We start from the raw sequence: 57,671 nt of genomic DNA on the forward strand, positions 1-57,671 counted from the left end.
TCTATGAGTGGGTCTGATAATTGTGCAAGCGCTTGCGCAAACTCGGCGTGGCCACGTTGAACGCGCGCGCGAATAATTGCCAGTCGCAGGGCTTGCTCGGAGCTGAGCTCTGGTGGAATTAGCTCGCCCACTACGTCATCGGCGCGCGCTAGTTCGCCCTCCCGTAGCAGCACTTCGGCTGATCTCAGTAGTAGTTCTGCAGATTCTTCCGGCTCCATGTCTTTGGCGTCATTAAGCCATTGTTCTACGACGTTAATGTCTACGGTAGCGGGATTGAATTCATTATTTGGCACTGGCGTGGGGCGGGGTCTTACCGTGTATTTTTCTGTCGTACTTGCGCTGGGTTTTGGCGGTGGTGTAGGGGTGGAGCCGCAGCTCGCCAGAAAAGTGGCGATGAGTATAAGTATAAAAGTTCTTGTCTTCATTGATTGGCCGTTGTTAGTCTGCGCGGTCATGGAATACTGAGTGAGGTTTACCTGTGGATAATACCCCCACCCTCTATGTTGTTGCCACGCCGATAGGTAATTTGTCGGATATGGTACCCCGAGCCATAGAGGTCCTACAAACAGTAGCGCTCATTGCTGCAGAAGATACTCGTCACAGTCGCAATTTACTAAGTCATTTTGAGATAACTACCCCGCTTTGTGCCTACCATGACCACAGCAGCAGCGCCGACCTTGAGCGCTTGTTGGCTCATTTGCGCGACGGCAAGAGCCTAGCGTTGATTTCTGATGCCGGAACACCGTTGGTGTCTGATCCTGGCTACCGCCTTGTGGATATGGCATTGAGTGAAGGCATTAAAGTAGTGCCTATTCCTGGGGCATGTGCGGTTATTGCTGCATTAAGTGTGGCGGGATTGCCGTCGGATCGTTTTATGTTTGAGGGGTTTTTGCCCGCCAAACAGCATGCGAGGCTTGCTGTGCTAAAAAGTTTGCAGCGGGAGCGGCGAACCATGATTTTTTACGAGGCGCCGCATCGTATAAAAGACAGCTTGGCGGATATCAGTGCTGCAATGGGGGGCGACCGGCTTGTGGTTTTGGCCCGTGAAATCACCAAACTTTATGAAACGGTAAAGCGCTTGCCTGCGGCAGAGCTGCATCAGTGGGTTAGTGCAGACAGTAATCAGCAGCGCGGCGAGTGTGTGCTGTTAATTGAGGGCTTTAAAGGGGATGAGGGTATTCCAACCGCCGCGATTGAAGTGTTGAATATTCTTAGGGCTGAGCTGCCACTTAAACAGGCTGCGGCGCTTTGCGCAAAGATTAGTGGCTTGAAAAAAAATCAGTTATATCAGTACGGTTTAGATTTCCCCTTGCAGTAATCGCTATAAATAGCGCTTGCCAAAGCATAAACTACTGGTTATTCTTACAGTTGAGTCGGCCAGACGATCGCTCTTCAGTTTACTGTTGGGAGGAAAGTCCGGGCTCCGCAGGGCAAGGCGCCAGGTAACTCCTGGGAGGTGCGAGCCTACGGAAAGTGCAACAGAAAATATACCGCCTACGTAGCGTAAGCTGCCGGTAAGGTTGAAATGGTGCGGTAAGAGCGCACCGCGCGACTGGCAACAGTTCGCGGCATGGTAAACCCCGCCTGGAGCAAGGCCAAATAGGAATCCAGCGCTGTGGCCCACAGTGGATTCGGGTAGGCTGCTAGAGGTCTGCGGTGACGCAGATCCCAGATGAATGGTCGTCCAAGACAGAACCCGGCTTATCGGCCGACTCAATTTTTCCCACTTTCTTGTAAATCAAGCCCACACTTAATGTTCTACATTAAGTCGAGTGCTCATGTCTTTGTTTTATCAAAACTAGCTTGATACCCGCCATTTTTATTGCCCTATTTTGCACGCAAGTTACTGACACATTTACGAAAATTCCCTGCTATTTCCCTTCAACGCAGCTTGACACTTGTACTTGCAAGTTCCTATAGTGTGCCTCAGTGGGTAAAAGTGGTTTTTAGTGGTTTTTTGCGGTTTAAAAGCGGAGCTTGGTGGGAATTATGTTCCTGGGTAGTCATACGATCACAATGGATAGCAAGGGGCGCTTGGCGATACCAGCCAAAATTCGCGACGCCTTGATGTCTGCCTGTGACGGCCGCCTAGTGATTACCGCGCATACCGAAGAGCGCTGCCTGTTGGTTTATCCCGAGCCGCAGTGGCTAGACCTACTACCCAAAATTGAGGCGCTTCCCAATATTCACCGCAAGGCGCGGCTCGCGCAGCGGCTCTTGCTTGGCTATGCAACGCCGCTAGAGATGGATGGCAACGGCCGTGTGTTGTTGTCGCAGCCCCTGCGTGACTACGCTGATCTAGATAAAAAATTATTATTGGTTGGTCAGGGTAAAAAATTGGAGCTTTGGAGCGAGTCTGGCTGGTTTGAATGGCTGGGTGCCGCTGGGGAGGGTGATATGCCAGAAGAAATGTTGTCCCTTTCCCTATAACGAGAGTGGATCACTTGGAACAACATTTAACGGTATTGCTCAACGAGGCGGTTGATGCGCTGGTAACAAATACTAGCGGTCAATACGTGGATGGTACGTTTGGGCGCGGCGGCCATAGTCGTTTGATTTTATCGCGTTTGGCTGCTGATGGACGCCTGTTGGGAGTTGATAAAGATCCGCAGGCCTTTGTTGAGGGTGAGCAGTTAGCCGCAAGTGATCAGCGCTTTTGTATTGCGCGTGGATCGTTTGCTGAATTAGAGAGTTTGGCGGCGCAGTCGGGTGTTTCTGGGCCGTTTTCAGGTGTGTTGTTAGATTTGGGGGTGTCGTCACCGCAGTTAGACCAAGCTGAGCGCGGCTTTAGTTTTTTGCGCGACGGCGATCTCGATATGCGGATGGACACAGACAGCGGTATCAGCGCTGCGCAGTGGATAGCCACTGCAGAAGAGTCAGAAATGGTTCGAGTATTGCGTGACTATGGTGAGGAGCGATTCGCCAAGCGTATCGTCAGGGCGATAATTGCAGCGCGTGAAGAAGCGCCAATTACCCGCACACTGCAGTTGGCAAAAATTGTCGCAGAAGCGAATCCAGCCTGGGAAAGGCACAAGCATCCCGCGACCAGAAGCTTTCAGGCAATCAGAATTTTTATAAATAATGAGTTAACAGATTTAGAACATTTGCTTGGCAATGTGGTTGATCAGTTAGAGGTAGGCGGTCGCTTAGTCGTGATTAGCTTCCACTCTCTGGAAGATCGAATGGTGAAGCGATTTATGCGCCGGCAGTCCGAAGGTGATGATGTTCCCGCGTATATTCCGGTTACCGAGAGTCAGCGAAATCGCCGTTTAAAAATTATTGGTAAAGCAATTAAAGCAACAGATAAAGAAGTAGAGGCAAACCCACGTTCTCGCAGTGCGGTGATGCGAGTGGCAGAAAAACTAGCATACGGCGAGTGTGCGTAGGGGTGATATATGCTGGGCAAAAAGCAGCGCAGCACAAATAAAAAAAATTACGTGGCTGAAGTTGAGGCGGTGGCACCGATAGGTGGTCTTGCCGTGCCTCTGCTTATTTTGCTAGTGCTCGTGTCGTGTATTGCCGTGGTTCAAAGCTCGCACAAAAGTAGAAAATTATTTGGTCAATTACAGGATTTGCGGCGTGAAGCCATGTTGCTTGAAGAAGATTGGGGTCGTTTGTTGCTAGAGCAAAGTACATGGGCATCTCCAGATCGCGTGCAGGACATGGCTGTACAGAAATTAAAAATGCAAGCGCCTAAAGCGCGGGAAGTGAAAATGGTTGGGGGCTATGGCAAAGCCGGTTAATGCACCTATTTCGCCTTGGCGTTTCCGTATTGTCGTCGGAGCGCTGCTCGTGCTCGCCCTTCTTTTGGTGTGGCGTACTCTGACATTGCAGGTGTTGGATGTAGACCGTGGCTATGAATTTTTACAGGGTCAGGGTAATGCCCGTACCAATCGCACCGAAGTAATACCTGCGCACCGTGGAATCATTACTGACCGAAATGGTGAGCCGCTTGCTGTTAGTACGCCTGTTGCGTCGATATGGGCAAACCCTCAGGAATTAAAAGAGGCCAAGGGTGAGTGGGCGCGTTTGGCCGCTAGCTTAGATATGAGTGCGCCTGAGTTGTCGCGCCGTATTGAGCGATATAGTGCTAGCCAGTTTATGTATTTGCGCCGCCATATGGCGCCCGCTGCTGCGCAGCAAGTTATTCAAATGAAAGTGCCAGGGGTGTACCTGCAGCGTGAATACCGTCGCTTTTATCCGGCGGGCGAGGTAACTGCACATATTTTAGGCTTTACCGATATTGATGATCGCGGGCAGGAGGGCTTGGAGCTGGCCTACGACGAGTGGCTTAACGGTACGCCCGGTCGGAAACAAGTTCTTAAAGATTTATACGGCAATATTATTAGGGAGATAGACGCCGGCGAGGCGGCTAGCCCTGGCAAAAATATTCAGCTCAGTATTGATTTGCGATTGCAGTACCTCGCCTACAAAGAGCTTAAAACGGCAATCAACAAAACCGGCGCTAAGGCCGGTTCGGTCGTTATTATCGACAGTGAAAGTGGCGAAGTATTGGCGATGGTGAATCAGCCGTCTTTTAATCCGAATAACCGGAGCCAATTGATACCAGATGCAATGCGTAACCGCGCTGTTATCGATATGTTTGAGCCAGGTTCAACGGTTAAGCCGCTGACAATTGTCGCGGGGCTGGAAAGCGGAAAATATGACCCTGAAACCGTGATTAATACAAATCCTGGTTATATAAAAGTTGGCCCTAAAGTCCTTGAAGATCACCGTAATTACGGCGCGATTACCGTTGCGGAAGTATTAAAAAAATCGAGTCAGGTCGGTACCACAAAAATCGCATTGTCTTTAGATGAACACGATGTATGGGGCGTGTTTAATCGCTTTGGTCTTGGCCGATCAACGGGCTCGGGGTTCCCTGGTGAAAGTAATGGTATGTTGCCAAATCGTCCTAACTGGCGGGCGATAGAGCGCGCGACATTTGCGTTCGGTTATGGATTAACGGTTACTAATCTGCAGCTCGCACAGGCCTACTCGGTGTTCGCAAACAAAGGGATGTTTCAGCAGGTTTCCTTGCTAAAGCGCACTGAGAAGCCGGTTAAACAGCAGGTGATATCCGCAAAAATAGCGCGCCAAGTTGTTGATATGCTCGAAGAGGTAACGGAGCTAGGCGGCACCGCAACACGTGCTCAGGTCGACGCGTATCGCATTGCCGGAAAAACCGGTACATCGCATAAAGCCGAAGCTGGTGGTTATGCTAAAAGTAGATACTTTGCATTATTTGCCGGTGTTGCGCCGGCAAGTAATCCGCGCATTGTTGCGGTCGTGACAATTGATGAGCCGCACGGTGACTATTTTGGTGGCCTAGTTGCCGCCCCTGTCTTTTCCAAAGTTGTTTCCGACGCTTTGCGTTTATTGAATATCGCGCCGGATAATTTAGAACCGGAAGACCCTAAACCAAAAGTGAAGGGAGACTCGGCGGCGTGATGACAGAACAACAAAACTACACAAGCCCACGTTTACTCGGCGATTTATTACCGGGATTAGCGCCCGAAGTTGCTGCTGTTCCGGTGACAGGTTTGGCCCTAAACAGCAAGGACGTTCAGGTCGGTGATGTGTTCTTGGCGGTGAAAGGACATATTGTTGATGGTCGAGATTATATCGACGCGGCAATTCGTGCTGGCGCAGTGGCGGTTATTGCTGACGCGCCATTTGATGCGGCGCGCTGGTCATTGCCGGTCATTGTAGTAAATGACTTATCGACCCAATTAAGTGAAATTGCCGGACGCTTTTACGGGCAGCCATCGACTCAGCTTAAGTTGATTGGGATCACCGGTACCAACGGCAAAACAAGTTGTGCGTGGATGGTTGCCCAGCTACTAGAGGCTATTGGTGAACCCTGCGGACTAATTGGAACCTTGGGTAGCGGCCGCTTTGGTCGATTAAATAGTGGCAGAAATACGACACCAGATGCGGTGTCTGTGCAGGCCCTGCTTAGCGATTGGCGCGACGGTGGTGCGAATTGGGCAGCAATGGAAGTGTCCTCTCATGGCTTGGCTCAACATCGCGTTGCCGCCTTGCACTTTAGCGCGGCGGTGTTCACAAATTTAAGTCAGGATCACCTCGATTATCACGGATCGATGGAGGCCTACGGTCAAGAAAAGGCGCGGCTATTTAGTTGGCTGGATTTGCCTTTGGCGGTCATAAATCGAGACGATGAATTTGGCCGTCGTTTGCTAAAAACATCAAAAGCCAAGCAAGTTATCGACTTTAGCGTTTTCGACCGCAATGCCAAAGTGTATGCCGAAGACGTAAGTTGCGACATAAGTGGTATTCGTGCGCGTCTATGCAGTGAATGGGGCGAGGTTAATATTCGATCGTCACTGCTTGGTGCTTTTAACTTGTCTAATTTATTGGCGGCGAGCGCTGTATTGCTTGGTATGGGTGTGCCAGCAGAAAAAGTTGAGGCGGCACTGCCTCTGCTTAAGCCGGTGCCCGGACGTATGGAATGTCTGCGTTCTGCCGATAATGTTTTGGCCGTCATTGATTACGCACACACACCTGACGCCTTGCAAAAAGTATTGCAAACCCTAAGGGCAGTGACTGGCGGGAATATTTATTGCGTAATGGGTTGCGGCGGGGATCGCGACAAGTCTAAGCGACCGCTTATGGGCGCGATTGCAGAACAATATGCAGATTATGTTTGGGTGACAAATGACAATCCGCGATCAGAATCCGCGACAGATATTATTAATGATATTTGTGCGGGGATGAGCAGCCGTCCCACAGTAGAATTGGACCGCGATATAGCCATTAACGCCGCTATCCAATCGGCGAAATCTGGCGACGTAGTGTTAGTTGCCGGAAAGGGGCATGAAGATTATCAAGAAGTCGCCGGCCATCGATTGCCGTTTAGTGATGTGCAATGTGCTCGTCTTGGTTTGGCGGCGAGGGCAGCGCAGTGATTACTCCAATGACATTGCAGCAAGTCGCGGCCGCTACTTCGGGTGTATTGTGCGGTGAAGATACGCGTTTTAGTGCAGTCTCTACTGATACTCGAAAAATACAAAAAAATGATTTATTTGTTGCACTTTCCGGAGAGAACTTCGACGGCAATCAATTTGTAGAGAATGCAAAAAATAGTGGCGCAATTGCCGCATTAGTCACCAAAGCTACGGATCTTTTGCCAAGTGTATTGGTCACAGACAGTCGCCGCGCTTTAGGTTTGCTTGCGCGTGAAAATCGTCGGCAATTTTCTGGCGCGCTGGTCGCTGTTACCGGTAGCAGTGGCAAGACCAGTACCAAGGAAATGTTGGCAAGTATTTTTGCTCAGTGTGGCGATGTGTTCGCGACTCAAGGCAATTTAAATAATGAAATTGGTGTACCTCTAAGTTTGCTATCCATTCAAGAACAACATCGTTTTGCCGTGATAGAAATGGGCGCGGCGAAGCAGGGTGATATTTCCTATTTGTGCGAGTTTGCTGAGCCTGATATTGCGGTGTTAACCAACGCACAGCCTGCGCACATAGCGGGATTTGGATCTTTAGAAAGTGTGGCGAAGACCAAGGGCGAGATATTTCGTAGTTTGCCGCAGCATGGCCTTGCCGTCATAAACGCTGATGACACGTATTACGAGCTTTGGCAGGGCTATGCAAAGCACGTAAAACAACGGTTGTTCAGCCTTGTGCGTGAGGATGTCGATGTGTTTGCTCGTGATATTGACTTGAGTGTGCCAGGAAAAGTCCAGTTTGAACTGGTCAGTTTTAAGGGAAGCGCAAAGGTGTGCATGCCATTGTCAGGCAAGCATATGGTAGCGAATGCGCTCGCCGCTGCTGCTGCCTCATTATCTGCTGGGGTGAGCTTAACCGATGTTGTTGCTGGTCTTGAGTCAATGCGCAGTGTGAGTGGACGTTTGCTCAGGCGAGAGCTGGCAGAGGTCACGATTATAGATGACAGCTACAACGCTAATCCGGGATCGGTACGAGCGGCAATTGATGTGTTGTCGTCGTGTGTCGCGCGGCGGATTTTGGTTATGGGACATATGGGTGAGCTGGGCCCTGAGGCCGGATTGCGGCATCGGGAAATTGCGGCTTATGCCCGTGAAAATAGAATAGATGCATTATTTGTTGTTGGTGAATTCGCCCCGCTAATGGCAGACGAATTTGGCTCGCAGAGTTTTGCATTTCCAAATAAAGCTGAATTAATTTCGGCATTGAATACGTTTGTGAAGGCAGAGGATACGGTATTGATTAAGGGTTCGCGTAGTGCCGCGATGGAAGAAGTGGTGGATGCACTCTCTGCTGAATTACAGGGGAGGACTAACTGATGTTGTTATTTCTCTCTGAATACTTGAGCCAACATATTAGCGGCTTTGCGGTATTTCAATATTTGAGTTTCCGGGGAATCCTCGGCGTATTAACGGCCTTAGCGATATCATTGCTAGTTGGGCCCTATATGATTCGAAAATTAAATTACTACCAAATTGGCCAGGCCATTCGTGACGACGGGCCGAAGTCGCATTTGAGTAAGTCAGGCACCCCGACTATGGGTGGCGCCCTTATTTTGGTGGCCATTTTTACTAGTACTTTATTGTGGTCAGATTTGCGCAACCCCTTTGTGTGGACAGTGTTGGCGGTTACCGCAATATTCGGTGCGGTGGGCTGGGTAGATGACTACCGCAAAGTAATACAGCGCAACTCCCGTGGACTTCCAGCCCGTTGGAAGTACTTCTGGCAAAGCGTTGCCGGCTTAGGGGCTGCGATATTTTTATATGTAACGGCAGACAGTCCTGTTGATACGCAATTATTTTTCCCATTTTTTAAAAATGTAAGTTGGCAGATGGGCGCTTTCTTTATTGTGCTGACGTATTTTGTGATTGTCGGCTCAAGCAACGCCGTTAATTTGACCGATGGTTTAGACGGTTTGGCGATTCTTCCCACCGTGATGGTTGGCGCTGCCTTGGGTTTAATTGCCTATCTTACCGGTAATGTAAAGTTTGCCGAGTATTTGCATATTCCCTATGTGGCCGGCGCGGGGGAATTGATTGTTATTTGTGGCGCACTGGCTGGTGCGGGGTTAGGTTTCCTTTGGTTTAACACCTATCCGGCGCAGGTGTTTATGGGTGACGTTGGCGCCTTAGCACTTGGCGCGGCCCTCGGCACGATTGCGGTGATCACCCGGCACGAAATTGTATTTTTCATTATGGGCGGCATTTTTGTTTTAGAGACAGTGTCGGTCATTTTGCAAGTTGCTTCTTTTAAATTAACTGGGCGACGTATTTTTCGTATGGCGCCAATTCATCATCATTTTGAATTAAAAGGTTGGCCAGAGCCGCGAGTGATAGTGCGCTTCTGGATTATTACGGTAATGCTGGTGTTGTTTGGTTTGGCGACACTGAAACTGCGATGAGTATTTATATGGGCGTGGTGTTGGCGTGAGTTTAATCGCATCTGACAATAGACGAATCGTTATTGGTTTGGGAAAAACCGGGCTTTCTATCGCCCGTTATTTTTCAAAGCAAGGTTTGTCGTTTGCCGTTGCAGATAGCCGCAAAGCGCCGCCGGGACTAGAACAATTCCAGAGTGAATTTCCAAACATCGAATTAAGTTTGGGTGAATTTACCGTCGATCAATTTTTGTCCGCGACCGAGCTTGTCGTCAGTCCGGGAATATCCTTGGCCGACCCCGCTATTGCTGCAGCCAAAGCGAATGGTGTTGAGGTATCTGGCGATATCGAATGGTTTTGTCGCGAAGCTGCTGCGCCAATAGTCGCGATTACCGGCTCTAATGGTAAAAGCACTGTTACAACCTTGGTGGGTGAAATGGCAGCTTGCGCCGGCCGCAAAGTAGCCGTTGGCGGCAATTTGGGCACGCCGGCCTTGGATTTATTAAGCGATACAGTCGAGCTCTATGTATTGGAAATGTCATCATTCCAGCTTGAACGCTGCGCCTCGGTCGGTGCTGAGGTCGCGACGGTACTAAACGTCAGTGAAGACCACCTCGATCATCATGGCAGCTTGATTCACTACCATCAGGCAAAGCATAGAATTTTTAGAGACTGTAAGCAGGTTGTGATTAATCGCGATGACGCCCTGAGTACGCCTTTAATTCCGGACGATGTTATTAGGTGGAGTTTCGGGTTGGGCCGTTCAGATTTTCGCGCCTTTGGTTTGATCGAAAAAGACGGCGAGCAATATATTGCATTGGCGCGTGAAGCGCTGCTGCCAGTGGCTGCAATGAAAATTGCAGGGTCTCACAATGTCAGCAATGTCCTTGCGGCCTTGGCGCTGGGAAGTGCGGTAGGTTTGCCGATGCCGTCGATGCTAACCGCTATCGTTGATTTTAAAGGCCTAGAGCACCGCTGTGAGTTTGTTGCCGAGGTGAGCGGTGTGCGTTATTACAACGACTCAAAAGGCACCAATGTTGGCGCGGCAGTATCAGCCTTGCGCGGTTTGGCAGGCTCAGGAAAAGTCATATTGATCGCTGGCGGTATTGGAAAAGGTGCAGATTTTAATCCGCTTATGGACGCCCTAGCGGAAGCTGGACGCGCCGCTGTATTTATTGGCGAAATGGCGGCGCCGATGATGGCGATGTTGGATTCTAGAATTCCCGCCATTATTAGTGAGAGCATGTTTGAGGCGGTCAAGGTGGCTGCTAATTACGCAGTGCCAGGAGATGTGGTACTGCTTTCTCCAGCATGCGCCAGTTTTGATATGTTCAGTAATTATGAACATCGCGGCCGTGAATTTAGCAGCTCGGTAGCGGCGTTAGCAGGGGGCTTGTCATGACAGCATACCTGCGAAATAGCCTTGCTGAACTGAAGTTGTTTGACCGCCATTTGCAGTTGATTTTGGTGGCATTGCTAGTGGTCGGATTTGTGGCCATGACCTCGGCTTCTGTTGAGCACGCCGCTAGCCGCTATGACGACGCGTTTTACTTTGCTAAACGCTATTTATTCCATTTTAGTTTGGCGGCAATTATCAGCGTCATTATGTATCTCACACCTATTGATGTGTGGGAACGCAGTGGTTGGCTCTTGCTTTTATTTGGTTTTGTGGTCTTGGCGCTGGTGCTAATCCCGGGGGTTGGTCGCGAAGTAAACGGTAGTCGGCGCTGGATTTCTTTGGGGCCCTTGACCCTACAGGCGTCTGAATTTGTAAAGCTGTGCGTCATCTTTTATTTGGCGGGTTATCTTGTGCGTCGTCATGATGAGGTGCGTCAGAGCTGGTCAGGGTTTGTAAAACCAATGGCCTTGCTTTTCGCCGTCACGCTTTTGCTGATGCTTGAGCCAGACTTTGGCGCAACGGTAGTCACTGCCGGTACCGCCTTTGTCATGATTTTTTTGGGTGGCGTGAAGTTAGGCCAGTTTTTGCTGGTCATACTCAGCTGTGTTGCCGGCGCGGTGGCGATGGTTATTTTTGAGCCTTACCGAATGAAGCGATTGACGGCATTTACCGATCCTTGGGCAGATCAGTTCAATACTGGTTACCAGTTAACCCAATCGCTTATTGCATTTGGTCGCGGTCAGTTTAGCGGTGTGGGCTTGGGAAATAGCGTACAGAAATTATTTTATTTACCCGAGGCGCACACCGACTTTGTGTTCGCCATCTTCGCTGAAGAATTTGGCTTTTTAGGCACTTTGCTCATTCTCGGCTTATTTATTGCGTTGATCGGACGGATTTTATTCATCGGTCGCTACGCAGAATCTATGGGTAAGCAGTTTCACGCTTACGTTGCCTATGGGGTTGCGATCATGATCAGTGGTCAGGCCTTTATCAACATGGGGGTGAACGCAGGGCTGCTACCAACGAAGGGATTGACCCTGCCATTTATGAGTTATGGCGGCAGCAGTTTAATGGTATGTATGGGGATGGTGGCCTTGATTGGGCGAATTGAGCGGGAATGTCGGAGGCAAGATGGCCGCTGAGCGTACCGTATTAATGATGGCTGGTGGCACTGGCGGACATGTTTTTCCAGCGCTTGCGGTTGCCAGTGCCTTGGCTGAGCGTGGTGTTGCTGTGCATTGGCTAGGTACTGCTGCGGGGATTGAGGCGCGTCTGGTGCCCGCCGCTGGTTTGCCATTGCACTGCTTAAATATGGCTGGCGTACGCGGGAAAAATCCCTTGCGTCGTATATTGGCCATCGCTAAAGCTGGCTTAGCGGTACTGCATAGCATGCGTTTGATTCTTAAATTGAAGCCGTTTTGTGTGGTGGGTATGGGCGGTTATGCCTCTGGCCCAGGAGGCTTGGCGGCAAAACTTTTATCGGTGCCCGTGGTAATTCAGGAACAGAATGCCGTGGCGGGAACGACTAATCGTCTGCTGGCAAAAATAGCGACCTTGTGTTTAACAGGCTACCCGATTGAGCTTGGTGGTGAGCGCAATCGCTATATCGGCAATCCGGTTCGCCGTGAAATAGCCGCAATCGATGCACCCGCGCAACGGTGGACAGAGCGCAGTGGCCAGCTGCGGGTGTTGGTATTGGGTGGCAGTCTCGGTGCCAAACCTATTAACGATGTTGTTGTTGCCACCTGGCAGCAGTTTGCGAGTGAAGACCGGCCATTGTTGTGGCATCAGACCGGCCGTGACCATGAGCAGTCGGTTCAGGCAGCGTATGCTGCTGCAGGTATAGATGTGCTGGCTGAGGCGTTTATTGATGACATGGCGGCAGCTTATAGCTGGGCAGATATCGTGTTGTGTCGGGCGGGCGCATTGACGGTGGCGGAGTTGGCTGCGGCTGGCGTACCGGCGATCTTAATTCCACTGCCACACGCGATTGATGATCATCAGCGCGCTAACGCCATGTGGTTTGCCGATGGCGGCGCAGGCGAAATTATCGATCAGAAAGAGTTTTCTGCCGCTGGCCTAAAGGCGTGGTTAGAAAGCGATAAAGCGCAGCGGGAGAGTTTGTTGAAGAAGGCTGAGGCAGCAAGACAGCTCGCAAAAATAGATGCCGCCGATGTGGCTGCAAATTATTGCATGGAGTTTGCCCATGACGCCTAAGCATCCATTTGTTGTGCCAGAAATGCGCCGTGTTAAACGTATTCACTTTGTGGGTATTGGTGGTGCCGGTATGTGTGGCATTGCCGAGGTGTTGCTGAACCTCGGTTATGTGATTTCGGGCTCGGATTTAAAAGCGTCACCAAGCACTGCAAGGTTGCAGCAGCTGGGCGCACGGGTCGCATTTGGGCATCGCGGCGAGAATATAGGTGATTCAGACGTGGTGGTGGTGTCTAGCGCTATCAATGATGCCAACCCAGAAATCATTGCCGCAAGACAGGGCCGAGTACCGATTGTACGCCGCGCTGAAATGCTGGCTGAGTTAATGCGTTATCGTCACGGTATTGCGGTTGCGGGGACGCATGGCAAAACCACGACAACTAGTTTGATTACATCGATTTTCGCAGAAGCGGGTTTGGACCCAACCTTTGTTATCGGTGGTTTGGTTAATAGCGCAGGCACCAATGCAGCGCTTGGTGAAAGCCGCTATTTGGTAGCTGAAGCGGATGAAAGCGACGCGTCATTTTTGCATTTGCAGCCTATGGTGTCGGTGATTACGAATATCGAAGCTGACCACATGGCCACCTATGACGGTGACTTTAGCAAGTTGAAGCGGACGTTTATCGAGTTCCTTCACAATCTGCCTTTTTACGGCATTGCGGTGGTGTGTATTGACGATCCCGTGGTGCGGGAATTAATGCCAGATATTGGTCGGCCGACGTTAACTTACGGCTTTAGCGATGACGCGGATTTTCGCATTCATTCATTACAAAAGCAGGGAATGCAAAGCAGCTTTGTCGTAAGTCGCCCCGATGGTAGCGAATTAGATTTGCGTATCAATCAGCCGGGAGTTCACAACGTATTAAATGCGACGGCGGCGGTTGCGGTGGCAACGGACGAAGGCTTAGCCAATGAGGCAATTTGTTCCGGTATAAGCAATTTCCAAGGAGTTGGTCGGCGTTTTCAGCGTTACGGTGAACTGGCCGTGGCGGGCGGCGAATTCATGTTAGTAGATGACTATGGCCATCACCCAACCGAAGTGGCGGCGACGATTGCTGCGGCTCGGCAGGCATGGCCGGATCGGCGCTTAGTGATGCTGTATCAGCCACACCGATTCAGTCGCACAAAAGATTTGTATGAGGATTTTGTGCGGGTGTTATCGACGGTAGACAGTTTATTGCTACTGGATGTTTACCCGGCGGGTGAAGAGCCGATTGCCGGCGCAGATAGCCGCAGCTTATGCCGCAGTATTCGAATGCAGGGCAAGTTTGAGCCGGTGTTTGTAGAAAGTATTGAGGCAGCATTTGAATTATTAAAAGCTCGTGTTCTCCCTGGCGATGTATTGCTTACCCAGGGAGCGGGAAATATAGGCGCCTTGGCGCAGCAATTGTCAGTTCAAGATTGGGTATAGGCATTACTGATGAGCGATATGACGGTAGCAGATATTAATCAGGCCATTGGCGGCAAATTAGCTGTGTTGTACGGCGGCCGTTCCGCGGAGCGCGAAATTTCATTGAAAAGTGGCGCGGCAGTCGCGGCGGCATTTGAGCGGCAGGGTATTGCCGTTGAGAAGATCGACGTAGCCAACGACGGCTGGATGCAAGGCCTAAAAGCGGATTTTACGCAGGTGTTTATTGCGCTGCACGGCCCCGGTGGTGAAGACGGTACAGTGCAAGGTGCGCTGGAATGTCTTGGTGTGAAATACACCGGCAGCGGTGTATTGGCGTCGGCATTAGCGATGGATAAATTCCGCTGCAAATTGCTGTGGCTAGGCTTGGGTTTGTCGACCCCCAAATTTATTGAGCTCACTGCGGGCAGCGATTGGGCAGCAATTATTGCGGATATGGGGTCGGTCATTGTTAAGCCGGCCTGCGAGGGCTCAAGTATAGGTATGGCGCGTGCAGAAACAGCGCAGGAATTAGAAGCGGCTTGGCAAAATGCACAGGCCTACGGCCGTGTATTTGCTGAACAATGGGTTGTCGGTAGCGAATACACCGTTGCGATCTTAAATGGCAAAGCACTGCCGGCCATTAAATTGGAAACGGATGCGGCATTTTACGATTTTAATGCCAAATATTTATCCAATGAGACGCGCTATTTGTGCCCCTGTGGATTGAGCGCGGCTGAGGAATTGGAACTGAGCGAATTGGCATTGGCGGCGTTTAACAGCCTTGGTTGTCAGGGTTGGGGGCGAGTTGACGTGATGCGTGATAGCGATGGTCGTTTCTATTTGCTGGAAGTGAACACCGTACCGGGTATGACCGACCATAGCTTGGTGCCAATGGCGGCGAAACAGGCTGGTTTAGATTTTGAGCAATTAGTGAAGGCAATTTTGGCAGGCAGCATCAGTGGGAATGCAGGGGCCTAATGCAAAGGATAAGCGCCAAGAGTAATCGCTTTAAGCGCAGCAGACCGGAGCGCGCTGAGCGTCAGCCGGTGTCGCGAGAGTGGGGGCGTGTTTTTAACCGGCTATTACTTTTGGCTGCGGTGATGGCCTTTGTATACGGCGTGGAGAGATTGGGTAGCCAATTAGAATCCATTCCAGTTGATAGGGTGGTGTTTGCCGGTGATTTTCGCCACGTTAGTCGCGATGTATTGGTTGACCGAGTAACGAGTCATTTAGCGGTGGGCTATATCGGCTTAGATCTTGAGGCTATTCAAAGCGAGTTAGAGCAAGAGGCTTGGGTGTACCGCGCGATCGTTGAGCGGGTGTGGCCAAGGGAGTTGAAGATAACGATTGTTGAAGAAGCGCCAATTGCAGTTTGGGGTAATGGCGGCCTACTCAATCATCGTGGCAAGATTTTTTTGCCGACCAAAGAAATACAGAGCGATGCAAATTTGCCGTTGTTGAGTGGCCCAGACGGCAGTGCGATTGAAATTATGCGCCAGTATCGCCTGATGAGTCAGTTGCTGGGTGATGAAGATTTGGTACTTCAGCGCTTGCAGATGAATGATCGCGGCGCGTGGACCGCCACCTTAAATGGCGGAGCAGTATTAGTGCTGGGGCGACAGGAACCGTTAGAAAAGTTACGTCGCTTTATGTGGGTATATAAGCAGCAGTTGGCGGCAGATTTTGAACGGGTAAAGCGGATAGATACACGCTATATCAACGGTTTAGCGGTGTCTTGGCATCAGTTGGAAGGTAGTTAAAGTAAATGGCTAAAGTAAGTGCGTTGCCGGTGCGGAACGGATCGCTCAATAGGGAGAAGCAAAGCAATGGCTAGTTCACATGCAAGCCGGATGATTGTTGGTCTGGATATTGGCACCTCAAAAGTGGTGGCTATCGTCGGGTCGATGAACGAAGACGGCAAGCTGGAAATTGTCGGCATTGGTTCACACCCCTCGCGAGGTCTGAAAAAGGGCGTGGTGGTGAATATCGAATCCACCGTGCACTCAATTCAGCGCGCGATTGAAGAGGCCGAGTTAATGGCGGGTTGCGAAATTCACAGCGTCTATGTGGGTATTGCAGGTAATCATATTCGCAGCTTGAACTCCCACGGCATCGTCGCGATCCGTGATCGCGAAGTGTTTCAGCTCGACCTAGACCGAGTCATAGACGCGGCGCAGGCAGTGGCAATTCCGGCAGATCAAAAAGTGCTGCATATCTTGCCGCAGGAATTTGTGATCGACGAGCAGGAAGGTATTAAAGAGCCGCTGGGTATGTCCGGCGTGCGGCTTGAAGCCAAGGTGCATCTGGTGACCTGCGCGGTAAACGCTGTGCAGAACATCGAAAAATGCATTCGTCGCTGCGGTCTAGAGGTTGAAGACGTCATCTTAGAGCAGCTGGCATCGAGCTACGCCGTGCTGACAGATGATGAAAAAGAGCTGGGCGTTTGCCTGGTCGATATTGGTGGAGGCACTACCGATATCGCGATCTTCACCGATGGCGCAATTCGCCACACTGGCGTGATTCCAATTGCCGGTGATCAAGTCACCAATGATATTGCGATGGCCCTGCGTACCCCGACCCAGTATGCGGAAGAGATCAAAATCAAATACGCCTGCGCGCTAACCCAGTTAGCGGGTGAAGGCGAAATGATTAAGGTGCCGAGCGTGGGCGATCGCGCACCTCGCGAGCTGTCTCGTCAGGCGCTGGCTGAGGTGGTTGAACCCCGCTATGACGAGTTGTTCACCCTGATTCAGGCGGAACTGCGCCGCAGTGGTTACGAAGACCTCTGCGCGGCTGGCATCGTTTTAACGGGCGGCACCTCAAAAATGGAAGGGGTGGTCGAGCTGGCGGAAGAGATTTTCCATATGCCGGTGCGCATTGGTGTTCCTCAAGATGCTCGCGGCTTAACGGACATTGTGCGCAACCCCATTTATGCAACGGGCGTGGGCTTGCTGCATTACGGGATTAAACATCAGGCCGAACACGGCGGGCGCGGTCGCGTTCGCAGCGGTGGCTTTTTGGCAAATTTAAAGCAGTGGATTCAAAACAATTTTTAACGAAGTGATAGGCGGCCGCGTTGGCAGCGCGGTTGAATATGCAAAAAGGGAGAAAAACCATGTTTGAACTAGTAGATAACGTTCCACAAAACGCAGTAATTAAAGTAGTGGGTGTTGGTGGCGGCGGCGGCAACGCTGTTAAGCACATGATTGCATCAAATGTAGACGGGGTAGATTTCATCTGCGCCAATACCGATGCTCAGGCGCTGACCAACGTATCGTCTAAAACTGTGCTGCAGTTGGGCACCACCATCACCAAAGGTTTGGGTGCGGGTGCTAACCCTGAGATTGGGCGTCAGTCAGCGATGGAAGATCGCGACCGCATCGCCGAGGCGCTGCAGGGGGCTGATATGGTCTTCATCACCGCAGGTATGGGTGGCGGAACCGGCACCGGCGCTGCACCTGTTGTGGCTCAGGTGGCAAAAGAGCTGGGTATTCTGACGGTGGCTGTTGTGACTAAGCCTTTCCCGTTTGAAGGTAAGAAGCGCATGGCTGTGGCATTGGAAGGGATGAAGGAGCTGCGTCAGCACGTGGACTCGCTAATCACCATTCCAAACGAGAAGTTGCTGCCTGTATTGGGTAAAAACACCAGTCTGCTCGATGCCTTTAAAGCCGCGAACGATGTATTGTTAGGTGCGGTTCAAGGTATTGCCGATCTGATTATTCGTCCAGGTATGATCAACGTCGACTTTGCAGACGTTCGTACCGTGATGTCTGAGATGGGTATGGCGATGATGGGCAGTGGTATTGCCACGGGTGAAAACCGCGCTCGCGAAGCGGCAGAAGCGGCGATTCGCAGTCCTTTGCTCGAAGATGTCAATTTGCAAGGGGCGCGGGGCATTTTGGTTAATATTACCGCAGGTCTGGATCTATCCCTAGGCGAGTTTAACGATGTCGGGGATACTATCGAGGAATTCGCTTCTGAGAACGCAACTGTCGTTGTCGGAACGGTAATTGACCCAGATATGGTTGATGAATTGCGGGTAACTGTAGTGGCCACTGGTCTTGACGGAGTTGGTCAAGAGGCGCCGCTAAAAGTAGTTGAGTCACGGCCTGTAGAGGCGCGCTCAACGGACTACCGCAAATTAGATCGACCAACAGTAATGCGTAACAACCAGCAAGCGGCGGTTGCGCGAGATGTGGCTCCGGCGCCAATGGCAGATAAAGACATGGAATATCTCGATATTCCTGCGTTTCTGCGGCGTCAAGCCGATTAACCAGCTGTAGCCGGTACAGCAGAGCGAAGTGCCAGCGATTTGTCGCTAGCACATAGTAACGTCGTCTCTGCAATGTAGCCGTCCGGCCCATAGAGTGAGTATGAACATGATTAAGCAACGCACATTGCGCAACACCATCCGTGCCACCGGAATTGGTTTGCATTCAGGAGAGAAGGTTTATCTGACGCTAAAGCCTGCGCCGGTTGATACGGGCGTGATATTTCGTCGCACAGACCTGAATCCTGTTGTTGAAATTCATGCTCATGCTGAAAATGTGGGTGATACCACCCTGTCGACCACGCTGATGAATGGCGACGTGCGGGTATCTACAGTGGAGCATTTATTGTCCGCAATGGCTGGTTTAGGTATTGATAATGCCTATGTAGAAGTTAGCGCCTCTGAAGTGCCGATTATGGATGGCAGTGCTGGGCCTTTTGTATTCCTCATTCAATCTGCCGGGATTGAGGAGCAAAATGCGCCTAAGAAATTTATCCGTATTAAGCGCGCGGTCACGGTGAAAGATGGCGATAAGGTCGCGAGTTTTCTCCCTTTTGATGGCTTTAAAGTCTCTTTCACCATTGATTTTGATCACCCGGTCTTTAAAGATCGGGTAGGTCATGCAGAGCTAGACTTCTCTAGCACTTCCTTTGTAAAAGAAGTGAGTCGTGCGCGGACCTTCGGTTTTATGCACGAGATTGAATACCTTCGCTCTAAAGGGTTGGCGCAGGGTGGCAGCGTCGATAACGCCATTGTGGTGGATGAATACCGCATTCTTAATGAAGACGGGCTTCGCTACGAAGACGAATTTGTTAAGCACAAGGTTTTGGATGCGATCGGTGATCTGTATCTATTGGGCACCAGCTTGATCGGTGAGTTTAAAGCTCATAAATCAGGTCATGGCCTGAATAATGTGTCGCTTCGCGCCCTTATAAAAGACACTGATGCGTGGGAGTGGGTGACCTTTGAAGACCCCGCCGACGCTCCTATCAGTTACTTGGCGCCAGCCGCCGTAGCCTAGGGTGCAGAAAGGCCCTAGATCTCCCTCCATGCTTGGTCTGGCATCAGTCTAAGCATGGTAATATTCTCTCATCTATGCGATATTGCGCCTCGGTGTAACGGTATAGTTTATTTCCTGCCAGCGGGTAATCAGTACGAACTTTGGCGTGAATTCTTTAGAACATCACGTCGGGGCCGTCATCATATTTTCATTCGGACAATGTAGCTTGGTGCGGTTTTTGCGGGCGGTATAAATTCATCGCGTAGTTTGGGGCTGATGTATTTAGACTCGAAACTTTTAAATTTTGACAATCTGCCAGAGCCATCAATGATAGGGATGTAATCCCGGGAACAGTAACGAATTCATCATGATAACAGCAGTAGTAAAGAAAGTTTTTGGTAGTAAAAACGACCGCGAACTCAAGCGGATGCGCAAAATCGTCGCTAAGATCAATGCACTCGAAGAGGGCTTGACCGCGCTAGACGATGCCGCGCTAGCAGCGAAAACCACCGAGTTTAAACAGCGTTTAGACGGTGGCGAAACCCTCGACCAGATAATGCCCGAGGCGTTCGCAGTCTGCCGAGAGGCCAGTCGCCGTGTTATGGGTATGCGCCACTTTGATGTGCAGCTTATTGGTGGTATCAGTCTCCATGAAGGCACCATTGCGGAAATGCGTACCGGTGAGGGTAAAACCCTTGTGGGTACCTTGGCGGTTTACCTAAATGCGCTAGAAGGCAAAGGCGTGTTTGTGGTGACGGTCAACGATTACCTCGCCCAGCGCGACGCGAACTGGATGCGTCCACTATATGAATTTTTGGGGCTGTCGGTTGGCATAATTCGCTCTGGTCAGGAATCCGAGCAGAAGCGTGCAGCCTACCAATCTGACATTACTTACGGCACCAACAACGAATTCGGTTTTGATTATCTGCGCGATAATATGGCGTTTGCGATTAGCGATCGTTTTCAGCGCAGCTTGAATTTTGCGATTATCGATGAAGTCGATTCCATCCTTATCGATGAGGCGCGTACACCGCTGATTATTTCAGGCCCAGCGGAAGACAGCTCCAAACTCTATAAGCAAATAAACCTGTTTATTCCTTCTTTAATTCCGGCCGAAGTCGATGAGGCGGGCAAGCCGGCTGATGACGGCCATTACACCGTCGATGAAAAAATGCGTCAGGTGGAATTAACCGAGCAAGGTCATCAGCTGGTTGAAGACATGCTGGTGCAGGCAAAATTATTGGATGAAGGCGACAGCCTTTACGCAGCGGGAAATTTGAATTTACTGCACCACGTAAATTCGGCATTGCGGGCCCACGTGCTATTCCACAATAACGTGGAATACATTATTCAGAACGACCAAGTCGTACTGATTGATGAGCATACTGGCCGCACGATGGCTGGCCGTCGCTTATCCGAAGGTCTGCATCAGGCTATTGAAGCCAAAGAAGGTGTGACGGTTCAGGCCGAAAGCCAAACCTTGGCCTCAACAACCTTCCAGAATTACTTCCGCCAGTTTGAAAAACTCGCTGGTATGACCGGTACAGCGGACACCGAAGCGTTTGAATTCCGTCAAATCTACGGCTTGGATGTGGTGGTTATCCCAACCAATAAACCCAGTGCCCGCCGCGACTCCAATGACTTGGTGTATTTGACCAAGGAAGAAAAGTACGACGCAATCGTAGAAGACGTTAAGAAAATTGTAGAGAGCGGCGCGCCGACGCTAGTGGGTACGGCCTCAATCGAAACCTCTGAAGAAATGTCGCAGCGCTTCCAAAAAGCCGGCATTCAGCACAAGGTGCTTAACGCAAAATACCACGAACAAGAAGCAGAAATTATCGCCCAAGCGGGTCGTCCTGGTGTTGTCACCATTGCAACGAATATGGCGGGTCGCGGTACTGATATCGTGCTCGGCGGCAATGTGGATGTCGAAATCGCCCAGCTAGAAAACCCATCCGATGCGATGATTAACGAGCTTCGCGAAGCGTGGAAAATCCGTCACGAAAAAGTGATGCAGGCCGGTGGCCTACACATAATTGGCACCGAGCGTCACGAATCTCGTCGCATAGATAATCAGTTGCGCGGCCGTGCTGGTCGTCAGGGCGACCCAGGTGCATCGCGTTTTTATCTGTCTCTGGAAGACAGTCTGATGCGCATCTTCGCCTCTGACCGGGTGCGGGGTATTATGCAGGCGCTGGGTCTGGAGAAGGGCGAGGCAATCGAACATCGCATGGTCTCTAACGCCATTGAAAAAGCGCAGCGCAAAGTTGAAGGTCGCAATTTCGACATGCGTAAGCAGCTGCTTGAATACGATGATGTAGCCAACGATCAACGTCAGATAATTTACCAGCAACGCAACGAACTGCTAGAAGCTGACGATATCAGCGAGATGCTAAAAGCGATCCGCGCCGATGTGGTGAGTGATGTCATTAGCGAATATATTCCGCCACAAACTCTAGAAGAGCAGTGGGACATTAGCGGTTTAGAGCTTCGTATAGAAACAGAATTTGAAGTTAAATTGCCGATCCAGCAGTGGTTGGATGAAGATCGCTCTGTGAACGAGTCGGTTATTCACGAGCGTGTTTATGCTGCGGTAGATGAAGCCTACGAAAGTAAGTGTGCACTGGTTGGCGCAGACATGCGCAAAATCGAGCGTCATATTTTCTTGCAGGTATTAGATACCCTGTGGAAAGAGCATCTGGCGACAATGGATCATTTGCGCCACGGCATTCATTTGCGGGCCTTCGCACAGAAGAATCCAAAGCAAGAGTACAAGCGGGAAGCTTTTGAGTTATTCCAACAAATGCTGGAATCGCTTAAGCACGACGTGGTTCGCTTCCTATCTCACCTGCGTTTGCAGCAGGACGAAAATTCAGAAGCGCTAGAGCAGCAGCGCCGAGAAGAACAGGCCCAGCGGGCGATGGAGTTTCAGCATGCTGAGTCCAGCGGCTTAAAGCTAGAGGAAGAGGACGAGCAGCCAGCGCAGGCAGCTGTTGCCGCCCAGCCAGAAACCTTTGTGCGCGACACCCCCAAAGTGGGCCGTAACGAACCATGTCCCTGTGGTTCTGGAAAGAAATATAAACAATGTCATGGCAAATTAGACTGAGGAAGACGCAAGCATGGCGGTAGGTTCGGGTGAGTTGGGTACGCTGCATACGGTAGACGGCGTCAGAATTGGTGTCGCCAGTGCTGGTATTAAAAAGCCCGGACGAATAGATACCGTAGTATTTGAGCTTGCCGAAGGCAGCTCGGTTGCAGGGGTATTTACGCTAAATGCCTTTTGCGCCGCGCCAGTTACCCTCTCTAAAAAACACCTTGCTGCCGCGTCGCCACGGTATTTATTGATCAATACCGGCAATGCTAATGCTGGTACCGGTGCAAGCGGAATGGCGGATGCAGAGACCTCCTGCGCGGCGTTGGCTGCGGAAGTGGGTGTAGCGCCAGAGCAAGTGTTACCTTTTTCGACCGGTGTTATTGGTGAAAAGCTTCCCGTAGAAAAATTAGTTACCGCCATTCCAGCTGCGGTCGCAGCTCTGTCGGCCGACGGTTGGGAGCGTGCTGCCAGCGGTATTATGACCACCGATACGCGCCCCAAGGCGACGTCACGCCAGATTGAGATCGACGGGCGCAAGATCACCATCACGGGCATCTCTAAAGGTGCTGGCATGATTAAGCCCAATATGGCCACCATGCTGGGTTACGTCGCTACCGACGCGGCAATTGCACCTGATGTGCTGCAGTCTATGTTAGACGTGGCGGCTGATGCGTCGTTTAATCGCATCACCATCGACGGCGACACCTCAACCAATGATTCCTGCGTATTAGTTGCTACCGGTAAGGCCGGCGGTGAAATGTTGACGATAGCGGAAGGCTTGGCGTTTGAGCGCTTGCAGAACGCTATTAATGAGGTTTTTCTCGACTTAGCCCACGCTATTGTTCGTGACGGCGAAGGCGCAACCAAATTTGTTGCGGTAGAAGTAGCCGCTGCAAAGGATGTGTCAGAGGCGCTCAAAGTCGCCTACGCAGTGGCAGAGTCACCTCTGGTAAAAACAGCGCTCTTCGCTAGTGATCCAAATTGGGGGCGCATTTTGGCCGCCATCGGCCGTGCAGGTGTCGACGGTCTAGATGTGTCTATTTTAACTGTGCACCTAGACGATGTGCTGATTACTGAAAAAGGTGGTCGCGCAGAGTCTTATACCGAGGCTGCCGGTGCGGCGGTCATGAAACAATCTGAAATCACCATTCGTATTAATCTCAACCGCGGTCAGCATACCGAAACGGTATGGACCACAGACTTCTCCTACGATTACGTCAAAATCAATGCAGAATACCGCAGTTAATAAACGGGTTCATGTTGCAGTTGGGGTCATCTTTAATTCCCAGGGCCAGATACTTATAGCGCGTCGCCATGACGACGCGCATCAAGGTGGTCTATGGGAATTCCCTGGCGGCAAGGTCGAATCCGATGAAAGCGTATGCGATGCCCTAGCTCGTGAGCTGCATGAAGAGCTGGGTATTAGTATTCAGGCGTCTTCCTGCAAGCCATTAATCGAAATACGACACGACTATAGCGACAAAGTGGTCTTGCTAGATGTGTGGACAGTGTCTGAATTTGATGGCGAAGCTAGCGGAAAAGAAGGGCAGCCACTGCGCTGGGTTGATCGGTGTCAACTTTCGGACTATGACTTTCCTGCCGCCAATATTGCGATAATTGGTGCGCTGATGACGGCAGGCTGACTATTAGGCTTTGCGGCGATAAAGTCGCTAGTAATTATTTTCTAAATCTTCACTAAAGACATCTTCTAGCTCTTGGCCAGGAATGGCGTGCTCTTCGTTTGCCCATGCTACTAAATCATTGTTTTTACACCTAGCGGAACAAAACGGGCGAAAGCTATTACTGCTGTCCCAAATTTGTTCGGTGCCGCAATTAGGGCAGGGAACCACGGGCGGTTTAGTTGTGGAATAGCTCATTTATGGGGCCTTTGAATTTCTTGCTAAATCTAAAAACTGCTGGTGTAGCTGACTGACTTGTTTGTCGAGTGCAGTAAACCCAGCGTTATTGTCGATCACATCGCTTGCTACGGCAAGTCGCGCCTCGCGGGAGGCTTGGCTGGCGATTATACGCTCTACCTGCGCCTGTTCATTGCTGTCTCGTTTCATGGTGCGTTCAAGTTGAACAGACTCCGGTACATCGACAACCACTAAACGCTGGCAGAATCCCTGTTGATTCCCCTCTACCAGTAGCGGCGAAACATATATTGCATAGCTGCTTTGTACAGCGGCTAACTGTCTTGCAGTTTCATTGGCAATTAGCGGGTGTAGCAGTGACTCCAACCATTGTTTGGCCTCTGCATCTGAAAAAATTGTTTGTCTGAGTGCGGCGCGATCAAGCTGGCCGTCGCTCTGAATTACGTGATGGCCAAAATGGGCGGCGATCTTTGCCAGCGCATCCGTGCCGGGCTCGACGACTTCCCGCGCAATTACGTCGGCGTCAACAATGCCAACGCCAAGCTTGGCGAAGCGATTTGATACTGCAGTTTTGCCGCTTCCAATGCCGCCGGTGAGGCCGACAATAAAATTACTCATAGTGGTTTAGCTTTTCTAATGGAGTACATAACACGTAGATGTCTAGCGGAAGCCCGCCATGCCAAGGTAAGAATTTATAATGGTATCGCCCCAGAATACCGCAATCCAGCCCGCGCCTGCCAAATAGGGGCCAAAGGGCATTGGGGTGGAGGTGGATTTACCGCGCACCGCTAAGATAATGCCGCCACATACCGCACCGACAACAGACGACAATAAAATAATTAGCGGTAAATATTGCCAGCCCAGCCACGCGCCAAGCGCGGCCAATAATTTGAAATCGCCGTAGCCCATACCTTCTTTGCCGGTAATGATTTTAAAGAGCCAGAACACGCTCCATAAAATCATATAACCCGCCATAGCGCCCCATAGTGCATCGCTAATCGGAATATGCTCAAAGACGCTGTTATATAAAAGTCCCAGCCATAATAGTGGCAGCGTGAGTTGATCGGGTAGCAGCTGATGATCGATATCAATTACCGTGAGAATCAGCAGCAGCCAGCTAAATAAAACGATGGCGAAGGCGTAAGGCGTGATGCCAAAAACGAATAGCGGAACAATACTAATTAGTGCTGTGATGATTTCTATCAGTGGGTAGCGAAGACTAATACCCACCTTGCAGCTGGCGCAGCGTCCGCGCAGCAGCGCATAACTGATTACCGGGATGTTCTGCCAGGCTTTAACCGGCGCATTGCAAGATGGGCAGTGGGAATTGGGGACGGCTAAATTAAATTTTTCCGGCTCGGGAATAGTGGCGGATTCGGTCTGGTCATCATTCAGTAAATATTCGCATTCTTGCCGCCAGTTGGCCTCCATCATTTTAGGAAGGCGGTAGATAACAACATTGAAAAAACTGCCGAGTAGTAGGCCCAAAATTCCTATAACGGTAATAGTAAACGCGGGCGCGCTCTCAAGGGCGACAAAAAAATTCATAAATATGCTCTGAAATAGGGAATAGTATTCAGCTTGAGCGGCGGATTACATCGCAGAACCGAGCATAAATATCGGCAGGTACATGGCAATCATTAGGCCGCCAACCAATACCCCAAGCACCGACATAATAAATGGTTCTAGCAGCGCGGTCAGTGTGTCTACCGCATTATCGACTGCTTCTTCGTAGTGGGTTGCCACCTTGTCAAGCATTTCATCTAAGGAGCCAGATTCTTCGCCAATAGACACCATCTGCAACAACATGCTTGGGAATAAATTGGTGAACTTGATGGACGAATAGAGTGTTTGCCCGGTAGTTACGTCGTCGCGTATCTGAATAATAGCTTTGCTGTACACCGCGTTGCCGGCAGCCCCAGCAACGGAGTTGAGTGCGTCTACCAAGGGTACGCCTGCGCCAAAGGTAGTGGCTAAAGTTCTTGAAAAACGAGCAATAACAGAATTAAAAACAATATCGCCAACTACGGGTAATTTAAGTGTCATCTTGTCTACCCAGTCAGAAAACGCCTGTGATTTTTGTCTGGCAGTTTTAAAGGAAAAACCTGCAACAATAGTTATGCCCAATAATATATACCAGTTGGCTTGCATCCATTCGGAGAGGGAGACAACCATTTTGGTAAAGGCGGGAAGGTCGGAGCCAAAGCTCTCAAAGGTTGTTGCAAAGGTGGGTACGACTTTAATCAGCAATATAGCGGTGACTACTACCGCGACTACCATAACGGCAATAGGGTAGGTGAGAGCTTTTTTAATTTTCGCTTTTAGTGCTTCGGTTTTTTCTTTATACGTCGCGACTCTGTCTAACATGACTTCTAGCGTACCGGACTGTTCACCGGAGGCGATTAAGCTACAAAATAAATCATCAAAGTATTTTGGATGCTTGGCACAAGCATTGGCGAAGCCGCCACCTGATGCGACCTCGTTTTTAATATTGACCACCAGCTCCTGCATGGTTGGGTTGTCGACGCCTTCGGCAACAATGTCAAAACTCTGTACTAATGGCACGCCGGCCTTAAGCATAGTCGCCATTTGCCGTGTGAAGATGGCTATATCTGCGGGTTTGATGGCCTTTTTATTACTGAACAGTGGCTTGGGTTTGCGCTTTACATTCTTGGCGGCAATGCCTTGTTTGCGAAGGTGGGCTTTTACCAGGGCGCTAGAGCCAGCGGTCAATTCGCCTCGGGTTTTACGCCCCTGCTTATCGACGCCCTGCCAAACAAAAACCTGAGTTTTGGATGTTGTAGCCATTATTAGTCCTTGGTCACTCGGTTCACTTCTTCAAGGCTGGTTACGCCCTGCGCGCATTTTTTGAGCGCGGATTGCCGCAAATTCGGAAAGCCTTCTTTTTGCGCTTGCTCAGCTATTTCGATTGAATTGCCGTTCTCCATAATAATACGAGAAATATCCGGTGTAATGCGAACTACTTCGTATATACCTACTCGGCCTTTATAGCCATTATTGCAGCGCTCACAACCGACTGGGTGCATTACGGTGGCGGTTTCTAATAGCTCTTCAGTAAAGCCTTCTTCTAATAAAGTGTGTTTTGGCACATCTAAAGGCACGGCGCATTCTTTGCACAAGCGTCTAGCCAAGCGCTGGGCAATAATCAGGCTGACCGAGGTCGCCACGTTAAAGGCTGGAACTCCCATATTTAAGAGTCGGGTTAGGGTTTCTGGCGCGCTATTGGTATGAAGGGTCGATAACACTAAGTGACCGGTTTGGGCCGCTTTAATCGCTATTTCAGCCGTTTCTAAATCCCGAATCTCACCAACCATGATGATGTCTGGGTCTTGGCGGAGAAAGGAGCGCAGCGCTTCGGGGAAGCCGAGTCCAACCTTGGCATTTACGTGAACTTGGTTAATCCCCTCCAAGTTAATCTCTACTGGGTCTTCTGCTGTGGAGATGTTGCGTTCAGGGGTGTTAAGGATATTAAGACCAGTATAAAGCGATACTGTTTTACCAGAACCCGTAGGGCCTGTGACCAAAATCATACCCTGCGGCTGATTCAGGGTTTTCATATACATTTCTTTTTGCGCTGGCTCATAGCCTAGCGCATCAATGCCCATTTGCGCTGAGCTAGGGTCGAGTATCCGCAATACAACTTTTTCGCCCCACAGCGTGGGCAGCGTGTTTACACGGAAGTCGATGGCGCGGGTTTTAGAGAGCTTCATCTTAATCCGGCCATCCTGCGGAACGCGCCGCTCAGAGATGTCCATCTGCGACATAACCTTTAAGCGGGCAGCAAGGCGATAGCCCAAGGACGCAGGCGGGCGGGCGACTTCCTGCAAAATGCCATCGGTGCGGAATCGCACTCGGTAGGTCTTTTCGTAGGGTTCAAAATGTATGTCTGAGGCGCCGCCGCGTATGGCGTCTAATAGCACCTTATTCACAAATTTAACCACGGGGGCTTCGTCTGCACCTTTTAGGTCGACTTCGCCGCCGTCTTCATCCACTGCCTCAATGTCTAAATCTTCTAGATTGAGGCCGTCCATGTCGCCAAGGCTGTCGGTGAGCGATTCCTCTTGCGCAGCAAGATAGGTATCAATCGCCGAGTTTAAGGCAGCTTCTTCAACAATGATGGGCTCAGTTGTTAAGCCGGTGTGGAATTTGATTTGATCAAGAGCATGAATATTGGTTGGGTCCGACATACCAATAAACAGCCGCTTTCCGCGCTTCCATAGTGGTAATGTGCGGTGAAGCTTAATCAGCTTATTGTCGATGATCTTTTGCGGAGATAGCTCGGTGGTGTAAGAACGCAGATCAATAAAGGGAATGCCAAATTCATCTGCCGCTATTTCGGCTATCCGCACCCCATCGGCCAGTTGTTTGCTGACTAAATAAGACACCAAGCTTTTTTTGTCTTTTTGAGCGGACTCCTGCGCTTTGCGGACGGTATCCTCATCGAGAATTTCGTCGTATACAAGGCGTCTGGCTAGGCCGTTTAGGGGCGTCATTGAGCTGTTCATGGTTTGCCTGCTTAGTTGCTGCCGCGTACTCCCGCATCTGTTTGAGTGTAGCGCATATTTATCATTGGAGTGCCTCTGCAGTGTAGCCGTAAAATCTTCTAATCTGAAGTCTTAGGCTATTCTGGTGCTATTTTTGCTTCGAGTTAGCTCCTTTGTGGCTATCTATAAAAAAATTGAGAATGTGAAATGCTGGAAGTGTCGGGAACAAGAGTCTTTGGCTTAGATATTTGCAAGCCTGAATCTGTATTGTATTTGTTGTTGCTAGCTACCTTGCTAAGTGTTGCTGTAACTACGGGAACTTGGGATTTAGGGAATTCCCGTATTGTGATGTATCACGAAATCTTTTTTTCCCTTTGTGCGGTGTGTTTACTGTGGGGGCGAGGTTTACTTGATTTACTGAGAGAGAATCGTCTGATCGTTGGCGTTCTCGTGCTTTGGGTTATAAGCATAAGTTATTCGTTGATAAGTTCCCCCTATAATCTGGCGTATTTGTCCATCGGCCGGGCACGATACTACGAGACGATATCCCACATTGTTTTTTTTGTGCTACTACTTTCATTTTTGAGGCTGTATTCACCACCACTGCGCCTTGTATTCGCAGTTATTCTATTTAGTAATGCCTTTGTTGTTATGCAGGCGATGTTAGTTTGGCATTTTAGCCCAGATCCAACTATCCATACCTCTTCAGCATGGTTTAGCCGTTTTCCATTTGTTGGCCACGCTCGTCATGCTGGGTACAACATGTTGGTAGCTGTGATTTCGGGCGTGTTTTTATTGCTGGGAAGCAGGCGTGCTCGTGAGAATGTACCTTATGCGATAGGGCTATTATTGGTCACCGCTTGCTTGTTTTGGTTAGGCGGTCGAGGGTCCATGATCTCGACCTTGCTAGCTTTTGGATTGTTGGTATTCGCTAGACCTGAGCTAAAGGTGGCGGGGCTGGTAAAATGTAGCTGCATTTTATTGCTTATATTTGTCGCGGCTCTTATTGCACATTATTTGGCGCAGTTTTCATGGAACGGTATATCTAACTCTATTGAACGTTCGGTTGCTGCTGAATCGGTGAATCGGCTTTCCTCTGGGCGTTTGGCTATTTGGAAATATTCGATAGAAGCGTTGAAAGACGACTATTTATTCGGCTTGGGTCCACAAGCTTACTTGTTTATACCGGGTAAATGGCGAAGCACTGCGATGCCGCATAATGTGATAGTTCAGTTTTTGATAGAGTGGGGCGTGGTAGGAGCGAGTTTATTTTCTGCTGCGTATTTATATGCCCTTTATCGAGGTATTGTTAAGCTTAGAGCTGCTGCATATAAGGGAGTAGAAGTTCTATGCGCTGCTGTGGTTGTTGCGGCACTTAGTATTCATGGCCTTACTGACGGTACGTTTTATCATGGCAAGGCAAGTTTCTATCTTGCCCTGTGTATGGCGATCTGGATGGGCGCGAGAACACAAATTAATGAAGTTGGGGTGACGGAAAATGTCAGTTAGTGACCGCGCTTGTATGCTCGTGTTGCCCATACTTGTCGGTTAATGGAGAAGTATAAGTATTTAAGAGGCTTTTCTACTTGGCACAAGACATGCTTTCAATTGCTTAGATTGTTGGCTCATACAATCGTTGAACGAACGAAATTTTTGTCCTTTTGGAGAATACAATGAAAAAAGTACAACAAGGTTTTACATTGATCGAATTGATGATCGTAATCGCGATTATCGGTATTTTGGCCGCGGTAGCGTTACCTGCTTATCAGGATTACACCGTGCGTGCAAAGGCATCAGAAATTGTATTGGCTGCGTCTACATGTCGAACTGCTATAACCGAGTACTATCAGTCGGGTGACGCAACTCCGGCAGCTAATGGTTGGGGCTGTGAGTCAAGTGGTGCTGGTGGCTCATCCAAGTATGTTAAGAGTGTTGCGACTACTGCGGATGGTGCAATTGTTGTTACTGCACAAGGTATTAGTGAATTAACGGCTGGTTCAGCAGATGTATTAACACTGGTACCTGAATTAAGTGATGGCACTTCAATGACTTGGGCTGCGGATAAAGGTAAGGCTGTATTTCAGTGGACGTGTGGTGACGATTCAAAAGGTACAACTATTCCTAAGCAATATTTGCCAGGTTCGTGTCGTGGTTAAGTCTTTGGGCTGATCAGTAATCACGTGGTTGTTATTTTTTTAAAGGGGGCTTTGGCTCCCTTTTTTATTTTTTTAGGTTAAATGTCGGCTTGATATTTCGAATAGCGTTATTATCAGTACTAGGTATTACTTCATTTTTTTCCTACTTTGGCTTTCTTAACCCTCACCCGCTTGGGCTGCTTAGTGCTGGTGTAGTTTTTACGCTCAGCCTTTCTATAACATGTATTATGATTTTATTGGGGCGCACAGTTTTTACATTATATTTAATCATCTATGTGGTTTTTTCATGCTTAATCTGTATTAGTAATTGGTGGTATTTCGAGTATTTCCAAGCATTTTATAATTATGAGTTAATTGGACTCGGTGGGGATATATTTGGAGCATTAAAGACTTTAAGCAGTTTTGGTTATAAAGTTGAGAGTGTTTGCTTTGTGTTTTTGGCTTGCTTTTCTGCGGCTCTTTCGATAGTTTTTTATCGTAAATCCGAAGTGCCTAGTAAGGAGCTGGGGACGGGATTGGTTTTGTTTTTGGCTTCTATGGTGTTTGGGTTTGTGGCCCATACTTCTTTTTCTCAGTATATAAAGTTGAATGTATCGATATTGCAGCCTTCGTATATTCATCCTCTGCATGCTTTCTTTGTTACGGATAAAGTAAATGCAGTTGTTACGGTGGATGAAGTGTCCGCATTAGGGGTTTTTAGTAGTCTAAATACATCAATCGAAAATAGTAGTTCGTTGTCGTTTAAGCAATCTTATAATGTTATTTATATTATGCTTGAGTCAACAAGAGCTTCTTTAGTGGGTGCTTATGGAAATGGCGATAATTTGACGCCAAATATCGATGCCCTATCGAAGACTTTAATTGTATCGAGAGAATTTTACGCAAACAGTAATTATACGATTAAAGGCGAGCTTGCCAGTTGGTGCGGGATTTTTGATAACAACGCTAAACCACCAATATCTAAGTCAGTGGGCGCGATAAAGAATTTGCGATGTTTACCAAAAATTCTAGCTGAGAGGGGGTACGAAACCTCCTACTTTCATGGCAATACCTCGTCTTTTAATAGTCGCAAAGAGTTCTTGCCGATAGTGGGCTTCGAAGAATTATATTTTCCTGAAGATGATGAATACTCTGAGAAGTTGCCACAAATTGGTTGGGGTGTGTCTGACGAATATATGTATCAGTTTATGCTCGATACCTTGATATCTAATAATGAAAAGCCATTTTTTGCACATTTTATGACGGTAAGTAGTCATTACCCTTATGGCTGGGACTGGGGAGTAAGTGTGCCGTTAGAGGAGCACCCTAATCCCAAAAAGGCGTCTGAATTGTATGACAATTATCGAAATGCGGTGTTCTATGAAGACTATGCGCTCGGTAAGTTTTGGGAGGCATTTAAAAAATCTACGCTTTACGATAACACTATCGTCGTGATTACAGCTGATCATGGGGTGTGGGTATTTGATGATGAAGAGAAGAAGTCTTTATTGCAGAAAAATGAGGAGTTTTTTCGTATTCCTTTGTTAATTTATCATCCCGATATTCGAGGGCCGATAGAGTTAACCGATACTGCTAGTCAAATAGATCTTCCTGAAACTGTGTTGAATATGTTGGGGATACAAGATTACGACGACTTTTTTGTTGGAAAAAATCTGTTTGAAAAAGTGCAAACCCCGTGGGCTATCATGATGAAACAGGGTGATGTTGTCGTAAGGAAAAACGATGTTATTTGCTACATCGAGGGTGCCGCTTGTTCAGGTATTCAGCAGGATTGTGTGGCAATCAACTACGGCGAACTATTGCCTGATATTAATAAATTACAGCGTTGCCAAAGAATTGACGGCGACTTGCTACTAGATGATGCGGTTATTACTGAGCTATCGGCTGATCCGGAGTTGATGGATAAGGCCTTTGGCCTTATCCGTTATCACAATAAAAAAGTGTTTATGAATTGAGCTGGGCAGAATTATAATTTTTCTGTTTCAAGCTTTAGCTAATATTCCCCGTCACCCGAACCCGCCTGCTAGTCGGTGCGACTTTTTCAGTCTTCGCCGCTTCGCGATTTTTAATGCCGGTGTCGATGATGTTTTTAAGGGCGATGATCATGCCGGTAAAGATGAAGGCGCCGGGTGGGAGTATGGCGACTAGTACGGCGGTGTAGTCGTCTACTAAAACAATTTTCCAGCTTTTTGCGGCTTCGCCGAATAGCAAATCCATGTTCGCAAAGATGGCGCCGGTGCCGATAATTTCTCTTACTGCGCCCAACAACATTAGGATGACGGCGAAGCCGACACCCATAATAAAGCCGTCGTACATGGCGGGTAGGACTTTGTTTTTGCAGGCAAAGGCGTCGGCGCGCCCGAGGATGACGCAGTTGGTGGTGATGAGCGGTAGGAAGATGCCGAGTATTTGGAATAGCTCGTAGGCGAAGGCCTGCATGAGTAGTTCTATGCAGGTTACCGCTGCGGCGATGATCATGACGAAGGCTGGCAGGCGAATCGCATCTGAGGCGAAGCTGCGAATCATTGAAACGGCGGTGTTAGATACGGTGAGTACTAACATGGTGGCTATGCCCATGCCGAGGGCGTTGATGACCGAGCCGGTAACGGCGAGCAGGGGGCAGAGGCCAAGTAGCTGGACGATGGCGGGGTTGTTTTTCCACAGGCCGTTTAGGGAGATTTCGCGGTAGCTGATATCACTCATCGTTGCGTTCCTAGGTCGGTGCTTGTTTGCTGCTCGCTGATATTTTTTGTAGCGCTGCCGATAATTTCTGCTTTGTTCGCAGCGTAGTACTGTAAGGCTTTATGCACGGCCTTGGTAACAGCGCGGGGGGTGATGGTCGCGCCGGTGAATTGGTCGAAGACGCCCTTGTCTTTCTTCACCGCCCACTTTGCTTCTTCTGGATTACTTAGGCTTTTATCTAAAAAGCCGTCTACCCAGTGGCTCTTTTTGTAGTCGACTTGGTCACCTAGGCCCGGTGTTTCGCGATGGGATAGCACGCGTACGCCAGAGATGGTGCCGTCTTCTCTAATGCCGACAATCATATCGATATCGCCAGTGTAACCATCTCGGGCGGTAGCGGGCAAAATTGCGCCGACGAATTCGCCGTTCATGGTGGCACGGTAGAGCTTCTTGGTTTCGCGCAGGCCTAATAATTCGCTGTCGCTAGCGTTGATGGCGTCATCTAGCATGGAGTTGTCGTGGCTAGATTTTGGAAAAAGTTCGAGCAGGGCACTTTCTTCCGCGTGGCGGATATTGTCTTGGATTAAGCCGCGGGTAGACAGGTAGGTGCCCGCAATAACGCCGGTGGTGACGATGGCGAAGAGGCCAAGTAGCGCGCCATTTTTAGTGATGGATTTGCCGAGGATATTCATGATTTTCCTCCCTGCTGATCCTTCAGTTTATGGCCGTAGGTTCTCGGCTGGGTGTAGTGGTCGATAAATGGCGCGGCAAAATTCATTAGCAATACCGAGAAGGCTACCGCGTCGGGGTAGTTGCCCCACACCCGAATAATGTAAACCAATATGCCGATGAGGGCGCCGTAAATGAGGCGGCCGCGATTTGATACGGCGGAGGTCACAGGGTCGGTGACGATAAAAAATGCGCCCAGCATGGTGCCGCCGCTGAGTAAATGAAACAGTGGTGAGCCGCCGGATGCCGAGCTGCCGCCATCGTAAAACAGAACTGATAGCAGCGTTAATGATGCCAGCATGCTAATAGGGGCATGCCAAGTGAATACGCGTCTATATAAAAGGTAAAGGCCACCTAGTAAAAATCCGATATTGGCCCATTCCCAGCCTATGCCGGCAAAGTGTCCGAGCTGGGCAGATTCCTGCCAGAGGTCTTCGATGAGTAGGGAGTTGTTTTGTTTGAGCACGTCTAGCGGCGTTGCCATTGTTATGGCGTCGATCGATTCGCGGCCGAACCCAAAGCAATAGCGCAGGGCGTCTATAGGCCCGAGTAAGTCACCGGCAAAGCTGCCCTGCGGTGCCAGCCATGTGGTCATTTGCACGGGGAAGGAAATGAGCAGCATGACGTAAGCTGCCATAGCGGGGTTGAAGGGGTTGTAGCCCATGCCGCCATAGAGTTGCTTGCATATAAGAATGGCGAAGCCGGTGCCGATCATAATCAGCCAGAAGGGTGAACCCGGCGGTAGCGCGATACCTAATAAAAATGCGGTGACTAGGGCGCTGTAGTCATTGAGATAAAACGCGATGGGCCGCTTGCGCAGTTTTAAGGCTAGGGCTTCGAATGCTAGCGCGGTAATGCTGGCCCAAAGTACATTGACGAGGGTGCCAAAACCGAAAAACCACGTGAGTGAGAATAAGCCGGGAATGGTTGCCAGCAGCACCAAGCGCATAACTCGCGCGGTGCTCATTGGCCCGTGGGCGTGTGGTGAACTGACTTTTAAAAATCCCATAGTCTCATTCGTGCTCGTAATCTAGGTTTGACTCAGCTGTTGCTGAGCGGTGGCCAGTTTATCTTCTAGTTTTGCGAGTGAGTCGGCCAATATCTCGGCCTTGTCATCGCCTGCTGCGCGGGCGGCCTCGAGTTTCTCTTTGCTTTTAGCGATGCGGTTTTCTAGCGACTCGAGGGTTTGCTTAATCTTGTCGGCTTCGCTCATATTTGCCTGCGCTTCACGGGCGGCTTTGGCGCGCTCTATAGCTGCTTGAACGGGGTCGTCACTGGTAGCTTGCTCGGCGGCGGCATTTTCGCCAAGGGTGGCCTGGTGATCGGCAAGCTCTTTTTTGACTGCGTCTAACTTCGCTTGTGTTTTCTCAACACCTGTCGCAAAGGCGCCAACATTGGCATCGTTTTGTTCCTGCGCCAAAGCTAATTTTTGCTGGGCGGCTGCGAGTCGTTTTTCTGTTGTCGCAACGACGTTTTGCAGGCGTGTGGTTTTGTCTTCTGCGCTTTCATCGGCCCCAGCGCCTGCGCGTTTGGCTAGTGCGCGGGCAATGGCGGCTTGGGCTGGATCGGTGCTCTCGCCTGCGGGTTCGGTCTTAGCCGGAGCTTGGCTGGCTTGGTGCTCGCTCAGTTCTTTTTGAATGGCTGACAGTTTTTCTTCGGTTTTACTTACGGCGGTCGCAAAGGCGTCGGCATTGTCGCTTTGTTGTTCTTGCGCCAGTGCGAGTTTTTCTTTTGCGGCGACTAGACGTTTTTCTGCACTGGCTAATAATTTTTGCAGGCGCTCGGTTTTTTCCTGCGGGCTTTCTTCTTCTGCGCCGCCATCACGCTTAGCCTGCGCGCGGGCGATCGCCGCTTGGGCGGGGTCAGCCGGTTCCGCTTTTTTGGCTTTGCTGCGTTCGAGTGCAGCTTGAATGATATCGGCTTTGCTGGCCTCGGGTGCGTTTGCAGCGGCCGCTGCTTTGGCCTTCGCTGCTGCCATTCGCGCTGCGCGTTTGGCTTCTTTCTCAGCTTCTTCCTGTTCTAGTCTGGCGGTGCGCGCTTCAAAGCGTTCTTTGGAGCGTTCGGCTTTGATCTTGTCTTGCTGAGCTTGGCGAATCTCTGCTTTTGAGGCGCGGTAATACTGCACCAGAGTAATATTACTCGGGCAGACATAGGAGCAAGCACCGCATTCGATGCAGTCGAAAAGTTGATGGTTTTCTAATTTTTCATGTTCCTGCGCGCGGGAGAACCAATACATTTGCTGGGGGAGCAAAGACACGGGGCAGGCTTCGGCACACATGCCGCAGCGAATACAGGCTTGGGCCGGTGGCGGCGGTGGCAGCTCGGCCACTGTTGGCGCCAAGATGCAGTTGCTGGTTTTTACCACGGGCACGGCGGTGTCTTGCAGGGTATAGCCCATCATGGGGCCGCCCATGATTAAGCGAATGCAGTTTTCTTTGTCGAAGCCGCTTTTATCCAGCAAATATTGAACAGGGGTGCCGAGTAATACCTCGTAATTTTGGGCTTGGCCGCAGGCTTCGCCGGTGACGGTAGTGATGCGTGAAATAAGTGGCTCGCCAAATTGGATGGCACGGTAAATGGCAGTGGCGGTGCCGATGTTTTGGCAGACAATGCCAACGTCTGACGGTAAGCCGCCTGACGGTACTTCTTTGCCGGTCAAAATTTGAATGAGCTGTTTTTCGCCGCCGGATGGGTATTTGGTCGGGAATACCACAATCTCAATGCCCGTGCCCTCTGCCGCTTTTTTAAGTGCAGCTATGCCTTCGGGCTTATTGTCTTCTACGCCTATTAGGGTTTCTTTGTTGGGCTTAATTATGTGGCGAAGTATTTCTGCGCCGGCGATGATTTCGGCGGCGCGTTCGCGCATGAGAATGTCGTCGGCGGTGATGTAGGGTTCGCACTCGGTGCCATTTAGAATCAGTGTTTCTATTGGCTTGTCGTCGCGGGTGCTGAGTTTAACTGCGGCGGGGAATCCCGCGCCGCCCATGCCGGCGATACCCGCTTGGCGAATGCGATCGACTAAGTCGAGCTTGCTTAATGCGCTGTAGTCTTCGACGCCGTGATGATCAATCCATTCATCTTTGCCGTCGGTGTCGATAACGATGCAGTTTGCACTCATACCCGACGGGTGCGGAATCACCCGAGATTCTATGGCGGCGATGGTGCCAGAGGTGGGCGCGTGAACCGGTGCGCTGACAAAGCCCTTGGCCTCGGCAATCATCTGGCCTTTTAACACGCGCTCGCCGACATTGACGATGGGGCTGGCCGGCGCGCCAATATGTTGCGCCAAAGGCAGAATAAGCTGTGCTGGAATGCCCGCGTTTTCTATGGGTTTGAGTAAGGACTGATGTTTGTTTTCAGCGGGGTGAATGCCGCCGTGAATATCCCATATTTTTCTCATGCGGTCGCTCCAGAGCGATCCGAGGCGATTAGATCTTCTACGGGCTTGGGCTTTTCCCAATGCCAGGTTTGCAGGCTGGTTTCTATTGGGCGCATTTCAATACAGTCTACTGGGCAAGGTTCTACGCAGAGGTCGCAGCCGGTGCATTCACTGGCGATGACGGTGTGCATGTGCTTGGCGGAGCCGAGAATGGCGTCTACGGGACAGGCCTGAATGCATTTTGTGCAGCCAATGCATTCCGCTTCACGAATGAATGCAACCGAAGGTACGGCTTCTTCTGCGGCGTCTAGTGGTTTGGCTTCAACGCCGAGTAAATCTGCGAGTGCCGCAATGGTGGCTTCACCGCCTGGAGGACATTTGTTGATGTCGTCGCCGTCGGCAATGGCCTGGGCATAGGGGCGGCAGCCGGGATAACCGCATTGGCCGCACTGGGTTTGTGGCAGTAGCGATTCGATTTGATCGGCGATGGGGTCGCCTTCGGTTTTAAATTTTACCGCAGCGAAGCCAAGTAGTGCACCGAATACCAAGCCGAGGCCGACTAGGGCCAATAGCGAGGCTAAAAACGGGTTTTGGGCAATTAGTTCAATCATGTGTGCAGCCTATACCAATCCCGCAAAGCCCATAAAGGCGAGTGACATTAGGCCGGCGGTGATCATGCCTACGGCGGGGCCTTTAAATGGGTCGGGTACATCGGCGGCGGCGATGCGTTCGCGCATGGCGGCAAATAACACCAATACCATCGAAAAGCCCGCAGCGGCGCCAAAGCCGTACAGGGTAGATTCTACAAAGCTGTGGTCTTTGTTGATGTTGAGCAGGGCGACCCCTAGTACCGCGCAGTTGGTGGTGATGAGTGGCAAAAATACCCCCAACACTTTGTAGAGCATAGGGCTGGTTTTGCGCACGACCATTTCGGTGAATTGCACCACTACTGCGATCACCAAAATAAAGGTGATGGTGCGCAGATATTCTAAGCCCAGCGGAATGAGTAACCATTCGTAGGTGAGCCAGCTGCAAATAGAGGCGAGGGTCAGTACAAAGGTGGTGGCGCTAGACATGCCGATGGCGGTTTCGAGTTTATTGGACACACCCATGAAGGGGCACAGGCCTAGAAACTGCACCAGTACGAAGTTGTTAACCAGAATGGCGCTGATTAACAATAGTGAATAGTCTGCTAACACAATTTTTAGCCTCACCTTTGCATCGCTTATGCGACGTCTATTCTGGCTGGGCAATACGGGGTATTGCGGGCCAGGTCGTCATTATCGGGCGATCTTAGTTTATTTCGATCAAGCGTTCAATTTAAAAAGCGGTAATGCTATGGGGCTGTCTTGTGCTGACAGCCCACGATGTTTACTGGATTTTCATGCCCGCTTTGGCGCCGCTGTCGGGGCTGAGTAACCATATCTCTTGGTCGCCGGGGCCGGCCGCGAGCACCATGCCCTCTGACATGCCAAAGCGCATTTTGCGCGCTTCTAGATTGGCGACCATTACCGTAAGTTTGCCTACCAATTGTTCTGCAGTATAGGCGCTTTTAATACCGGCAAAGACTTGGCGCGTGCCTAACTCGCCAAGGCTGAGGGTGAGCTTCAGTAATTTATCTGCGCCTTCGACCGCTTCGGCGGCGACAATTTCTGCCACGCGCAGATCGATTTTAGCGAAGTCTGGAAAGGCGATGGTGTCTGCTATGCCTGTGTCCGCCTTCTTGTCTTTGGCTTTGGTGTCTTTTTTCGCTGTGGCAGCGGGTTCTGCGGGCGCCGTGTTGTCGCTGCTCTCGTTTACCATAGCGGCAACTTTGTCGGCGTCTACCCGGCTCATCATCGCTTTGAATGGCTCAATGGGGTGGTTGAGCAGCGGCGTAAACTCGCCCTGCCATCTGAGTGAGCAATTTAAAAATTGTTCTGCTTGTTTGGCGAGCTCCGGTAATACCGGAGACAGGTATGTGCTTAATACTCTGAAAAGATCGATGCACTGGGAGGCAACATCGGCGGCTTGGCTAATGGTGTCTTCCGATTTTGCCAGCTTCCAAGGCTCGCAGGAGTCAAAGTATTCATTGGTGGCATCTGCCAGCGCCATAATTTCGCGCACGGCTTTGCTGTATTCTCTTTGCTCGTAAAGCTGGGCGATGCTGTCGCTTGCGCCGGTGACTTGCTTCCACAGCTCGGCGTTGTGCTGATTGGCGCTGAGTTTTCCGTCATTGCCTTTTTGTACAAACTTGGCGCTGCGGCTGGCGATGTTGACCAGCTTGCCGACCAGATCGGAATTGACGCGGTTAATAAAGTCCTCAAGGTTGAGGTCGATATCGTCTACTGCGCCGGACAACTTAGCGGCAAAGTAGTAGCGCAAAAATTCAGCAGGCAAGTGCTTTAGGTAGGTCTCTGCTTTTATGAAAGTGCCCCGCGACTTGGACATTTTTTTGCCGTTTACGGTTAAAAAGCCGTGGGCATAGATCGCTGTGGGCTGGCGGAAACCGGCGGAGTCGAGCATGGCGGGCCAGAATAGGCCATGGAAATTAATAATGTCTTTACCAATAAAGTGGTAAAGCTCTGCGGTAGAGTCTAGGCCCCAGTATTCGTTAAAGTCGCGGCCGTTTTTTTCGCACCAGTTGGCGCAGCTGGCCATATAGCCGATGGGGGCATCTAACCATACATAGAAAAATTTGCCGGGCGCGCCGGGGATTTCAAAACCAAAATAGGGAGCGTCCCGCGAGATATCCCAGCTTTGCAGGCCAGCATCCAACCACTCGCGCAGTTTGTTGGCAATTTGGGGCTGCAGGGCGTCGCTGTCAGTCCACTTGCGCAGCAGGTTTTCAAAGTCGCCTAGTTTAAAGAAAAAATGCGTGGAGCTTTTTTCTATTGGGGTGGCGCCAGAGATTGCCGAGCGTGGATTGATAAGTTCTGCTGGCGTGTAGGTTGCGCCGCAGGCTTCGCAGTTGTCGCCATACTGGTCGTCAGTTTTGCATTTTGGGCAGCTGCCTTTGATGTAGCGATCTGCCAAAAATAAATTTTTCTCAGGGTCGAATAGCTGGGTTACGTCGCGACGTTCGATATGGCCATTGGCATCAAGACGACGGTAAATTTCCTCTGAGTAGTGTTTGCACTCAGGGGAGTGGGTGGAGTGGTAATTATCGAAACGAATATGAAAACCTGCTAAATCACGCTCGTGCTCGGCTTTAACCCGCGCAATTTGCTCTTCTGGGGTGATGCCGAGTTTCTCTGCCGTTAGCATGATGGCGGTGCCGTGGGCGTCGTCGGCGCATAAATAGATGCAGTCATTGCCGCGTAATTTCTGGAAACGCACCCAAATGTCAGTCTGGATAGATTCCAGTAAATGACCAAGATGAAGTGGGCCGTTGGCGTAGGGCAGGGCACTGGTGACCAGAATCTTGCGCGACATGGGTTTCCTTGTTTAGTGGTGCTCGCCGTGACGGCATGTGGCCGGCGGCTCGGATGGACTCAAAGGCGCGAGATTATAGCTTTTTTGACTGCTTGGCGCATCTGCTGCGGCGTTGTTCGATGTGGGTGCGGGGCGTATACTCGCCGGCTGATTCAATATTTATTAAACGCGAGGGGAAAGACATGACGGCAGCGCTGGAATCCAGAGTACGCGAACAGCTGATGGCAGTGGTGCTGCCCGGTTTGTCTTCGCCGCTGGCGGAGCTTGCTGATATTGTGTCTTTGCTGGTGAGTGGCGATCGTGTTGATGTTGTTGTTGAGCTTGGTTTTCCTGCAAAAAGCGCACAGCAACAATATGAGACATTGCTTTGTGAGCAGGTTCGGCAGGTAGCTGGTGTTGCCAGCGCCAGTGTTCAAGTGGGCTGGAAAATTGCGGCCTACGCCGCAGCGCAGAATATTCAGAGCATGGAAAATGTTCGCAATATTATTGCGGTTGCATCCGGCAAGGGCGGTGTGGGTAAGTCTACAACGTCGGTGAATCTCGCTTTGGCACTTGCCGCTGAAGGCGCGCGAGTCGGTTTATTGGATGCTGATATTTACGGCCCCAGTGTGCAAATGATGCTGGGTGTTCCCGAGGGGCAGCGGCCAAAACAATATGGCACCCACTATTTATTACCGATAGAGGCCCACGGCGTGCAGTCTATGTCGATGGGGTATTTGGTGACTGCTGATACGCCGATGGTGTGGCGTGGGCCGATGGCAACGGGCGCCTTGCAGCAGTTGTTAAACCAGACATATTGGCAGGATCTGGATTATTTAATTATCGATATGCCGCCGGGCACCGGTGATATTCAGCTGACACTGTCGCAAAAAGTGCCGGTGTCGGGTGCGGTTGTGGTAACTACGCCGCAGGATATTGCCTTGTTAGATGCCAAGAAAGGCATTGAAATGTTCCGCAAGGTGTCGGTGCCGGTATTGGGCATTGTTGAGAATATGGCGGTGCATATTTGCAGCGAGTGCGGCCACCAAGAGCATGTATTTGGTCAGGGCGGCGGCGAGCGCATGGCGCAATCTTATAATGTGCCAATGCTGGGGGCGCTGCCTCTGTCGATGCAAATTCGCGAACAGGCCGACTGTGGCAAGCCGGTGTTGGCGGCGCATCCAGAGAGCGATGCGGCTATGTTGTATCGCCAAGTTGCGATTAGCATGACCGCCGAGTTGGCCAAGCGCCAGCGGGTGCAAAGCAATGCATTTCCGAATATTTCGATTAGCGACGATTAAGTCGCAGATCTTGATACAGATTGTATGAATAGACAGCTAGAGGGATTGGAATGAGTATTAAGGCTGATAAGTGGATTCGCCGCATGGCTGAGAACGAGGGCATGATTGAGCCTTTTGAGCCGGGTCAGATACGCACGCGGGATGATGCAAAAATTATTTCTTATGGTACGTCTAGTTACGGTTACGATGTTCGCTGTTCAAATGAATTTAAGGTGTTTACGAATACTTATTCGGCAACGGTGGACCCCAAGGCCTTTGATGAAAAAAGCTTTGTCGATATCACCGCTGACTACTGCATTATTCCGCCAAATTCATTTGCCTTGGCGCGCACTGTTGAATACTTCCGTATTCCGCGCAGCGTGTTGACGATGTGTTTGGGTAAGTCTACTTACGCGCGCTGCGGGATTATTGTAAACGTCACTCCGCTGGAGCCAGAGTGGGAAGGTCATGTGACCTTGGAGTTTTCAAACACCACAACCTTGCCGGCGAAAATATACGCTAACGAAGGCGTGGCACAGATGCTGTTTTTTGAGTCTGATGAAATTTGTGACGTGAGTTATAAAGATCGCGGAGGCAAGTATCAGGGCCAAACCGGTGTGACCCTTCCTAAGACCTGATCTTAGCGCAGCCCCTCGACGGCTTTGCCGTCGAGGCTGGCTTTGAGTAATTCTAGCGAGTAAACCTCGTCATCTTCCCGCTGCTCGAGTTTCACAATTAAATAATTCCAGTCTTTTGCCAGCCAGATTGTGGTTTCGCTACTGCTACCTGGGCGCGAGCGCAGTAATTTAACTGTGCGTAATTTGCCGACGGCGCTGTCGATGGTTTCTTCATTTAATTGCTTTACGGTGTAGGTTTTGTGTTTGCCGCGGTTCACGACCGAGAGACTTATTTCGTCTTTTAAACGGTTGTTGATCATCATCTCTCGCATTTTTAATTGCGCGCTGAGTTGGTCAAAGGTGTCGTCGCTAACGTCTGAGGACCAAGGCTTGCGGTATTTTTTGTCGCTAGCAGAGCGGCTTGCCCAGTCAAATTTAATACTCTGATCTTGCTTGCTGCTCATATTGTTTTCGTATTCGTAATGCAGCGGGCGCAGACCGTCAGCGCCGTCTTCAATTACGCTTTCTTCGCTTACCTTCATAAACATTAGCTTGGCTTGTTGCGACAGTAGCCAGTTACCGCCCTTTTTACTCAACGTGCGGGTGGCATTGGTGCTTAGGCTATTACTGCTGATTTTGTATTCTGCTTGATAGGGCAGGATGTCATTTTTTTTAGGTGTCTGCAGCTTGTTCGATTCCGCTGGGGTATTTGAGGTGTTAGTTGGCTCGGCACTTGTTGTTGGTGTTTGTACAGATTTAGGTTCTAGTGCTTCGACCTCAATCAACTTTTGGGGGCCGCCATTTGGGCTGGCACTGATGCCGCCACCGCTGGCTAAGGCCGTGTTTTGCAGGGCGCAAAGGAAAAGTGCGAGTAGGCTAATCCGGCTGAAAAAGCACGCCGTTTTCGGGTAGGTTTTTGTCATCGAGTACCGCCTTTGAATTTCGCAAACTCAAACGTCCTTCAGCAAACCACTGTGCCGCTAAAGGGTAGATTGTGTGTTCTTTGGACAATACACGATCGGCTAGTGTTGCAGCGTCATCGCCATCAAATATAGGTATTTTTGCCTGAATTATCGGAGGGCCGCCATCTAGTTCTTCGGTGACAAAGTGCACTGTTGCTCCCGCTTCTTTGTCTCCGGCATCTATGGCGCGTTGATGGGTGTGCAGGCCGGGATATTTGGGGAGCAGTGAGGGGTGGATATTAATGAGTCGCCCTAAATAATGGCGAACAAAGCCTGGGGTGAGAATGCGCATAAAGCCCGCAAGAACCACAAGGTCGGCGTCAAACTCGTCAATTTTAGCTTGTAGTGCAGCGTCGAAATCTTCGCGACTACCGAACTGCTTGTGATCGATACAGGCTGTGGTTATACCAGCCTGTTGGGCGCGAACAAGACCGAAAGCGTCGGCCTTGTTACTTATAACAGCGCATATTTCTGTGTTGGGCAGTTGCTTGTTTTTGCAGGCGTCGATAAACGCCTGCAAATTGGAGCCGCTGCCAGATAGTAGAACTACTAGCTTGCAAGGCATGAGACTACTGGCCTTCGATAATGACTTTGGGCTCGTCTTCCCCTGCGGCTTCAATACTACCAATCAGCATAGCGGTTTCGCCCTGCTGGTTTAGCATATCAATAACGCCTTCAGCATCGTCTGCGGCAACCGCGAGCACCATGCCGATACCGCAGTTAAATGTGCGATACATTTCCCGCGCTTCAACGTTACCTTGTTCTTGTAGCCAATTGAAAATAGCGGGGCGTTCCCAGCTTTTTGCGTCAATCACGGCCTTGGTGTTACGCGGTAGTACGCGGGGGATATTTTCTAGCAATCCGCCGCCGGTGATGTGCGCGAGGGCGTTAACGCGATACTGCTTAATAACGCGGAGAATTGGTTTGATGTAAATTTTAGTTGGCGCTAACAGGGTTTCACCCAGCGTGCTGTCACCAAAGGCTTGGTCGAGCTTGGCGCCGCTGTGCTCAATAATTTTACGAACCAGTGAGTAGCCGTTGGAGTGCGGGCCAGAAGAGGTGACACCAATTAACTGGTCGCCGATGCGCACTGAGCTGCCATCAATGATGTTGGCTTTTTCTACGACGCCCACGCAGAAACCTGCGAGGTCATAGTCGTCGCCTTCGTACATGCCCGGCATTTCAGCGGTTTCGCCGCCGACTAAAGAGCAACCCGCTTGTTCGCAACCGTTGCCAATGCCGGTAACAACGCTGGCAGCGATGTCGACATTTAGGGCGCCGGTGGCGTAGTAGTCGAGAAAGAATAATGGCTCTGCGCCAGTCACAAGTAGATCGTTGACGCACATAGCGACAAGATCGATACCGATGGTGTCGTGAATGCCAACTTCCATGGCGAGTTTGAGTTTAGTACCAACACCGTCTGTGCCCGAAACCAATACGGGTTCTTTATACCCTGTGGGTATTTGGCACAATGCGCCAAAGCCTCCGAGGCCGCTCATTACTTCTGGGCGGCGGGTGCGTTTGGCCACATCTTTAATGCGTTCTACTAAGGCGTCACCGGCATCGATGTCTACGCCGGCGTCTTTGTAACTTAAGCTTGGCTTACTGGTGTCAGTCATAATCGTTTGGCTGTCCTCTAAGAGGGCGCTATTCTAGCTTGATTGGGAGTTTAATTCAGTAGCAAATAGGTGACTTTTTGCCACTAGACACCACGATCAGCTAGTGGCTTGCTACAATAGCCAATCGCAGCAGGGAAAAGGACGTATATAAAGTGATGCAATTTATTCGGGTGCTGGTGCCGGTCTTCGCTATTTTAATGGCTTTGCCTGGTCAAGCGGCGGTTGTTGGCAATTTATACGACGAGCAGCTTATTGTTGAGTCGCAGTCTCGGGATGCTTTAAAGCAGGGTGCGGCAAAGGCCTTGGAGCGGGTGTTTGTGCGCGTGTCGGGGCGGCGTCAAGTTCGCGATAATCCCGTTGTGGCCGCTGCGCTTGCCGAGCCAGAACCCTATATGACGCAGTTCCGCTATCAGCGGAGTAAAAATATTGATGGTCTTGATGAGCTGGTGTTGAAGCTCAGTTTTTCTCCCCGTCAGGTGAATTCAAGCTTGCAGTCCGCAGGCTTGCCTATTTGGTCCGCTAATCGTCCTGCAGTATTGGTGTGGTTGATTGCGGATACCACCGAAGGCCGTCAGTTTGTGGGTGCGGATGCACCACCGGCCGTGTTGTCGGCGCTAGAGGCTGAGGCTCAGCGGCGCGGTGTGTTTATTCAAATGCCCTTGTTTGATCTTGCGGATTCTACCAATTTAAGTGCTGATCAATTGTGGCAAATGTCGGTGAATGACGTGCGTGAAGCGTCTGCCCGCTATTCTACGCCCTTTGTTTTAATGGGTAGGCTTTCGCAGTTTTCCAGTGGTCAGTGGGTTGGCAGTTGGGCGATATTGCAAGGTGATGAGTCAAGCCGTTTGGAGAGCGATGGCTTGGACGAGGTGGCGGTCTTATCTGCGCCTATTGATTATCTGGCTGATATGCAGGCGGCTACATATTCGGTTTCTGCTGGTGTGGGAAATAGCGCAAATACCATGATTCACGTGGCGGGCATCAGCGACTTTTCCGGCTACGCGAGCTTGATTACTTATCTTGAGGGTTTGGCGGTGGTTCAACATGCGAACACAGTCTGGCTCGATAAGGATCAGTTGATAATAGAATTGGTGCTAAAAGACGATATGGAAAAAGTGAAGCGTTTTTTAAGTCTTGATGGTCGCCTCCTTGAAAGTGCAGCAGACGCTAATACGCCGTTGCCAAGACCGGTGCGAGGTTATTATCAGTGGGCGGGTAATCGCCTGTGATTACAATCTCGAAGCCAGTATGGGGCCTGCTTGCGCTTATTACATTCGTAGCAGTAGTGCATCTTTTGGCGCCAATTTTAATGCCGTTTTTACTGGCGGCGGTATTGGCGTATATGGGCGACCCCTTGGCTGACCGCCTTGAGGCGCGGGGTATGGCGCGAACAATGGCGGTGGTGACAGTATTTGTCGTGCTCAGTCTTTTCGCGACGCTATTGGTATTGGTTACTGTGCCGCTACTAATAGAGCAGGTTCAGTTACTTATTGAACGCATATACGACGGTTTGGAGTGGGTACAGCAAACGGGTTTGCCTGCGTTGCGTCAATATCTTGATTTACCTGAGCAGAAAAAGCCGATGGAAGCGGCGCGGGATGCGTTGAGTGAGCATTGGGAAAGTGCTGGTGGAGTTCTTTTTTATTTATGGGGCAAGGTGAGTGGCTCCAGTATGGCTCTGCTAACCTGGGTTGCGAATGTGACCTTGGTGCCAGTGGTAACATTTTATTTATTGCGGGATTGGGATGTGCTGATGGCGGCTATTCGCAATTTACTGCCGCGCTCAATTGAAGTTCGTACCGTCACTATAGCCCAGCAGTGTGATGAAATTTTAGGCGCCTTCGCGCGCGGGCAGCTGCTCGTTATGTTGGCCTTGGCGGTGATTTATACCGTTGGGCTTTGGATAGTGGGATTGGAGCTTGCGCTGGTGCTTGGTTTGCTTGCTGGACTGGCGAGTATCGTGCCTTACCTAGGTGTCATTATTGGGATTTCGGCGGCGGGTTTGGCGGCTTTTTTCCAATTTGATGGATTGTTGCCGCTGCTTGGGGTGGCGGCGGTATTTGGTGTGGGTCAGGTGCTGGAGTCGACGGTGCTGACGCCAATGTTGGTGGGTGAAAAGATTGGCCTGCATCCAGTGGTGGTGATCTTTGCTATTTTGGCGGGCGGTCAATTATTTGGATTTGTAGGTATTTTGCTGGCGTTGCCGGTGGCGGCGGTGATTAAGGTCATGATTAATCATGTGCATGACTACTACAAAGACAGCGAGCTCTATCAGAGTAATGCCGACGCGATAGAGCAGGACGTCGCAGAATAATGCCAAGCCCGCAATTACCTTTGGCCTTGAAGTTAGACACTGAGGCCACCTTCGATAATTTTTATACCCCTGAGGGGCATCGTCTTCTGGTAAATCAGTTGCAACAGCAAGCGGCTGGTACGGGAGAAAAGTGGGTGTATCTTTACGGTGCAGGCGGTAAAAGCCATTTATTGCAGGCCTGTTGCCACCTTGCGGAATCTGAGGGGCGCTACGCGCGCTATATCCCACTTGGAGAGTTGATTGATTTTGATCCCGAGTCTTTGCTAGAGGGGGCTGAGTACTTAGATTTATTGTGCTTCGATGATCTACAGCTTATTGCTGGTCATGATGAGTGGGAGCGGGCAGTGTTTAATTGCTATAACCGAATGCTTGCCACCAGTGCCTGTATGCTTGTGTCTTCGTCGCTTGCGCACTCGCAATTGACCCTAGGGTTGCCCGATTTACAATCTCGGTTGCAGAGCTTAAGCAGCTATCGACTGTCTGATTTGAATGAGTCCGAGCGTATGGCTGCGCTAAAGTTTAAAGCTAATATTCGCGGCATACTCGTGTCCGATGCGGTTGCGGAATACATTTATACTCGCTGTCAGCGAGACGCAAAAAGTTTGTTTGACCTGCTGAATGTGTTGGATCGCTTGAGTTTGGTTGAGCAGCGCAAGCTAACGATTCCATTTGTAAAGCAGGCAATGGCGTGGTGAATTTGCTTAATAATATTGTTAATAAGTGTAAATGCGGCTACTTTTAGGCAGTGAGAGGGAACTTGGTTGAACTTATACTCTCTTAGCGTTTGATATCATTGCTAAAAGGTTTTTGCTGCTAGTTCAGTAAAATTACGGATTGGCTTGGTAAAACTACACAAAATCAGGCGTGCAAGCCGTGTCGCTCGTGTTATTCTGATGTCATGACGTGTTTTCACGACATGGTAGAGGAAGTTAAAAAAATTAGGGGGAGTGTTATGCGTAAAGTCCTATTAGGTGCTGCAATTGCTGCAGCGATTTGTCCTACATTTGCGTCAGCCGCTGATGAGGGTAAGTGGTACTTGAATCCGGCAATTGGTTACATGTCATATGATAAAGATCGTAATTTGGATGATGCAGCGGTCGCGCTTTTCGGTGTGGAGCGCAGATTCAACAGCAGTTGGGGTATGGAAGTTCGCGGCTTATATAGCGAGGCGGATGATGAGCAGGGAAATACATCACTTGATCAGAAGGTGATGGGAACTAGCTTGGATGTTCTCCGTTATTTTAGCGGTAGTCAAAGTGTTGTGCCTTATCTCGCTGGCGGTATCGGTGTAATTGATTCAGATTTTGACAATGGTGCTTATCAAACTCAGACTCAGCTAAATGCTGGTGCTGGTTTCAGGTACATTATAAGCGAAGCTTTATCGATTCGTACGGATGCCCGCTATGTGTATGGTACCGATCATGAAACTGGTGACGGCGTTCTATCTGTCGGTTTGAGCTATGCCTTCGGCGAAACATCGGCTCCAATGCCAGCACCTGCCCCCGTCGCTGGTGACTCAGATGGTGACGGTGTTGAAGACGGTGTAGATCAGTGTCCAGGTACACCAGCTGGTGTGGCTGTAGATGCCAAGGGTTGTGCGCTAGATAGAGATGGTGACGGTGTGCCTAACTACCGCGACAAGTGCCCAAATACACCTGCAGGTCGTCAAGTCGACAAGTTTGGCTGCAAATTTATACTTAAGCACTCAGAAAGCATTAAGTTAGAAATTAACTTTGCTAACGATTCAGATGCTATCCCAGTTGCTTATGCTGCTGAGTTGCAGAAAGTAGCTGAGTTTATGAAGAAGTTTGGTGGCGTGAGCACAGTTGTTGAAGGTCATGCTGACAGCAACGGTGAAGCGGCTTATAACAAGCAGCTTTCTCAGCGCCGTGCTGATGCTGTTCGCAACGCACTGATCCGTGACTACGGTATTGCTGCGAATCGTTTGAGCGCAGTAGGTTACGGTGAAGAGCGTCCGATTGCTGATAACAGAACAGCAGCTGGCCGCAGTGCTAACCGTCGTGTTATTGCTGTAATGCAGGCAGAAGTTGTTGAGTAAAATTTGATTCACAGTGTGAGTCATTGAAAGGGGCCTTCGGGCCCCTTTTTCGTTCCTTCCCGTTCGTTTCCTCCCCGTTTTTTCGCTGACATTTTCAGTTGGCGCTGTGCTTATTTCGCATATTTTTAGCTTTAATCACGGATTCTATGAAGTGGCATGGATCTTGAAGACCTATGGAGATAGAAGCCATAAATCAGCTTGTCTTCACCATTATGGTGCGCTTGTTGATGGCTCGCCATAGGGTGAATGCCTTAATTTGGTGCGTTAGGGCGCGAAGGAGAAATGAATGATATTTGGCCGGAAAAATCGTAAGCCAATTACAATTACAGATAAAAAGGTCGTGGACTGGAAATATGCTGTCTGCGGTTATTGTTCTACTGGCTGCTCTATCGAGGTTGGTTTAAATGCCGACGGTAAGCCAGTGGCAAGTAGAGGTAAGGGAAACGCCCCTGTTAATCAGGGTAAATTATGTATTAAAGGTATTTTTGAGCATGAGTTAAGTGGCACCGCCGGTCGTGGCGTTGAGCCTTTAATGCGCAACAAAATTTACGATAGCTTTCAGCCAGCTAGCTGGGATCAGGCGCTGGACAGAACTGCCGCGGAGTTTAAACGCATTCAAGAAAAATATGGCCGAGATAGCATTGCGGTCGTATCTACAGGCCAGTTGTTGACCGAAGAGTTTTATACCTTAGGCAAGTTGGTGCGGGGTGTTATTGGCACCAATAATTATGATGGCAACACGACTTTATGTATGGCGTCTGCCGTATCTGGTTATAAGCGCTCCTTTGGCGCAGACGGCCCGCCAGGCTGCTACGATGATTTCGAAAGTACGCATTGCCTGATGGCCTTTGGCTCTAATCTACCTGAGCAGCATCCTATTATTTATTGGCGTCTGAAGGAGGCCCTCGAAAAGCGCAAGTTTCCGCTGATTGTGGTTGATCCTAGGGTAACGATGTTTGCCCAGTTTGCAGATATTCATTTGCCTATCACCCCTGGAACCGATCTGGTTTTGCTGAACGCACTTGCCCACGTGATTTTGGCGGAAGGCCTGCAAGATGAGTCTTATATTGAGGCGCACTGCAATGGTTTTGAGGAACTGAAAGCCACCGTCGCTAAATATGATCCGGTTACTGCATCGCGAATCTGCGGTATCGACGCGGACATGATCAAAAACGTCGCGCGAATCTACGCTAAAGCGCCGTCCGCAATGAGTATTTGGACCATGGGCATTAATCAAAGTACCCACGGCACCGATGGGGTTTGCGGTATCAATAACTTAAATCTCATTACCGGAAATATTGGAATTCCAGGCGGTACCAGTTTGTCGATTACCGGCCAATGTAATGCCATGGGGACTCGCGAGTGGTCGTCTTGCTCCGGATTGCCGGGCTACCGTATGTTAGAAAAACAAGAGCATCGGGACGAGGTGGCTAAGTTTTGGGGTGTCGATGCAGACTTCTTCCCGGCAAAACGCGGCTTGCAGCAGACTGATATTTTTCCGGCTATTGAATCGGGTGAAATTAAAGCCCTGTGGATTGTTGCTACCAATCCGTTAACCTCCATGCCGAATCAACCTCGCATTAAAAAGGCCTTGGAAAAGCTTGAATTCATGGTGGTGCAGGACGGCTACAAAGACTGCGAAACGGTGAATTTTGCCCATGTTTACTTACCCGGTGCATTGTGGGGTGAGAAAGAAGGGGTTCAGACAAACACTGAGCGTCGAGTGAATTTAGTTCGTAAATTTGTTGAGCCACCAGGTCAAGCTAAACCGGATCACTGGGTCTTTAGTGAGTTGGCTAAACGCTTTGAGCGCGGTCAGGCGATGACTTTCCCTGAGACGACATCTGAAATCTTTGATGAGATGAAAATGCTGTCTAAAGGGGCTAAGCGGAATTTGGATATCTCTGGGATGAGTCATGATCTGATCGAAGCCCAGCGCGGTATTCAGTGGCCGATGCGAGAAGGCGAGGCGACGGGAAACCCTCGTCTGTATAGCGATGGTATTTTTCCAACTCCTAACGGCAAAGCCAATTTGTTGGCGATGGACTATATCGAAGACAACGAAGTACCGAATGAGAGCTACCCATTTTGGTTAAACAGTGGTCGTGTCGTTGAGCATTTTCATACCCGTACTAAGACCGGGAAAATCGGTAATCTCAATAAGTTTAGCCCGACTCCCTATATGGAAATGAACCCAGATTCAGCGCGCGAGCAGGGTGTTAAACACCAAAGCTATGTACGCCTTGTGTCTAAGCGTGGTGACGCCGTCGTGATGGTGCAGCTAACCCAGCGTGTGCCTCACAATATGGTCTTCATCCCTATGCATTACCACGATTGCGTAAACCGCCTTTCTTTGGGTTTGCTCGACCCCTACTCACGACAGCCAGCGTTTAAGCAATGCGCAGTGCGGATTGAGCAAATAGATCAGAAAGAAGCGGGCCGATTGAATGTAGAGCGTCGCGCATTTTAATTCAGTAATTGAGCCCCTTGTACCTAGGGGTAAGTGCCGAGCAGTTATATCAGTATTAAGTGGTCATCGAGTTGCTTGCTCAATGACCCGATTAAGGGCAGTAATTATGTGGAAAGTAAGAGACGACGAACCGGGATATGCCTTTTTAAAGGAGTCCACCGCGCCAGCGGTAAATTATTATGAGGCGCCTATTGATCTGATCGCTCGTACTGGTGGAGCACTTCCTGCTGGTCGAGAAATGTTTATTAATGAGGAACCAGGGGTTGGTAACAATCCCAATCGGAATAAGCAGCACGCCTTTCATTTTACCGCTGACAATTGTATTGGTTGCCATGCCTGCGAGGCTGCCTGCAGCGAAAAAAATGACAACCCTGCGCACATTAGTTTTCGTTCGGTGGGTTATGTAGAGGGCGGTACCTACCCAGATTTTAAACGTATGAATATCTCAATGGCCTGTAACCATTGTGATGATCCTGTTTGTTTGAAAGGCTGCCCTACACGGGCTTACACCAAGCATGTTGAGTACGGTGCGGTGCTACAAGATCCAGAAACCTGCTTTGGTTGCGGTTATTGCACATGGGTATGTCCTTACAATGCGCCGCAGCTTGACCCGATAAAGGGGCAGGTGTCTAAGTGCAATATGTGTGTGGATCGCTTAGAAGTTAATCTTAAACCGGCGTGTGTGTCAGCGTGCTTGGGTAATGCACTCAATTTCGGCGTGGTTGATGATCTACCGGAAAACCGCGAGCAGGCTAAGGTGAGCATTCCCGGTTTCCCTGATCCTGAAATTACCCATCCGAATATTCGCTTCCAGCAAATTAAAAATATGCCAGACGAAGTGACTCGCACAGATGGCATGGCGGTCAAATATCACAAGGGTGACGACGGGCAATACCGTCCGGTGGTTGACCAGAAAAAAGGCATCGACAAAAAGTGGAGCTTGTCTAAATTAAGCTCACGTGAAAATCCCCTCGTGATTTTTACCTTGGTAAGTCAAACCTCAATAGGCGCTTTTTTCTTAGCGTTTTGGGGTGCGCAATTTGGCGTAGAAAGCTTGCAGGCACTCCGTGATTCGATCATGTATATCCCGCTTATGGCGGCGACGGTAGGTTTGGCGGGAATCGGCATGCTAATGTCGGCAACGCATCTTGGTAAGCCTTGGCGTTTTTATCGCGGGTTTAATAATTTACGTCATTCGCCGGTTTGCCGCGAAGGTTTGGGTATGCTGCTGTATATGGTATTTGCTGGCATTCACTTATTGGCGATGCTACCTAGCAATCAACTATTTATACAGTTAATCGGTGATTGGGGGCGCTTCGAGATTATTGCTGCTGTAAGTGGCTATTTGGCCTTAATCGCGGCGGTGGTAGGTTTGTATTATATGTACCGTTGCTACCGTATACCTGCGCGTCCGTTTTGGAATCATTGGCAGACTGCAAGTTCCTTTTTCGGCACCGCAATTACGTTGGGCAGTGTTTTGGTGGGGTTAGTTGGCGTACCAACATTTATGGTGATTGGCGGTGACTTTGCGCAACTGTTTACCATCGCACTCGCAGGGATTGTATTAGGTAGCGCGCTAGAAGGCTTAGGTCTATGGCGGCATGCCGCAGCGATGGATACGGCCAATAATGAAGGCAGCGTGTCGCACTATATTCAGTGTACTGTGTTTGGTAAAAGCTATGTGCTGCGGAATGCCTTGCTGTTGCTGAACGTGTGTGCCGCCGGCGTATTGCTAACTTTGGCACCAACTGCTCTAACTATTAGCGCGGCATTGTTGCTGTGTTTGTTAGCTGGTGTAACTGCAATTATCGGCCGCGCCCTGTTTTATGTGTTGGTTATTCCAACCACAATGCCCGGTGCTTTCTTTTGGAAAAACAAAGATTTTGAAGAGCACGCCCGTGAAATTGGACTGGCGAATATGCCGCAGGTGGGGGTTGTTGCCCACGCTCACTAGAGCGTATTGTTAATATAGTTGAGTAATTAGTGGCGGCGACGTGATAGGTAAACGCCGCCGTCTGCTAATTTTTTAGCTTCTTTTTTGGCGTCGCTCGCCAGTGCGCTGACGGCATGGGCCGACGTTACTTTTGTGGGATCTGGGTGTACTAGGCCGATCGACAAACTCATCGTTGCGTAAAACGTCGTATTACCGCTTCGGTCGGAACTGCAAATTCCGCCATCCTCAAGGGCCTTTTTGTCATATAGGCACAGCACTTCCTGTTGAAAATTCTGGCAGATTGCGGCGCAGTTTGATTCGGGCGATTTTGAATTAAATACGATAATAAAATCGTCGCCGCCAACGTGGCCAATAAAGTCGGTCGTCGTATCGCAATGGGCTTTTATGACATCTGCTAACACGGTTATGGCTGCATCGCCTTGGCTGTAGCCGTAAACGTCATTAAATGCTTTGAAATGATTAATATCGCAGTAGGCAACCCAAAAGTTTGCCTGCTGTAGCAATAGGCGGGAAATGGTCTCGCTGATAGGCACGTTGCCGGGCAGTAAAGTGAGAGGATTGGCGTAGCGGGCGCTGCGAATTTGCTGTTCTGTAATTGTTCTTAAGAGGTCGATTGTTTTTACAATACCAATATATCGGCCTTGCTCGCAGACGATAAATTCCTGAATTAAATCTTCGCTAATATTGTTGGTTAATTGGTAGCTTGCTTCTTCTAAAGAAGTAATGGATTCAACGATCAAGGGCGCAGTGTCCATAAAGTGGCGTATTGGTTTGCGGCTATTGAGTTCGCGTCCAAATTCCCTCGTGTATATGTCGAGGGCTTGCCGGCGGGTAATAATTCCCATCGCAAGGTCATTGCTATCAATAAGGGGGATGGCATTGAGATCGGATTGCGTGTGAAACGCTTCGATGACCTTATCGAGGCGCGTATCGATGTTTAATGTCTGGCTGGGGCTAATGAGTGCGGTGATATTATTGTGGGCTTCAATGGGCGTTTTAAGGGCTTGCAGTTCGTTGTTGCTAAAGCTGGAGACGTTTACTCTTTGGCCAATAATATTTCCCGGGCGATGAAAGTAATAGCCCTGCATTAGTCGAACACCCAAGCTGTGTAAAAGCTCAGCCTCCTCCCTTAATTCAATGCCCTCAACAATCAGCTCGGCATTTGTCGATGTGCATAGGGCGATCAGCCCACGCATAAAACCCGCTTTGTGGTGATTGATGTGGATGTCTTGGCTAAAGTGGCGATCAAGTTTTACAAAATCTGGTTGTAGTTCCAACCAGCGATGTAGGCCGCAATAAGCGGCGCCAAGATCATCTATAGCAATACCAAAGCCGAAATCTCGGTAGCTCTGTAACACTGCTTGGAATGCGTCAAAATTGGTGATTATTTCCCTCTCGCTGAGCTCCAATACAATATTGTGCGGCGCAAGGCTGGGGTTGGCATCGATACTATTGAGCAGCAAGGCTTTGCATTGCGGCTCAAACAAAATATGTGGGTGAATATTTAGAAATAGCTTTTGCGTAGATGCGGCTCTGAAATTGGCGCAGGCAAGTTCTAAGCACAAAAACTCTAAGTCTGCGGTCATTTCGCAGCGCTGAGCTTGGTCAAATAATCGCAATGGGCTTTGCATAGGGCCTATTGGCCCGCGGGTCAGCGCTTCGTAGGCAATAATCGACAAGTCACGCGTATCAATAATGGCTTGATATACGCTGTGTAAGCGACGACTGTGGATAATATTTTGGATGCTCAGACTGTCGTCTGCGCTGACGGCGTGCACCACGGTATAGATCCTTCGCTTGCAGTTTAGCAAAAACGTCACATTGCCACAGAGTTATGACGTTAATATGAAAATCTGCGATCGAATTGCGAAGAGTTTATGTGCTTAGCGTGGGCCTATAGATAAAGCCAAAATCATACTTAATTCAGACAGGGAGCGGCCGCTTTCGGCACGCATCTCATTAAAAGCAGCCTGTACTTTGGCAAGATCGCTTTGACTGGTGATTTGGGTTTTGTCGACGATACCTTCTGCATGTAAGGCGGTACACACGTCACGGCTGAGTATAAAGGTGTCTTTCCCCATAAATCGTAAAAAATATTGCCCGGAATTGCCGCCTAAACGGTTACCGTGCTTCTTCAGGTATTTCCACAAGCCGACGATATTGTCTTCTGGCCACTCTGCTAGAAATTTTCCGAAGCTGCCGTGTTCGCGTTGAGTATCTAATATGAATAAGGCGTTTTCCTGAACGGACTTTACCTTGGTTAAATTGCGTACGATACGAGTGTCGGTGGCGATAGTTTCGATTTCCTCTGGGGATCTTGACGCCACCCAAATAGGCAGAAAGTGATTAAATACGGTTTCAAACCCTTCCCATTTTAATTGGATGATTCGCCACACAAAGCCCGCGCGGAAAACACAGGCCGCCATCTCTGCCAAATATCTATCGTCTTTAATGTTTGCTAACGCGGCCTTGCTTAAAGGCTTGGGTAGTTTGCCTTCTATCTCAGCTAAGCTGCCATGCTGAGCGATAGCGCGTTCTACATAACGCTGATACAAAGAGGCTGTGACGGAGGATTTTTTCGGCGACATGTTGGAACCACGTTTATTGCAGGAATGAGTGAGTGCTATCTGTCCATAGTATTACAATGAAATAAGATTTTCCGCGAGTTTATATAGGCATTCTTCGTTCTTTGCGAAGGCGTATCTCATTTTGTCCTAGAGGCCTTGCTACGTATTTATCCATTAAAGCGATTGTAGCGATTGGGTTTAATTGCTTAGTCGTGATCTCTGATGATAGTGCGGGCGGCGGCTAGAATGTCCCGCCAACTAATAATGCCAACGGGCGCGCTCTTCGCGTTGACAACCGGTAAGCAGGACAGGCCATGTTGTTCTAATACCGTCCAGGCATCACCAATATTGTCAGTGTCGGTCACCGTAATTGGCTTTCTTGTCATAATTTGATGC

At 49.9% G+C, this 57,671-nt stretch carries 50 protein-coding genes and 1 other RNA gene (2 of these 51 running past the window's edge); 32 read left to right on the plus strand and 19 right to left on the minus strand.

Translation table 11 applies throughout. From position 1 onward, the window contains the following. Window positions 1–425: the 5' portion of a penicillin-binding protein activator gene (locus C0068_RS06175; protein WP_158249926.1), read on the minus strand. It extends 1,492 nt beyond the left edge of the window; the window shows 425 of its 1,917 coding nt (coding positions 1–425); the start codon lies at window positions 423–425; the stop codon falls past the left edge of the window. A gap of 53 nt (window positions 426–478) precedes the next feature. On the opposite strand from C0068_RS06175, the gene rsmI reads away from it, so the two are divergent. The 21 genes from rsmI (at window position 479) to mutT (ending at window position 24,358) form a co-directional block, all read left to right on the plus strand. Next, window positions 479–1,318, plus strand: a complete 840-nt coding sequence (rsmI, locus tag C0068_RS06180; RefSeq protein WP_103683615.1) for a 16S rRNA (cytidine(1402)-2'-O)-methyltransferase — start codon at window positions 479–481, stop codon at window positions 1,316–1,318. A gap of 51 nt (window positions 1,319–1,369) precedes the next feature. Beyond that, window positions 1,370–1,720, plus strand: an RNA gene (gene rnpB / locus C0068_RS06185) — RNase P RNA component class A. A 269-nt stretch (window positions 1,721–1,989) separates the two neighbouring features. Then, entirely contained in the window at window positions 1,990–2,430 is a 441-nt protein-coding gene (gene mraZ, locus C0068_RS06190; RefSeq protein ID WP_103683616.1) for a division/cell wall cluster transcriptional repressor MraZ, read from the plus strand. Window positions 2,431–2,444: 14 nt separating this feature from the next. After that, entirely contained in the window at window positions 2,445–3,386 is a 942-nt protein-coding gene (gene rsmH, locus C0068_RS06195; protein ID WP_199176123.1) for a 16S rRNA (cytosine(1402)-N(4))-methyltransferase RsmH, read from the plus strand. A gap of 9 nt (window positions 3,387–3,395) precedes the next feature. Then, window positions 3,396–3,743 (plus strand): cell division protein FtsL, encoded by a 348-nt coding sequence (ftsL, locus tag C0068_RS06200; RefSeq protein WP_103683618.1) that lies wholly within the window; start codon window positions 3,396–3,398, stop codon window positions 3,741–3,743. Beyond that, a complete protein-coding gene (locus tag C0068_RS06205; RefSeq protein WP_103683619.1) occupies window positions 3,727–5,451 on the plus strand; it encodes a peptidoglycan D,D-transpeptidase FtsI family protein in 1,725 nt (574 codons plus the stop codon). Before ftsL ends, C0068_RS06205 begins: the two co-directional genes overlap by 17 nt. Then, the gene (locus C0068_RS06210; protein WP_103683620.1) at window positions 5,451–6,929 is read left to right on the plus strand and encodes a UDP-N-acetylmuramoyl-L-alanyl-D-glutamate--2,6-diaminopimelate ligase; all 1,479 of its coding nucleotides are present in this window, start codon (window positions 5,451–5,453) and stop codon (window positions 6,927–6,929) included. The genes C0068_RS06205 and C0068_RS06210 overlap by 1 nt, the downstream gene beginning before the upstream one ends. 8 nt (window positions 6,930–6,937) lie before the next feature. Next, on the plus strand, window positions 6,938–8,290 hold the full coding sequence (locus C0068_RS06215) for a UDP-N-acetylmuramoyl-tripeptide--D-alanyl-D-alanine ligase (RefSeq protein ID WP_103683621.1): 1,353 nt from the start codon (window positions 6,938–6,940) through the stop codon (window positions 8,288–8,290). Then, window positions 8,290–9,372, plus strand: a complete 1,083-nt coding sequence (mraY, locus tag C0068_RS06220) for a phospho-N-acetylmuramoyl-pentapeptide-transferase (protein WP_103683622.1) — start codon at window positions 8,290–8,292, stop codon at window positions 9,370–9,372. The genes C0068_RS06215 and mraY overlap by 1 nt, the downstream gene beginning before the upstream one ends. Before the next feature lie 25 nt (window positions 9,373–9,397). Then, complete coding sequence (gene murD / locus C0068_RS06225; RefSeq protein WP_103683623.1) at window positions 9,398–10,750, plus strand: UDP-N-acetylmuramoyl-L-alanine--D-glutamate ligase; 1,353 nt, start codon at window positions 9,398–9,400, stop codon at window positions 10,748–10,750. After that, entirely contained in the window at window positions 10,747–11,889 is a 1,143-nt protein-coding gene (gene ftsW, locus C0068_RS06230; protein ID WP_103683624.1) for a putative lipid II flippase FtsW, read from the plus strand. The genes murD and ftsW overlap by 4 nt, the downstream gene beginning before the upstream one ends. Then, window positions 11,879–12,964 (plus strand): undecaprenyldiphospho-muramoylpentapeptide beta-N-acetylglucosaminyltransferase, encoded by a 1,086-nt coding sequence (gene murG / locus C0068_RS06235; RefSeq protein WP_103683625.1) that lies wholly within the window; start codon window positions 11,879–11,881, stop codon window positions 12,962–12,964. The genes ftsW and murG overlap by 11 nt, the downstream gene beginning before the upstream one ends. After that, window positions 12,954–14,372, plus strand: a complete 1,419-nt coding sequence (gene murC / locus C0068_RS06240; protein ID WP_103683626.1) for a UDP-N-acetylmuramate--L-alanine ligase — start codon at window positions 12,954–12,956, stop codon at window positions 14,370–14,372. Before murG ends, murC begins: the two co-directional genes overlap by 11 nt. 9 nt (window positions 14,373–14,381) lie before the next feature. Further along, the gene (locus C0068_RS06245) at window positions 14,382–15,329 is read left to right on the plus strand and encodes a D-alanine--D-alanine ligase (protein ID WP_103683627.1); all 948 of its coding nucleotides are present in this window, start codon (window positions 14,382–14,384) and stop codon (window positions 15,327–15,329) included. Continuing rightward, complete coding sequence (locus C0068_RS06250; protein WP_103683628.1) at window positions 15,329–16,111, plus strand: cell division protein FtsQ/DivIB; 783 nt, start codon at window positions 15,329–15,331, stop codon at window positions 16,109–16,111. The genes C0068_RS06245 and C0068_RS06250 overlap by 1 nt, the downstream gene beginning before the upstream one ends. A gap of 66 nt (window positions 16,112–16,177) precedes the next feature. Next, entirely contained in the window at window positions 16,178–17,407 is a 1,230-nt protein-coding gene (ftsA, locus tag C0068_RS06255) for a cell division protein FtsA (protein WP_103683629.1), read from the plus strand. 59 nt (window positions 17,408–17,466) lie between these two features. Further along, window positions 17,467–18,624, plus strand: a complete 1,158-nt coding sequence (gene ftsZ / locus C0068_RS06260; protein WP_103683630.1) for a cell division protein FtsZ — start codon at window positions 17,467–17,469, stop codon at window positions 18,622–18,624. Window positions 18,625–18,730: 106 nt separating this feature from the next. Then, window positions 18,731–19,642 carry a UDP-3-O-acyl-N-acetylglucosamine deacetylase gene (gene lpxC / locus C0068_RS06265; protein WP_103683696.1) on the plus strand — a complete coding sequence of 304 codons (912 nt, stop codon included), beginning with the start codon at window positions 18,731–18,733 and terminating at the stop codon, window positions 19,640–19,642. A 346-nt stretch (window positions 19,643–19,988) separates the two neighbouring features. Next, the gene (secA, locus tag C0068_RS06270; RefSeq protein ID WP_103683631.1) at window positions 19,989–22,727 is read left to right on the plus strand and encodes a preprotein translocase subunit SecA; all 2,739 of its coding nucleotides are present in this window, start codon (window positions 19,989–19,991) and stop codon (window positions 22,725–22,727) included. 13 nt (window positions 22,728–22,740) lie between these two features. Next, entirely contained in the window at window positions 22,741–23,961 is a 1,221-nt protein-coding gene (argJ, locus tag C0068_RS06275) for a bifunctional glutamate N-acetyltransferase/amino-acid acetyltransferase ArgJ (RefSeq protein WP_103683632.1), read from the plus strand. After that, window positions 23,942–24,358: an 8-oxo-dGTP diphosphatase MutT gene (gene mutT / locus C0068_RS06280; RefSeq protein ID WP_103683633.1), complete on the plus strand. Its 417-nt coding sequence runs from the start codon at window positions 23,942–23,944 to the stop codon at window positions 24,356–24,358. The genes argJ and mutT overlap by 20 nt, the downstream gene beginning before the upstream one ends. A gap of 27 nt (window positions 24,359–24,385) precedes the next feature. On the opposite strand, the gene C0068_RS06285 is transcribed toward mutT, so the two are convergent. Genes C0068_RS06285 through pilB form a run of 5 tightly spaced genes read right to left on the minus strand, consistent with a single transcriptional unit; the run spans window position 24,386 to window position 29,115 of the window. Further along, on the minus strand, window positions 24,386–24,592 hold the full coding sequence (locus tag C0068_RS06285) for a DNA gyrase inhibitor YacG (protein ID WP_103683634.1): 207 nt from the start codon (window positions 24,590–24,592) through the stop codon (window positions 24,386–24,388). Further along, window positions 24,593–25,207 carry a dephospho-CoA kinase gene (coaE, locus tag C0068_RS06290; protein ID WP_103683635.1) on the minus strand — a complete coding sequence of 205 codons (615 nt, stop codon included), beginning with the start codon at window positions 25,205–25,207 and terminating at the stop codon, window positions 24,593–24,595. Window positions 25,208–25,249: 42 nt separating this feature from the next. Continuing rightward, window positions 25,250–26,137, minus strand: coding sequence for a prepilin peptidase (locus C0068_RS06295; protein WP_103683636.1), 888 nt, complete (start codon window positions 26,135–26,137; stop codon window positions 25,250–25,252). A gap of 45 nt (window positions 26,138–26,182) precedes the next feature. After that, entirely contained in the window at window positions 26,183–27,397 is a 1,215-nt protein-coding gene (locus C0068_RS06300; RefSeq protein ID WP_103683637.1) for a type II secretion system F family protein, read from the minus strand. Between the two features lie 2 nt (window positions 27,398–27,399). Next, window positions 27,400–29,115, minus strand: a complete 1,716-nt coding sequence (gene pilB, locus C0068_RS06305) for a type IV-A pilus assembly ATPase PilB (RefSeq protein WP_103683638.1) — start codon at window positions 29,113–29,115, stop codon at window positions 27,400–27,402. Window positions 29,116–29,301: 186 nt separating this feature from the next. On the opposite strand from pilB, the gene C0068_RS06310 reads away from it, so the two are divergent. The 3 genes from C0068_RS06310 (at window position 29,302) to C0068_RS06320 (ending at window position 33,205) form a co-directional block, all read left to right on the plus strand. Further along, window positions 29,302–30,603, plus strand: a complete 1,302-nt coding sequence (locus C0068_RS06310; RefSeq protein WP_103683639.1) for an O-antigen ligase family protein — start codon at window positions 29,302–29,304, stop codon at window positions 30,601–30,603. 164 nt (window positions 30,604–30,767) lie between these two features. Continuing rightward, window positions 30,768–31,250, plus strand: a complete 483-nt coding sequence (locus C0068_RS06315) for a pilin (RefSeq protein ID WP_103683640.1) — start codon at window positions 30,768–30,770, stop codon at window positions 31,248–31,250. A gap of 89 nt (window positions 31,251–31,339) precedes the next feature. Next, window positions 31,340–33,205: an LTA synthase family protein gene (locus tag C0068_RS06320; RefSeq protein ID WP_146047845.1), complete on the plus strand. Its 1,866-nt coding sequence runs from the start codon at window positions 31,340–31,342 to the stop codon at window positions 33,203–33,205. A gap of 34 nt (window positions 33,206–33,239) precedes the next feature. On the opposite strand, the gene C0068_RS06325 is transcribed toward C0068_RS06320, so the two are convergent. From C0068_RS06325 to metG, 7 genes are all read right to left on the minus strand, one after another. Next, complete coding sequence (locus C0068_RS06325; RefSeq protein ID WP_103683642.1) at window positions 33,240–33,953, minus strand: electron transport complex subunit E; 714 nt, start codon at window positions 33,951–33,953, stop codon at window positions 33,240–33,242. After that, window positions 33,950–34,624 (minus strand): electron transport complex subunit RsxG, encoded by a 675-nt coding sequence (gene rsxG / locus C0068_RS06330; protein ID WP_103683643.1) that lies wholly within the window; start codon window positions 34,622–34,624, stop codon window positions 33,950–33,952. Before rsxG ends, C0068_RS06325 begins: the two co-directional genes overlap by 4 nt. After that, complete coding sequence (gene rsxD, locus C0068_RS06335; protein ID WP_103683644.1) at window positions 34,621–35,670, minus strand: electron transport complex subunit RsxD; 1,050 nt, start codon at window positions 35,668–35,670, stop codon at window positions 34,621–34,623. The genes rsxG and rsxD overlap by 4 nt, the downstream gene beginning before the upstream one ends. A 21-nt stretch (window positions 35,671–35,691) precedes the next feature. Continuing rightward, window positions 35,692–38,061 (minus strand): electron transport complex subunit RsxC, encoded by a 2,370-nt coding sequence (gene rsxC / locus C0068_RS06340; protein ID WP_103683645.1) that lies wholly within the window; start codon window positions 38,059–38,061, stop codon window positions 35,692–35,694. Continuing rightward, a complete protein-coding gene (rsxB, locus tag C0068_RS06345) occupies window positions 38,058–38,651 on the minus strand; it encodes an electron transport complex subunit RsxB (protein WP_103683646.1) in 594 nt (197 codons plus the stop codon). Before rsxB ends, rsxC begins: the two co-directional genes overlap by 4 nt. 9 nt (window positions 38,652–38,660) lie before the next feature. After that, entirely contained in the window at window positions 38,661–39,239 is a 579-nt protein-coding gene (rsxA, locus tag C0068_RS06350; RefSeq protein ID WP_103683647.1) for an electron transport complex subunit RsxA, read from the minus strand. A 172-nt stretch (window positions 39,240–39,411) separates the two neighbouring features. Continuing rightward, window positions 39,412–41,454, minus strand: coding sequence for a methionine--tRNA ligase (gene metG / locus C0068_RS06355; protein WP_103683648.1), 2,043 nt, complete (start codon window positions 41,452–41,454; stop codon window positions 39,412–39,414). 182 nt (window positions 41,455–41,636) lie between these two features. On the opposite strand from metG, the gene apbC reads away from it, so the two are divergent. Both apbC and dcd read left to right on the plus strand, forming a co-directional pair. After that, the gene (gene apbC / locus C0068_RS06360; protein WP_103683697.1) at window positions 41,637–42,734 is read left to right on the plus strand and encodes an iron-sulfur cluster carrier protein ApbC; all 1,098 of its coding nucleotides are present in this window, start codon (window positions 41,637–41,639) and stop codon (window positions 42,732–42,734) included. Window positions 42,735–42,784: 50 nt separating this feature from the next. Beyond that, window positions 42,785–43,351: a dCTP deaminase gene (gene dcd, locus C0068_RS06365; protein WP_103683649.1), complete on the plus strand. Its 567-nt coding sequence runs from the start codon at window positions 42,785–42,787 to the stop codon at window positions 43,349–43,351. 2 nt (window positions 43,352–43,353) lie between these two features. Here the strand turns inward: dcd and C0068_RS06370 are convergent, their stop codons facing one another. The 3 genes from C0068_RS06370 to purM are packed head-to-tail and all read right to left on the minus strand — an operon-like array spanning window position 43,354 to window position 45,911. Beyond that, the gene (locus C0068_RS06370; RefSeq protein ID WP_103683650.1) at window positions 43,354–44,253 is read right to left on the minus strand and encodes a DUF3108 domain-containing protein; all 900 of its coding nucleotides are present in this window, start codon (window positions 44,251–44,253) and stop codon (window positions 43,354–43,356) included. Continuing rightward, window positions 44,207–44,857, minus strand: coding sequence for a phosphoribosylglycinamide formyltransferase (gene purN, locus C0068_RS06375; protein WP_103683651.1), 651 nt, complete (start codon window positions 44,855–44,857; stop codon window positions 44,207–44,209). Before purN ends, C0068_RS06370 begins: the two co-directional genes overlap by 47 nt. A 4-nt stretch (window positions 44,858–44,861) precedes the next feature. Further along, window positions 44,862–45,911: a phosphoribosylformylglycinamidine cyclo-ligase gene (gene purM / locus C0068_RS06380; protein WP_103683652.1), complete on the minus strand. Its 1,050-nt coding sequence runs from the start codon at window positions 45,909–45,911 to the stop codon at window positions 44,862–44,864. 155 nt (window positions 45,912–46,066) lie between these two features. On the opposite strand from purM, the gene C0068_RS06385 reads away from it, so the two are divergent. The 6 genes from C0068_RS06385 (at window position 46,067) to C0068_RS06410 (ending at window position 54,708) form a co-directional block, all read left to right on the plus strand. Beyond that, window positions 46,067–47,140, plus strand: a complete 1,074-nt coding sequence (locus tag C0068_RS06385; protein WP_103683653.1) for a DUF2066 domain-containing protein — start codon at window positions 46,067–46,069, stop codon at window positions 47,138–47,140. Beyond that, a complete protein-coding gene (locus C0068_RS06390; protein WP_233208758.1) occupies window positions 47,137–48,225 on the plus strand; it encodes an AI-2E family transporter in 1,089 nt (362 codons plus the stop codon). The genes C0068_RS06385 and C0068_RS06390 overlap by 4 nt, the downstream gene beginning before the upstream one ends. Then, complete coding sequence (gene hda, locus C0068_RS06395) at window positions 48,225–48,920, plus strand: DnaA regulatory inactivator Hda (RefSeq protein ID WP_103683654.1); 696 nt, start codon at window positions 48,225–48,227, stop codon at window positions 48,918–48,920. The genes C0068_RS06390 and hda overlap by 1 nt, the downstream gene beginning before the upstream one ends. A gap of 257 nt (window positions 48,921–49,177) precedes the next feature. Further along, a complete protein-coding gene (locus tag C0068_RS06400; RefSeq protein ID WP_158249928.1) occupies window positions 49,178–50,284 on the plus strand; it encodes an OmpA family protein in 1,107 nt (368 codons plus the stop codon). 286 nt (window positions 50,285–50,570) lie between these two features. Next, window positions 50,571–52,754: a molybdopterin oxidoreductase family protein gene (locus C0068_RS06405; protein WP_103683656.1), complete on the plus strand. Its 2,184-nt coding sequence runs from the start codon at window positions 50,571–50,573 to the stop codon at window positions 52,752–52,754. Between the two features lie 106 nt (window positions 52,755–52,860). Beyond that, window positions 52,861–54,708 carry a DmsC/YnfH family molybdoenzyme membrane anchor subunit gene (locus C0068_RS06410; protein ID WP_103683657.1) on the plus strand — a complete coding sequence of 616 codons (1,848 nt, stop codon included), beginning with the start codon at window positions 52,861–52,863 and terminating at the stop codon, window positions 54,706–54,708. A 26-nt stretch (window positions 54,709–54,734) separates the two neighbouring features. Here the strand turns inward: C0068_RS06410 and C0068_RS06415 are convergent, their stop codons facing one another. The 3 genes from C0068_RS06415 to C0068_RS06425 all read right to left on the minus strand — a co-directional run. Continuing rightward, complete coding sequence (locus tag C0068_RS06415) at window positions 54,735–56,489, minus strand: bifunctional diguanylate cyclase/phosphodiesterase (protein ID WP_158249929.1); 1,755 nt, start codon at window positions 56,487–56,489, stop codon at window positions 54,735–54,737. A gap of 102 nt (window positions 56,490–56,591) precedes the next feature. Then, window positions 56,592–57,296 (minus strand): DNA-3-methyladenine glycosylase I, encoded by a 705-nt coding sequence (locus C0068_RS06420; RefSeq protein WP_103683659.1) that lies wholly within the window; start codon window positions 57,294–57,296, stop codon window positions 56,592–56,594. A 185-nt stretch (window positions 57,297–57,481) separates the two neighbouring features. Beyond that, a protein-coding gene (locus tag C0068_RS06425) for a CBS domain-containing protein (protein WP_199176124.1) crosses the window boundary here: on the minus strand, window positions 57,482–57,671 show its end. The gene runs 242 nt beyond the window's last position; the window shows 190 of its 432 coding nt (coding positions 243–432); its start codon lies off the right edge, out of view — the gene reads right to left on this strand; its stop codon occupies window positions 57,482–57,484.

It is taken from the genome of Zhongshania marina (genome assembly GCF_002915595.1).
GTDB lineage: Bacteria > Pseudomonadota > Gammaproteobacteria > Pseudomonadales > Spongiibacteraceae > Spongiibacter > Spongiibacter marinus_B.

What these genes read in the sequence shown, in the direction of transcription:
- C0068_RS06250 (WP_103683628.1), top strand. Translation starts at nt 15,329, where the DNA reads ATGCAAAGGATAAGCGCCAAGAGTAATCGCTTTAAGCGCAGCAGACCG.
- rsxG (WP_103683643.1), bottom strand. Translation starts at nt 34,624, where the DNA reads ATGAATATCCTCGGCAAATCCATCACTAAAAATGGCGCGCTACTTGGC.
- ftsW (WP_103683624.1), top strand. Translation starts at nt 10,747, where the DNA reads ATGACAGCATACCTGCGAAATAGCCTTGCTGAACTGAAGTTGTTTGAC.
- mraZ (WP_103683616.1), top strand. Translation starts at nt 1,990, where the DNA reads ATGTTCCTGGGTAGTCATACGATCACAATGGATAGCAAGGGGCGCTTG.
- ftsZ (WP_103683630.1), top strand. Translation starts at nt 17,467, where the DNA reads ATGTTTGAACTAGTAGATAACGTTCCACAAAACGCAGTAATTAAAGTA.
- metG (WP_103683648.1), bottom strand. Translation starts at nt 41,454, where the DNA reads ATGTCGCGCAAGATTCTGGTCACCAGTGCCCTGCCCTACGCCAACGGC.
- C0068_RS06300 (WP_103683637.1), bottom strand. Translation starts at nt 27,397, where the DNA reads ATGGCTACAACATCCAAAACTCAGGTTTTTGTTTGGCAGGGCGTCGAT.
- rsxB (WP_103683646.1), bottom strand. Translation starts at nt 38,651, where the DNA reads ATGATTGAACTAATTGCCCAAAACCCGTTTTTAGCCTCGCTATTGGCC.
- C0068_RS06210 (WP_103683620.1), top strand. Translation starts at nt 5,451, where the DNA reads ATGACAGAACAACAAAACTACACAAGCCCACGTTTACTCGGCGATTTA.
- murC (WP_103683626.1), top strand. Translation starts at nt 12,954, where the DNA reads ATGACGCCTAAGCATCCATTTGTTGTGCCAGAAATGCGCCGTGTTAAA.
- C0068_RS06315 (WP_103683640.1), top strand. Translation starts at nt 30,768, where the DNA reads ATGAAAAAAGTACAACAAGGTTTTACATTGATCGAATTGATGATCGTA.
- C0068_RS06400 (WP_158249928.1), top strand. Translation starts at nt 49,178, where the DNA reads ATGCGTAAAGTCCTATTAGGTGCTGCAATTGCTGCAGCGATTTGTCCT.
- secA (WP_103683631.1), top strand. Translation starts at nt 19,989, where the DNA reads ATGATAACAGCAGTAGTAAAGAAAGTTTTTGGTAGTAAAAACGACCGC.
- apbC (WP_103683697.1), top strand. Translation starts at nt 41,637, where the DNA reads ATGACGGCAGCGCTGGAATCCAGAGTACGCGAACAGCTGATGGCAGTG.
- C0068_RS06325 (WP_103683642.1), bottom strand. Translation starts at nt 33,953, where the DNA reads ATGAGTGATATCAGCTACCGCGAAATCTCCCTAAACGGCCTGTGGAAA.
- murG (WP_103683625.1), top strand. Translation starts at nt 11,879, where the DNA reads ATGGCCGCTGAGCGTACCGTATTAATGATGGCTGGTGGCACTGGCGGA.
- mutT (WP_103683633.1), top strand. Translation starts at nt 23,942, where the DNA reads ATGCAGAATACCGCAGTTAATAAACGGGTTCATGTTGCAGTTGGGGTC.
- rsxD (WP_103683644.1), bottom strand. Translation starts at nt 35,670, where the DNA reads ATGGGATTTTTAAAAGTCAGTTCACCACACGCCCACGGGCCAATGAGC.
- purM (WP_103683652.1), bottom strand. Translation starts at nt 45,911, where the DNA reads ATGACTGACACCAGTAAGCCAAGCTTAAGTTACAAAGACGCCGGCGTA.
- C0068_RS06285 (WP_103683634.1), bottom strand. Translation starts at nt 24,592, where the DNA reads ATGAGCTATTCCACAACTAAACCGCCCGTGGTTCCCTGCCCTAATTGC.
- hda (WP_103683654.1), top strand. Translation starts at nt 48,225, where the DNA reads ATGCCAAGCCCGCAATTACCTTTGGCCTTGAAGTTAGACACTGAGGCC.
- C0068_RS06310 (WP_103683639.1), top strand. Translation starts at nt 29,302, where the DNA reads ATGCTGGAAGTGTCGGGAACAAGAGTCTTTGGCTTAGATATTTGCAAG.
- C0068_RS06205 (WP_103683619.1), top strand. Translation starts at nt 3,727, where the DNA reads ATGGCAAAGCCGGTTAATGCACCTATTTCGCCTTGGCGTTTCCGTATT.
- coaE (WP_103683635.1), bottom strand. Translation starts at nt 25,207, where the DNA reads ATGAGTAATTTTATTGTCGGCCTCACCGGCGGCATTGGAAGCGGCAAA.
- C0068_RS06295 (WP_103683636.1), bottom strand. Translation starts at nt 26,137, where the DNA reads ATGAATTTTTTTGTCGCCCTTGAGAGCGCGCCCGCGTTTACTATTACC.
- rsxC (WP_103683645.1), bottom strand. Translation starts at nt 38,061, where the DNA reads ATGAGAAAAATATGGGATATTCACGGCGGCATTCACCCCGCTGAAAAC.
- C0068_RS06405 (WP_103683656.1), top strand. Translation starts at nt 50,571, where the DNA reads ATGATATTTGGCCGGAAAAATCGTAAGCCAATTACAATTACAGATAAA.
- ftsL (WP_103683618.1), top strand. Translation starts at nt 3,396, where the DNA reads ATGCTGGGCAAAAAGCAGCGCAGCACAAATAAAAAAAATTACGTGGCT.
- ftsA (WP_103683629.1), top strand. Translation starts at nt 16,178, where the DNA reads ATGGCTAGTTCACATGCAAGCCGGATGATTGTTGGTCTGGATATTGGC.
- lpxC (WP_103683696.1), top strand. Translation starts at nt 18,731, where the DNA reads ATGATTAAGCAACGCACATTGCGCAACACCATCCGTGCCACCGGAATT.
- C0068_RS06410 (WP_103683657.1), top strand. Translation starts at nt 52,861, where the DNA reads ATGTGGAAAGTAAGAGACGACGAACCGGGATATGCCTTTTTAAAGGAG.
- C0068_RS06385 (WP_103683653.1), top strand. Translation starts at nt 46,067, where the DNA reads ATGCAATTTATTCGGGTGCTGGTGCCGGTCTTCGCTATTTTAATGGCT.
- C0068_RS06245 (WP_103683627.1), top strand. Translation starts at nt 14,382, where the DNA reads ATGAGCGATATGACGGTAGCAGATATTAATCAGGCCATTGGCGGCAAA.
- C0068_RS06370 (WP_103683650.1), bottom strand. Translation starts at nt 44,253, where the DNA reads ATGACAAAAACCTACCCGAAAACGGCGTGCTTTTTCAGCCGGATTAGC.
- argJ (WP_103683632.1), top strand. Translation starts at nt 22,741, where the DNA reads ATGGCGGTAGGTTCGGGTGAGTTGGGTACGCTGCATACGGTAGACGGC.
- C0068_RS06215 (WP_103683621.1), top strand. Translation starts at nt 6,938, where the DNA reads ATGACATTGCAGCAAGTCGCGGCCGCTACTTCGGGTGTATTGTGCGGT.
- purN (WP_103683651.1), bottom strand. Translation starts at nt 44,857, where the DNA reads ATGCCTTGCAAGCTAGTAGTTCTACTATCTGGCAGCGGCTCCAATTTG.
- pilB (WP_103683638.1), bottom strand. Translation starts at nt 29,115, where the DNA reads ATGAACAGCTCAATGACGCCCCTAAACGGCCTAGCCAGACGCCTTGTA.
- C0068_RS06420 (WP_103683659.1), bottom strand. Translation starts at nt 57,296, where the DNA reads ATGTCGCCGAAAAAATCCTCCGTCACAGCCTCTTTGTATCAGCGTTAT.
- dcd (WP_103683649.1), top strand. Translation starts at nt 42,785, where the DNA reads ATGAGTATTAAGGCTGATAAGTGGATTCGCCGCATGGCTGAGAACGAG.
- mraY (WP_103683622.1), top strand. Translation starts at nt 8,290, where the DNA reads ATGTTGTTATTTCTCTCTGAATACTTGAGCCAACATATTAGCGGCTTT.